Raw genomic sequence first — 52,038 nt, forward strand, 5'->3', positions numbered from 1 at the left:
CGAAACTTGAGTTCTGGGGACTCTAGTCAGATTAATTATAAAAAAGCGATCCCAATTAATCTCTTATATTTCTATTTATTATTTCTGTTATGTATGGGTTATTTATGGCTAGAGCCAAAATTGAGAAGTTATTAGTGAATTTTGGAATTTAAATTGCCAGACATACTAAGTTTGCGCTATTTTTACTTTCTTTGGTTCTACGTAGAATTTGAAAACATTAAATTTTAATATACCCTAAAAACTATAAATATGTCTAAAACAACACTTAAAGTAAACAATAATGGGTCTCTAAAAGTTACTGGAGATTTTGAAATAGTAGATAAAGAAGGAAACGTGTATGATCTAGCAGGAAGAGATGTGATTTCTCTTTGTAGATGTGGGCTTTCACAGAACAAGCCATTTTGCGATGGTGCACATAGAAACCATTTTGAGCATGATGCGGTTGCATTCGCTTTACCACCAAAAAAATAACAAGATTTAAACGATTTTAAAATTAAAAATGCAGTACCAAAAAGGGCTGCATTTTATGTTACTAAAAGTAAGGAGCCGAGAACAAATCTTAAATATATATATGTACTCTAGCCTATTTTTTCTAACTTATTTTTAATCAATTCCAAATTTTCTACCTTTTTTGGCTCACGGTTTTGCTTGCAGTAAGTAGTGTGATAATGATGATTAGAAATAAAATCATATTGGATTTTATACCATTCATTTTCACTTAATTCTGGCTTATAATGCAAGAGTTCTTTATATAATTTCTTACTCCATTTCAAAAAACCATCTGTGCCGAGATATTCCAAATCGGCATCGGCAAGAATGGCAGCAAGATGAGATGTGGGATTTTGAGGAATCTCCGTAGCTTTCATCATTTCACAGATCTGCTTAATTTCATCCTCATTAATTCCAAATTCTTTTAATTCTTTTGTAGCAATAATGCAGCTTAGCTCTTCATGTTTTTCTCTATCTATAATAAAACCAATATCATGATAGAGCGCAGCAATTTTCAGCAGAAAAAGATCATGTTCTTCCACATTTTCTTTTTTAGCAATATAAATAACCTTTTCCAACACATGCTTTGTATGTTCTGAGCAGTGATAATGCAACCACGAAGGTAAATTCTGTTCCAAATTGGAAATCACTTTATTGTAAATAGGAAGAAACTTATCCATTAACTAAATCTTTTGATGTGCGTCCCATTTTTATAAATAAGATATAGAATTGAAATAGAAAAATATTTTGTTTTTTGTAAAACATTCATTTAAGAGTTATTAAAAATTGACTTAAACTGAAGGGATTTAGCTCAAGGATTTTCTAAAACACATGAATATTTACTTCTAATGTAACTAAATTACTACAATAACTGCTTTATAATTCACATTATTATACTATGAGTAACTGAAAAACAAGCAGTATCAGTCGTTTTATGTAATAGAAATAGTTCAGAAGTTTAAAATTTTTATATTTATTTGTTACAAATATGTATTTAAAAGCTTTTTAAAGCTATTTACCGAAAATCTCTTTTTTCATATTTATAACTTCACTACCTTGATACTCAGTATATTTGATACAGTTGTGATGTTTTATTATTTACTACTATCGAAGAAAGTTAAAAGTAAACTACATGTATAATAATACAGAAAGTAGTTTTAAGTACCCATCCCCACATTTTTAAAAATTTAATAATAACGTGGCATGCATAAAATATGCTGCTTCTCAAAATTTCTGATATAATTTTAATTATCAGGAAGAGTCCATGCTAAAAGAAACTTTTTATTAGTTATAGATGAGAAACTCACAATATTTTTTGGTTCTTCTATGCATTCTGTTAGTATGTGGGAAAATCCCTGCTCAAGATTCAAAAGACTCAGATAGTTTAAAGAAAATCTACTATTCCAGTTTAGAAGATCAAATAGATCTGGATAACCTATTGGAAATAGCTAAGAATCAAGCAGATCCAGATAGTGTAATTAAATACTCCAAATTATTAATAGGTCATGCAAGGCGTCTTGGTGCTAGTGATAAGGTTTACCAAGGCTATAGACAATTAGGAAATGGCTATCGGTTAAAAGTGGATCTTAAAGAAGCACTGAAGGCTTATTTTAAGAGTCTGGATTATGCGAACAAAAATTATGATAAAATAGGTGCGGCTTATAGCAATATTGAAATTGGAAATGTATACTCTACAAGTGGAAACACGGCCAATGCAGATCTATATTATAATAGAGGAATTGCTGAGTTGCGTAAGGGAGTAGATTCAACCTCGCTTGGAAGTGCATTATTTAATGCCGGAGATGAATATTTGCGCTTAGGGAATTTAGAAAAAGCTGAAATTTTCACCAAAGAAGCCGAGCTTATTTTTGAAAAAAGAGACTATTCTTTAGGAAGAGCCTATAGCTTAGGGAATCTTGGTAGAATTAATGCGCAATTGGGTAAGGATAAGCTTGCTGAAGAGAATTTAAATACTGCAATCATTCTGCTTGAAGATATGGGGGCGTACAATGCCATTGCAGAATTTCTTGTTTCTCTCTCAGATGTCTATTCTGAGAAAGGAGATACAAAAAAAGCTTTTGAATATGCTAGTAGGAGTCTAGAGATCTCAAAAAAATATGGATTCAAGAATTATATCGCTGGGGCTTATCAAAAACTTTCAGAGTTATATGAGCAGATAGGATATACTACAAAATCTTTTCAATACTATAAAGATTATATCATCTATCGTGATAGTATTAGGAATTTAGAATCGATAAGTGAGATGGCAAATTTGCGAACTAATTTTGAAATATCACAAAAGCAAACAGAGGTAGATCTTTTAAGTCAGCAGAAAAAAAATCAACAAAATATTGTAATAGGAGTATTAGTGGCATTGTTTCTTTTAATGCTTTTAGTATTTGGATTGTATAGGAGAAACAATTTTATAAGACGTACTAATTTAATTATAGAGCGAGAAAAAAATAGGTCGGAGCATTTGCTGAGGAACATTCTTCCAGAGGAAACAGCACTAGAACTTATGGAAACGGGAAAGGTAAAAGCGAAAAAATTTGAAGAAGTAAGTGTATTATTTACAGATTTTGAGGGATTTACTCAATATTCTGAAAGTCTCTCTCCAGAGAAACTGGTGGAGAGTGTGGATTTTTATTTTTCAAAATTCGATAAAATTATTGAAAAGCACGGACTCGAGAAAATAAAAACCATTGGAGATTCTTATATGTGTGCAGCAGGAGTGCCATTCCCAATGAAAGATCATGCAATAACCATGATGTATGCTGCACTGGAAATTTTGGAGTTTGTAGAAGAATCAAAGAAGGAGAATGAAGCTCTTGGTGCCCATTTCGAAATTAGAATTGGTATTAATAGTGGTTCTTTGATCGCCGGAGTAGTGGGGAGTAAAAAATTCGCATATGATATTTGGGGAGACACTGTAAATATGGCGTCTCGTATGGAATCTTGCTCGGAAAGTGGAAAGATCAATATTTCTGAAGACACTTTTCAATTAGTAAAATCTAATTTTTTATGTAAAGAACGAGGTAAGATCCAAGTAAAAAATAAGGGAATGGTTCCCATGTATTTTGTTGAAAATAACAAGAATTTGGTGTCTGCAGAGACCGACATGATTCCAACAAAAAGCGCACAAAATTTATGAATCTTGTCTATATAAATTAAACCAATTAAATTAAATAATATGAAAACTAGTACATTATTAAAAAAAACAATTAGAACAGCCAGTTTTTTGGCCGCTATCTTACTTTTAATTTCTTTTAATACCAATAAGATAGAAACAGAGAAGAATTTAGAGCAATCTAATGAAGTTTTATGGAAAACCAAGAACACCTTAATGCAATACAATGTCATTGCACAACAGGAGGGTGGTAATATAAAAAAGGATACATATGTGCTTTTAACTATAGACACTAAAATAATAAATGAAACCAATATAGATTCTACCATTGTATTTTCAGATGATAGAAGTGATCCTGCAAGGAATCCAGGAAATCCTAAAGAGTTTACATCTATAGTAGATAAAAACATGAAGATTTATTGGAGCGGGATTGCTAAAGATCCAAATAGCAACGCTGTTATAAAAATTATTGAAATTATAAGAAAGCAAGATGGCGGTGCAGAAATCTTAAAGAAAACGTTTAAAGATCCTAATAAAGATGGTATTGTTGTAGGAAAAATAAAAAACAAAAAGGTAGAAGGTTTTGAGTATTATAGTGTCAAATTTAGCATTACTCAAGGAGACCTAATAACAGAATTCGAAGTAGACCCTAAATTACAAATGGGATTAGGAACAGATTAATTGATATTTAAATATTTGTAACATGAAATAAACCAAAAAAGCAATACCCAGAGATATTGCTTTTTTGGTTTATGCTATACTGATTAGATCGAGTAGTGATTATTTCAGGTTTAAAGATATCTTAAGCACATAGAATTTAAATAATGCTATCTAAATAACAAAATTTAATTGCTAATGAGTTTTCAGTTTTAAAAAGAAATCTAACAAAGAATATGAAAATTTACAAGTAACATTAGTTTAAAGGCTAGAATAGGTTGTAAAATGTACAATGCTCTTTTAAGTGATTCTTATTTAGAATATGCATATTTGAAGATACACATCCAAACCGAATAAAATTCCTAGCTTACCCCAGGGATCTCAACCATTTTACCCTTCTTGGATTGTCCAAGGACAGTAACTTCTTTGTTTTTACGATACTCTTCTATAGCATGTATAAGTTGCTCTTTAGTATCTCTACGGATTTTTATGGCCGTTCTTTGATTTTTATTACGAACCTCAATATAAAATCCGTCTCTTAAATCTTTTGGTTTAGTGGAAGGTCTTCCCATATTTGCTATTTCAATGATTACAATTAATGTAACCTAAGGGTTTAATTATTAAACATATAATAAAAAAAGGAGTTAAAGAAATTTTATTGAACTTGATTACTTCTCAAGCCAAATATTATTTCTTTTAATGCCATTCTACGAGCTTTGTTGGATTTTTATTTTACAATAGGACTAAGAAAGTCTCATAAAATACGGCATTTCCTTTAATTAATTGCAAAGGTAAGGATTTCTGCTGAAATTTCCACCCTGTTAAGCCTTCTGATTGGTGGATTTTTGCAAAAAAATTAAGAAAAAGTATTTAGTATTTTAAAAAAACATACTTACTATTCATGAAAATGCTTCAATTATACAAACCGATTCTACAGTTTTTGGCAATTTTACTGAAAATGTTCTATAAGTTTTATTAAGATATGAGCAAATGGAAAAAATGTCTGCTGCTGTAGAGTTTATAAAGAAAGAATCAAAAATTTGTAAATCTAAGGTTAAATAGATTTTATTAGTCTTTATAAGTTTTCAATAATATTCAGTAGTTTTATAAAGGAACGGTTACTTAAGTAATTTCAATTTACCCGAACATATTTAGATAGTGGATTTATCTGCCCGTATTTCCGCGAACACATAAATCCTAAACTCCTATTATTAATGATAAATTCCATTTTTAAAAGCCTTCTATTATTAATTCCTCTTATAGGATTTTCACAGGTGAATGATAGTATGGCAGAACCTATATTCTCCATAGAAAAGGAAAAGCTTTTAAAAAATATTAATATCACATTCGATCTGCGTACAGAGTTTCAGGCCTATACCTTTAGAGGCGGAGATCGATATTATAACGGTATTCAGTTTGAAAACGGGTATACTGCACTTGGAATTTCTGCAAAACTTCACGAAAAACTAAATTTTCATTTTAGAAACCGATTTAATAAAGGCGGCGAGGTGCAATCTTTAGATCAACTTGGCAGCAATATAGAACTAGCTTATATAGACATCAATGCTAGTCCGAACCTTAATATTATAATAGGGAAAACATATGCGTTTTATGGAGGCTATGAATATGAGTTCCAAGCTTTAGATGTTTTGGAATATAATGATATTCAAAGCAATGCTCTTGCATTTGTTACTGGTGCCGGAATTACTTACCAAAATTCTAAAAAGCATAAGTTTGGATTTCAGATCTTAAACTCTCGAACGATGCATTATGAAGATCTTTATGGGGATATAGTTACAGACAACATCCAAGAACCTGATTGGCCGGTGGCACTTGTTACAAACTGGCGGGGAAACTTTTTCGATAAAAAATTCCAAACCATTTATAGTCTTAGTTATTCAAATCAGGTAAAGAGTAAAGGGACCTATTTTTTTACTTTAGGTAACAAATACCAAAACAATAATCTCACACTTATGTATGATTTTAATTATAGTTATGAGGAGGTTGATACGAAGGGAATAGTAACAAATATTCTTGCTAGTGAAACGGTCGCTGAAGATGCTATGTATATAGAAAATTGGTTACGAGCTGAATATCGCTTTAGCCCAAGATTCACAGGATTAATAAGCCTTATGACCAGCAATGCGTATGGTAATTTGGCAAGCGAGCCTAAACGTTTAAGAACAAGCTATGGAATAGTTCCTACTGTTTATTATATTCCATTTAAAAATATTGATGTCCGCTTTTTCTTTGCTTATATAGGCAGGTACTTTGATCATACCAATTATGCTATAGAAAATTTTGGTGCAGCGAATTATAACCGAAATGAAGTAAGGCTGGGCTTTATTGCTCCCTTATTGTTGTTATAAGATTATAGTAAAGTAGACCTGAGCCTGCACATCTCTTTAATAATTTACTTCTCCAATTAATCAATTCTAATCCGACAATCCTGACCGCTTTTGGGATGAATAATTACTTTTGACCTTATTCTGTAGTCAATAGTCTAATAGCAAATAAAAAATCATAAATTCAAAAATGGAAATTGACAAAATAGCCTTGATAAAGATCAAAGACGGCCAAGTTCTAAGCACTAAATCCAAAGGGAAAAACAAGTATTATTTCCCTGGAGGAAAAAGAGAACTCGGAGAATCTGATGAACAAACATTGATCAGGGAGATACGAGAAGAACTGAGTGTTGAAATTATCCCAAACTCTTATAAATATATCGGTACTTTTAAAGCGCAATCGGACGGAATGAAAGATGGGATAATAGTTAAAATGACTTGTTACTCTGCCGACTTTAATGGAGTTCTAAAACCGAATAATGAAATTGAGGAAATAAAATGGCTGAATTTCACCGATATAGATACAGTTTCTGCGGTTGATAAAATAATATTTGACTTCCTTAAAGATAAAGGAGAGTTAAAATGATATTTAAAGTCCATTTAAATTTAGTGCTTTAGATGTAAATTAAAAAAAATGGTGTTAGATAAGCATACATCTTATCTCACACCATTAAGCTAATTATGATCGTAAGCAAATTGTTATTTAATATTTTGCTCGGTATTCCACTTAAATTCCAGATTTAACAGGAGCTGTAGTGGTACTCATATCTCTTACACAAACATATTTGCCATCTCGTTTTTGGAAATAAGACATGTAATTACCATTCTCCAATTCTTTACCCGAAGCATCGAATTCTGTCCATGATCCAATCTCAACGGCAGTATTCCCTTCAGCAAATAAGTCTACTATTTTGTAGACATTATAATTCCCTGTGGTATCATTTGCCATATTATTTGCAATGTTCTCCTTTATAGCTGCTTTGCCTGAAATAGGTTGTTTGTTTCTGCTATAAGTCATGGCATCGTCGCTATAATAGGCTGCTACAGCATCGACATCCTTAGCTTTTTCACCAGCCGAATAGGCATCTTCCATCGCTTGGATTTCACTTTTTACCGCTTCCATATTAAGGACTTCTTTTTCTTGTACTTCTTCTTTCTCTTTATTTGCGCAGGCCGAAACAATTAAAGTCATAAATGCTAAAACCGTGAATAATCTGATGTTTTTTCTCATAATTGTTTTGTATTGGTTTGATTATCAAGGTACAACTAAAGCTTAGAACTACAAAGGACTGCATTTTAAGTAATTTTGCTGTTAAGAAACTATACTCCTAAAAAGTGAATTGCTAAATAATTCATTTTTGATTTAGATTAAAAATTTTGTATGTACCAATTCTGGTTAGATGGTTTTTGTACACAGATTTAGATTGGAGTTGTCTATCAATCGCAGGATACATAAAGATCGAGGCTTGCCAATTTTATAATTTAATTAAAAGCTATTTCAATTAAAACTGAACTATATATTCTCCAAGGATAATGGCTTCAGTTTCATATTTACAACTTCATACTTATTCCATTTCCTTTAAGATCAATACTGGCACTTTTGGATTAAAATCTATGTCTTCCTTAATTCGCTGTGAAAAGAGTTTTCTAAAAAATCCCTGCTTTCGTTTATAAAGCGCTAGAAAATTACTATCCCTACTTTCAATAAATAAATGAACTCCCATAGTAAGGGTAGTTTGCGTGAGTTTATGAAAGCTGAATTTAACTTTAGCAAAATAGGTTTTCAGCGTTTCTCTGTTTTGTTCTTGCGCTTTAGTTAGAGGTCTGTTATCGCTATCTATATACAAGATCCTAATGCTTGCATTCAGAAAATTGGACATATCTATAAGCGCTACCATTTCTTTATCTTTAAATGGAAATTTAAAAGTGGTAGGGAACACTATTTCTCTATTAGATTTTGGTAATTCTTTCATTAGTTCGGGTAGAACCAGAAAAGGGCAATTTTCTACCTTTTCGGTCACTTCTGAAATTTCGTTATTAACAGCGGTATTTATCGAAATATTATCGCCTCGGGAAACCATTAAGATAAGATCTATTTTATACGTGTCTACACATTCCTGCATGGCTACGGCAAGATCTTTATTGCTTGATATCGTTTCAAACTGATGCTTCTTGTTTTCTTGTCTGAAATTTAAACCTTGTCGAATTTTATGTAATCCTTCTTCAGATTCAGTCTTTGCGGTTTCCAGCTCAGAATTATTATTCTTTCCTAGGGAAATCCTTGTAGGGGCATCATAAACATTTAAAATATAAAAAATACAGGGAATATCTTTGTAAAGATTTAAAGCATAAACCAAGTTATTCCAGGCATGTTTAGTAAAATTGGTAGGAATAAGAATTTTCTTCTCCATAGAATGAGTTGATTAATTAGGGATTTATGTAAATATACTAAAACTAATTTCCCAATATTTTTATTTTCCTACTGAAAATCTTATTTAAACAATGAATATTAGAAATCCACACGTGATTAAATTCAGGAATCACCTTGTGGTTCTTGAATTGAAAATTACCAATAAGCTGCAATTATATTAATTGTAAGAGTTTCAGTTATTCTACTTTTTAACCCTAGCAACAGATATTTATATTTTTCAACTTCTCGCGAAATTTTTGAGATTCGAATAAGTAAGATTTTAAATTAATAAAGCAAAAAAAGCAGCAACTTTATAATAGTTTCTGCTTCATAAAAATTGAAATACAAATATTATATTTTCTAATATATAATTCCATGTTTTATAAAAAGTTAATCCAATGTGTTTCGCTATCTTTCAGTAACACTAAAGTTAAAGATATTTATATTTTTATATAATCTTGTTGTAATTTTTAGACAGAAAAATAAGTAAAAAAAATAAAAATGTGGTGGCAATATGTATTAGTTTTTTTAGGTGCCTTATTGTTTGACATAGTTCCTTTTCCTTTTCCACCTGCATTTACTATAATGATGTTTATTCAGATCATTTTTGGATTGAATGTGTGGGCAGTAATTATAATAGGTGTAGCGGGATCTGTTTTAGGCAGATACATTTTGCTATTATATGCGCCATTATTAGCGAATAAGTATTTAAAAGAATCCAAGAATAATGACATTCAATTCTTTGGGGCTAAAATGAGAGATAATAAATGGAAGGGTCAAGCAATTGTGCTGGCATATTCTTTATTACCACTTCCTACCACACCGCTTTTTTTATGGGCTGGAATTTCAAAATTAAAACCCATATATATTATTCCCGCATTTATCATTGGGAAATTCACAAGTGACACGATCGCACTACATTTGGGTAAATACGCATCTGAAAATATTGAAAGTCTTATAGAGAACATATTCTCTTGGCAATCAATCGCAAGCTTAGTATTAAGCATAGTTTTTCTTTTCTGCCTATTCTTTATAGATTGGCGAAATCTAATTCAAACTAAGAAGCTTGTGATCAATTATAAAATTTGGAAGTAGGGATAGCTATAAATCAATTCGGGTTAACATCGGGATAATATAAATTATTAATGATTTTATATCCTTACTAAATGTATAGGGTTATTTGATTATTGAGTTATAGATGACCTTTAATTACATAATGGAAAGTTCCTTGTAAGATATAAAGTTCATTCAGATTCTATTTCAAAGTTTATTTATATAAGGCAATCATTTATTTTTAGAACTATAAATAGCTAACTGAGATTATATTTTAGCAGAATTAGTATGCCCACTTTCATAATCCACTGCAGATCACTTTGATCAACATATTCAGTGATAATCCAGCCTAGATTCATTATCAGTTACTTAAATAAATATGCGGATAAAAGGATGTTGTTAAATAATAGATACACTTATGTTTTACTTTCTATTATTAATGAAAAAAATGTTTTAAATTTAGATATTCGAAAGTATATCCTACAACTTTTGAACTGTTCTAATTTCTGAAGAACAGTGAATTTCTTTCCCCCTAGAATTATAAGTTTTCAAATAGATGTTTCAATTAATTGATGTCTGTTAAAATTTCATTTTAAAGTGTATGCTTAAAACACATTCAAAATTTGAAAAGTCTATTTCAAGTTTTGGAAATTTGAGCGAAAAAATGATGAATGCAAATGTTTGCAGCTATTATATAAGAGAAAATAATTTAAAAGGTTTATAAAATGAAAAATATTAAAATCTTATTAGTATTTCTAATTGTATTGGCATCAGTACAAACAAATCAGGCTCAAATTTTAAAAAAACTTGGAAAGCGTGTGGAAAATGCAGCTGAAAATGCAGTGCTTAGAAAATCTGAACAGAAAGTTAGTCGTGAGACAGGAAAAGTGATGGATACCATTTTAGATGGTAAAAAAGGTGAAAAAGGGAATAAAAGTATATCTAACAGACAAGACAAGAAATCCAGTGCTGAAAGGATTGAACATACTAATGTAGAGCAAAACGGATTTGGGGTATATTCTGATTTCACTTTTGTTCCGGGAAATAAGCTCTTATTTTATGATGATTTTGCGACAGACGCAACAGGTGATTTCCCAGCAAATTGGGAAACTGGTGGCTCTGGGGAGATTGTTACGATAAGCGGATCAGACGCCAAATGGCTTTCCTTGGTTAGACGATCTGGGTACATGCCAACTTTAGAAAATACGCTCCCCGAAAATTATACTATTGAATTCGATTTGGCTAATAATGGTTATGGTAGTGGAAAACCTATCAGTAAATTATATATAGCATTCTTATCTAAGAAGGCATATTCTATGGGTGCTGGAGGAACTTTAGCTGACATAGAAATTTTACTTTCTAACAATGGTTTTAATGTGAGAAATGTTGAAAATTTTGGGGGTGAAGTTGAAGTTAAAATTGGAAATGAGATTGATAGGGAAATACCAGAATATCTAAATAATCAGGTTCATATTTCTATCGCCGTAAATAATAAACGCCTACGAATGTGGGTGAATGAAGAAAAGATGGTGGATTCACCAAATTTATTGCAAGCTAATATTGGTAAATATTTTATAATTGAAGCAAGAGATATTTTACCTGAAAAAGGACATTTTGTTGGGGTATCTAATTTTCGTATTTCCGAAGCTACTGAAGATTTAAGATCATTACTCCTTAAGAACGGAAAATTTAGTACTACTGGAATTTACTTCGAAACTGACTCGTGGATAGTAAAAAAGGAATCGTATGGTATTCTATTGGATATCGCTAATATGCTTCGCGACAATGATGATATTACTTTACAAATAGTTGGACATACCGATAATAGAGGTGAGCAGGATTACAATCTCAATCTTTCTGAAAATAGGGCAGAGACCGTAAAGCAGATTTTTGTAGAAGAATTCGGGATACGTGAAGATAGATTACAATTTATGGGCAAAGGTGAAACGGAAGCTTTAGATGATAATAATACTGAAAAAGGCAGAGCAAATAACAGAAGAGTAGAGTTTGTTAAGCTTTAGAAACATAATAAAATTTTTAGAATCATTCATGCTAATTCTTATGACAACAACAAAAAATAATATCCTAGTTATTGTGATAACTATCTTATTTGGTTTTTCAAGCAATGCTCAAGAATCCATTACCGGCACCATTTCAAATTATTCTATGGGTGAGGGAATAATTAATTCCTATGATATGCTAGCAAGAGATAGAATCCAAATTGGGGAAATAAATGCTAAAGGTGATTTCAACATTCCACTGGACAAGGATTATTTAACAACAATCAAAGTACAGGCAGAAAAAGCAGGAGAGAATGCGTCCTCGGGTTGGGAAATTAGCTTTAATACTGTAGGTACAACTTTTGAATGCTTTGGTGCTGAAATGGAATATGAAAATAGGGAAGCATTTTTAATAGGTGTCCCCAATCCAGAAATTAGTGATAAGGACGGCAAAAATGAGGGTGGTGTAATGTACGCGGTAAGTCAACCTGAGATTGCAGAATGGTTACATTCTTATGAGCAAGAAAACATTGTAAAAGGCTATTATTTACGATGGTTTTTTGCAGAAGAAGCTGCATCTGTAAATGGAGAATGTATAATCCCGGCATATACAGGTAGTGGAGAAGAGAATTATAAAAATAGTACCCTAACGAATTTAGAACTTCAAAAGGGTTGGAATATAGTTAAATATATGATTACTGAAATTTTCACAGATTCAAATGGAAAAGTGGTTCCCTCTAAAACCGAAATAAGTTCAATTAAGACTCTTCCAGAAGATATTATGTGGGTACAATTAAAGATTTGAAAAAAGATAATAATTGAAAGAATTAATTAATAATACCATCCTTCTAATATTACTTTCTTCACTAATTCTAGAAAATTGAGTCGTCAGTGACTTACTTAAGCTGAAATCTTGAAAGGATTTATATATCCAGAATCGTATACTTAAAAGTGACCTTACTCTTGAAGTTTTAGTTTATCCAGACCCTTGATTTTTACATGATTCTCTTAAGATGAGTTTACTTGCCAATACAGAAGTTGTCTTTCCATAAAACACAGGTAGCTTCAGAGTTTGGGGTGTAATATAGCTACAAAAGGGCCAGGAAAGTAACACATCAATCACCAATAGTCACTATTTTTTAAATTTACAATTACACCATTTAATTCTTTAAAAATTATATATCATGGTTTATTCATTAAAGACATCCAATTTGTCATGTTAGCTTGATTCCTTAATAGTTCGTTTATAGTTCTAATTTCAATTCTTTGGTTAGGAAAATATTGAAGCTGATTTAAATGCCGGAAAGTAAAAAAAGATCTATTTCTTAGAAGATCATCGTCATTTCTATCCTCAGCCATCCTTATTTCCTCAATAATCAAATTAACATTCCGCTCGAATTCCGCTCTGGTTTTCGGTGGGGGCATTCCATATTTACTCTTTTTTCTCATATTCATCATTGTCAAACTGTGCGGAAGTGTTTGCTAGTAATCTTAGCATTTCGTTTACCGTATTAAAATCAAATCTTTTGTTAGGTAATCCTCTAGCTCTAAGTAAACTGATTTCTGTTTTATGAATACCTTCAATTCCTCGGCTAAAATGAATTTTTCCCTCTCGCATCCTCTCTATAAGAATATTTAAATTTCTTTCAAATTCTTTTCTAGATTCTATATGGGCTCTCTTTGCTTTCATTTAATTATTGATTATATCATATATTTCATCTAAATTTTCAAGATTAACAATAGCCATTATTGATTTATTTAAAATTTCAAGTGTCCGTTCTCTATAAAAGTCGGGGATAACTTTAGATTGCGGAAAGCTTTGTCTTGTATATTTATTTTGCTTTTGAAGCAAAATGATTTCTTTTCGAGTTAAAAGTCTATCTGCTTTATGTGAAAGCTCCTTACATAATTTAGGATGTAAATAATTCTTATCACTCAATAATTCTAATTCAAAATTTATGACTTCAAATCTTTTGTCATCAAAATAAATATCTCCTCCTTTATAAATTTCCGAATTGAACTCATTCGTGATTTTTTTCTGGAGTAGTTTTTCATAATCTTTATCCTCTATAAGATTGAAGACGTCTTTTAAGGTTTTAATATAGATTAAATCAGAATCTTTAATGGCAAATATTAATTGATCAACAATTTTCCCGATTTTAAAATTCTTAATTTTATCTTCTTGAAAACTCTCCACAATTATTTTTGAGCATAAAACCCTTAGTTCAAGAGGCTCTGTACTTTTAACAGTTTGAAAAAGACTAGGTATATAAATTTCTGGCACATATTTAGTGAGAATTGATAGGCTTTTATATGCTTTGAATCTAATGCTTTCTTCAGGAAAAATTAAAAACCATTGGAGTAATTCAAAAACTAAAGAATTACTTTCTTCTAAATTATTTTCAGGATAATTTTCCAGTTTGAGCCAATTATATTTATCACTGACAGTTTTATTTCTGTAAGTAATTAAGCTTATATGTTCTTGGACCAATTTGTTTATTGATAGAACTTCCTCCGAATTGAAAATTCTCTCACCAAAATTCAATATTTCATCTGCTATCACCCACGATTCTTCTTCTTGGTTTAGAATAGACTCTCCTAAGTGGGCTAGTAAGTCATTAGAATCTTTTAGGGCGTCCTTAATAAGTTCTTTAGTCTTTATTGAGGTTGTTGACCATCTTCTCATCCATATGCTTACTCTTTCTTCATCGAAAGTTTTAATAGCTTTAGATATGAATTCGTTATTTTTAAAGGTTTTTAATTTATTATTCAGATTGCCAAAAGCATCATTTTCATTAGTCTCTTTTTCAACATCTTTAACCTCATTTAAATTTAATTGTACAGCTAAACTTTTTTTCTTAAAATGATTATTAATTTTAGTTTTTGTTGAGATATTTACACCCTTATTTAGCGCGGCCGTAAGAATTCTTTCTTCGCCTTTTATCTCATTAGAATTGTAGATCTCCTCTAATAAGTCAAATAAGACAATTTTTAAATTGGAATCATTGATTTCATTGAGATTATAAGCAATAATTTCTGAGAAATCAGGATTAAACCTAAAAACCTCATCCCTTAAAATGAAGATGTAGGAGAATATTATTTTTATTTCAGGACTTAATTTGGTGTTTTTTATTAGCTGTAATATTCCACCTTCTGGCCTAATATTTAAAGCACCTCGATTATAACTTTCACCTTCTTCCAATTGATCAAAGTTATAGAATTCGGCATTTTTAATTAACATTTCTTTTGGTGGAAGGATTTCAAATTTATAATAATCAATTGCAGCCTTAACCATTTTTTTCTTGGTTAAATTGCCAATAAAACTTTCTTTTTCAACTCGAACGTACCTTTGAAATGTCATTTCTCCCGAAGCTTCATCTAAAAGAAAAGCAATTTTATCGGCATTCTTAACAAAATTAGAAGTATCAGGAAGGCTTAAAACTCTATTAAGTATTTCGTATTGAGCTTCTTTATACCAAGATGGTCCCATCGAAGTTTTTAATACATCCTGAAAGGTTTGTAAAGCTCGATCCCGGTCACCGGCATAATTGTAGTATTCGCAAATAGAAAGTGATTCAGGAGTTCTTTCCCATCTATTTTCTAAATTATTCTTTACAAATTCATTTAAATTAGTAATTAAAATTTTGGTTAAGGAAAAGTCTTCATTTTCTTTTAAAAGATTTTCAATGATTCGAGATAAGACTTTTCTGTATCCCTCATTATATAGCCCTAATTGGGTAAAATGGTTTTTCGTTAGGAAACTAGATAATTGGTTTAATTCTTCTGGAAAAAAGGATATGTATAGATTAGTTATTTTAGAATAAATTTCAGGAAGTATTAATTCAGGAATAAAGTAAGATCTATCCCAATAAGCTCTTTCAGCAAGATTAAAATCTAATAGATTTAAAATATTTTTTAAATAGGTTTTACATGTGATGAGTTGGTATGTAGAATCATGATTAGATTTTCTGACCAGGACCCCTTCTAAGAAATGAACTTTTTCTATAACTTCCATTAGAAAATACTCCCAACTCTTCCGCCTTGAACTAATATTAGGTAAGTTAGGAAGCTCTGATTTATTGTAAATAAAACCATTGCAGAGGGCCGTAAATTCAATATTAATTACCTTAGAAAATTCGGGATCCACTCCATTCTCTGCTTTAATGGTCGTTATATTTTCTAGATCTAATGCTTTTATATTTTCAATTAAATTCTCAAGAATGTCTGTCCTGTAAGAATCATAAAATAAAGCTTTAAAAATAACTTTTAAAGAGAGTAAATTCTGCTCCAAACCATAGGTGTCAATTACATATTCAATATCTTTTATATAACTTTTGTAATTATCTGTCTTTTCCAGATATAATCCAGTATCATAGTTATTAAAATCATCAAAGAACACTAGTGTTAAGGCTATTAATTTTGCCCAGGTATTGTCTAATTCTATTGGAGTCATTTTCTCCAATTTATCAATGGAAATATATAAGTCAGAATATCGAAGGGTATAAGCGTTAAAATAAGCTACACCTGTTTCTCTTAAGTCTGCAAAAGCTTTAGCAGCGTCATCAGCACCATCTTTTATTGCACTGTCTTGAAATCTTTTCAAATGGCTCTGTAGTCTCATACATTCTTTAATACCTTCTTCGCCTTTTGAGTAAATTGATAAGGCATGAGCATGCATTATTATTAACCATGGTTTAATTGAAAAAAATTCATCCTCTTTTGGCTTGGTAAATTCGTTTTCAATATATTTTCTAAAGTTTGATTCTAATACTTCTAAAAGAATATTTGCCTCAGAAGTAGCTTCGGATTCATAAAATTGCTGCAGAAAATGAAGTGCGTCGGAATCTGAAACTAGTAACTGATTATCCCTTATGAGATAATTTAAAGCACCCTCATAATTACCAAATGAGATCATTGATTTACAAAGTTCAAAGCTATTATCTGCAAAAACACTATCGTATCTAAATTCAATTCTTTGCAGTAACAATAGAATTCTTATTGTATTATTAATATCGGAATTACTAATTGAGATTGATAGTGCCTTCCTAATATCTTCAATAACCAGATCAGGAGAAATATTCATTAAGCAAGAATCGTCAGCCCATGTCTGTTCACAAGAATCGACGGCTCTTTTAGAATTAGAGCTTTGTAAATAATGATAAAGCCAGTTCTCGATTTGATAAGTTTGATTCTTATTTGATTCACAAAATTTATAAATATTATCATGTATTACTGGTAATATCTCAGGAACCTTAGATGTAATAAAGTCCTTGAAGGATTGATGGTATAATTCAATTCTTTCTTGGCCTGCCGTTAAATATTCAATCGAACTATATTCTGAATAGAAGGCAAATTTTATCTCATCAGGTAAAGAATTAATTAGAATTTTTTTTTCAATTGGTTTCCTAAATTGGGATATAGTAGAAATTATCCATAAACGTTCTTTGGACTTAAAAAAATTATTCCAAAGGCTTTGGTAGTATAAGGAGATATCTCCCTCAATTTTTGGATTACTTTCAATCCAGTCTTCTACCTGATTCGTTCCCAGATTCAAACTTAAAAGAGAGTTTACAAGATAATTTAGATATAGTGGATGGCCTTCTGATTTAATGGCTAATTTTTGGACTGCATCAATACTTAGTTCATAATCCTTTAGTTTGGATTGAATAAAATTTTCACAGAGTTCAATTTTTAAAGATTTCAATTTGACCTCAAAATCGGACTGAATAGTTCTTTTTAAAAAGTGAGGTAAAATTTCTTTGTCTATACAAAAAAGAATGATTTTAATATTTGAAGGAAGTTCTGCGGGGAAAATCCCAAGAAAAGAATCGATATTCTTAACTTCATCTAAACCATCTATGAGAAATATAAAATTAGATAAATTATCGGACAGTGATAACTGAAGAAGTAAATTTCCAATTCTTGAAATGCGATCTTCCAATTTTTCGATTTGATCAATATGAATATTTAATTGCTGGGATATTTGAACTTCCATCCACCTTATTAGCGATCTTGTCGAAGTTCTTACTTCAAGAGGTTGATCATCATGAGGTATTTTAATGAAGTATTTTCCACAAATTATATTCTTTTTTTCAGATGGTTCAAAATTACTAGCACAAAAAGTTTTACCAGAACCAGGGGACCCTGTGCATATTATCCAAGATACATTTTGAGATAATATGTTATTTAATTCGTTTTCTGTTGGAGTATTGTCTATGGAGTATTCACCGGTATTTTTCAAACCGTGAGGTATTTGATCTAAAGATGGATCATCTACCACAACGATTTCATTAGAATTGAGGAAGTAGCTTGCTTTTTTAAATGAAACTATACCTATTTCATTTCCATTCTGCGATCTTGACATTCCTATTAATTTCCCATTAGATACAACAGGACCGCCTGAAAGCCCACTATAGTCAATATCCTCAATTCCGTTCATAAGAATACTTATGTCAAATGGAGAGTTTGTTGCTATCTTATGAACATTACCAGTTAAATGATCCCCATTAGTTTGTGAATAAGTAGGAAAACCAAATAGAGTACAAGTTTGTTTATAAAATAATTTCGTTATTATTAAAGAAAATATTGGGGCTGAAAAATCAACTTCAATTAAGCACATATCTAATGATTTGTCCTCCGCAATAATATTAGTAAGCCCATATTCTTTATCAAAGATTTTAATCGGTTCCCCTTCTTCCAAACATTCAAGCAAATTATGACGTGCCGTTAGAAGTATATTTTCTTTAACGAAGAAACTTGAGCCATTTGAATCTCCGCAAGTTAGAGGAATTGTAATCTTTTCAATCTGCTCTTGGCTAATAATATTTTGCATTATAATTCTATTAATATTGGGTTAATACCATCACCTTCAATGACTTCGAAATTATATGATTTTTCTTTTTTTAATTTTACAAGTTGTTGACTCTGAGTAAGGGGGTAATTAAAAATAAATTTAACTACAGTATCATTTTTATCAATGAAGTGAGCAACAGTTTCTCTATCAGGATGATTATTTTTTGAACCATTTGTTGAGAATATTAATTTATCTGCATTAAGCATCGAAATTAAGTCTGGATCGTTATTTGGGAAACTACCGTGGTGAGCAACTTTAATTAAATTGAAATTTAGCTTATCTTGATTACCATAATAAGATTTAAGCGACTCTTTTATAACAGAGGAGTGCGCATCTCCAAGAAAAAGTAATTTTTTTTCTTCAAATTCTATTACAAATGCAATTGAAGAACCATTAGAAGCAGAATTATCTTCAGTAAACGGTTTTGATAATAGTTCTTTTATTTCATAGTAATTTCCAGATATATTTTTAGTCTTATCCCTTTTTTTTAGCTTCTGTTTTGAAATCATAATTTCAAAGGCATCATCGAATATTTTATCTTCTGTTATTTCATCTATAAACCCCACTTTTAGAAGTTCTTTTCGCCAATAAAGATTTAAACTTCGGATTTGTTTCTTTGAAGGTGACAATAATATAAGCCGAACTTTATTACTTAAATTAATAACCCTATTATTTTCTGTACAAATTGCTTTATTACTGAATTGCTCGTTCCAATTGTAATTTCCTTCACTAATTAATCCCGCTAGTGTTGAACCCTGAGTAGCACTAATATTATGTTCTCCTTTATTAAATTCTTTTAAATAGTTTTGCTTTGATATAGATTCTAAAATTGGATTTCTAGATTGAGTGTTTTTAACCCTCTTAGCTTGAATATGTTTAAGAGAGTTATGCCAGATATTATTAATTTGGATAAACTTACTTTTATTGTTTTCTTCGATTAGTTTTACTATTCCAGAAATATGATCCTGATCGATATGGGTGACTATTAAATAATCCAAAGCTTGACCATTTTTGGATAGTTCAATTAAGTCTTTTTTAATATTTTGACGATATGTATTTACATATCCCCCATCAATTAAAATATTTAAATTATCAACCGAAAGCATAAGACTATCCCCGTCATTAGCAGGATAAACTTTTAAATAGTTTTTAGCCATTAATAAATTTTAAATTTTCTTATATTAAATTTTTCCATACTTACAACCTTTAATATTTCAATCTCTCTTTCTTTGGTAGGATCCATCCTATCTGCTTTTTCTCTTTCCCACTTGATGAGATCATGCCTCTACTTTGAATATCCTTTACATTTCAGCATTTCAAGATAGATGATCGATATATGATCGTAATTTTTGTGCCCTATCCCATTGTTCTAATTGATCTATAAAATCAACTAGGTTTAATTATTGGGTCAACTAAATTTGGAAATTCCAAAATGCAGGAAGAAGGGTTGAAATTTCAGCCTAAATTAATTAAATTGTGAATTTATTAATGTTGCTAGAATTATTCAATTCTCTTGTTGACACACATTAATTTAAACTCTTTTTAATCCTCTATTCCCCACTTTTTAATTATGTTTTCAAGTGCTTTAGATTGTTTATTACTTAGTTTTCCGTTCCGTTCACAACTTTTCTTCAAAGAATTTATAAATGTTTTATCAAAAGCTTCATTGCTTTCACCCCAATTTAGAACTAAATTTATTCGAGAAAGCGATGCATTCGCATCATAGCTTGTGAAATTTATAAGCTTTTTATTTATCCTTTTCCGAATCTCCATTTGTTTAGATGACATTTTTCTTTTACTGATTGTATCTGAATAAAATTTATTCTCAAAATCCGTAATCACTTTTTTCCTAAATAAATAATCAAGTACTTCAGGACTCATACTTTTTTCAGGATCCATTTTTAATCTTTTAATGGAAACGAAAATTTTATTACCGTCTTTAATACCTAGAAACTTATTCACACAACAATTACCGACTTCTGTGGTGTTTTTGTTTATAGTGTTTTCTATTACACAAATATTCTTGATAGGATAATGTCCACAAAGGCAAGTTTGTAAATCTTCACTCTGGTAAGCATATTCAAAATTCCATTCATTTTTGGCACTATTCCATATACTGGATTCACTTATTTTAATTATTTCATCGGTTAATTTATAGTGCATAAATAAATGGATTTTTATAATCTAATGGTAGTGTTAGGAAATTTGTTTAATTAGAATATTTATTCAAGTAAGCTAATTAATAGGTAATCAATCGGTTGGTATTAGAATTTATTCTCCATCCAAATTCTATTTATGCCTGAGTGTATCTCTGTCAAAATCCATTAACAATTCCACTTCTTTCTCAATGAATGGATCATACCAGTCCGCTTTTTCTTTCGCCCAGGCAATCCAATTCCTTTTTTGATCATCTAACATATTACTGGAGATTGAATGCTGTTCAAATTCTTTAATGTAGTTTCTTAGGTATTGAGATTTATTCCATCTGGTGGCAGTTTCAAAAAGTTGTTTGAAATTTTGAAGTTCTAATGCAACTCTTTCATCTTTTTCTTTTTTTATATTCTGTTCTATTTCATTTCTTCTATACCATTCATCCCGCTCTCTTCGTTCTTTCTTTTCCTGTTGTGCTAATTGTTCAAGCTTATCCAATATACTTGGGAGTAGATCTTCTATAGTTTTGCTTTTCTGATCTCTCCATTCTCTCTGATTATAACCTTGGTGTATCTTTATAGATAAAATTCCAGAACCTATATTTTCCTTGTGCTCCCATCTAGAATCTTGTACTTTTACACGTTTTAAAATCTCTCTTACCCTAATTGTAAAGTCTTCTCCCAAAATAAGAAATTCAGAATCTTTTACTTCTGAAATCTTATGACCTCGAAGCAATAATATCTTAATGAAAGTATCCCATATTAGTAAAGCTCTAGGAATATTATCCCTAGTAACTTCGGTAGATATACATTTTCCTCCGGAATAAATGATGTCTTTCCCTTTTCCATACCATCCCGCCTTTTGATTTTTTAAAACTTCTTTTGCTTTTTTGACAAGTGGATGTGGGTTAGATAATTTCTCAGGAACTTTGAAATTCAAATTTGATTGATGGAATATTGAATTATACTTATCTAGAGTGACTTCTTTCTTATTTTTAGAATTAAGTTTGATTACTTCGCTTTCTCCTTTGGGAAGTGGCTTTATCGGTGATTCTTTACCATGCTTAAGTTTCATCCAATGACCCCCAGTAGGAGTGGGAATATTATGTTTTAGGCAGATTTCTTTTAAATTAACATAAGTGCAACCAATTTCGTTGACAATTTTAGTTAATGGCTTAGACCATATTAAGTCATAGAGCCCTTTTCTTGTAAAGTCTGATTTGAAGTTTTTAGTTTCCAGCTTTTAAGCATTTTAGGTTAGTTTGATTGAATGCCACAGTAAGGACAAAAGTCGAACCTTTCTTCAATTTTAGATTCACAACTATTACATAGTTTTACTGTTTCAACTATCGTAGTGAGTGATTTTCCGAGTTTATGTATTAATGTTTCTGGTATTTCATTCAGAAAGCGAGATTCATTTCCTTTTTCTGTAATAAGGTATAAATCATTTTGTGCTCTTGTAAGAGCTACGTAAAAAAGTCTTCTTTCTTCCTCAAGTAGTTTATCGTGCTCAGATTCTTTTAAAACTTGAAAAAGTCTATCACTTAGCCAAACATCTGGAAAACCACCAGATCCGTCAGTTAATCCTACTATAAAAACTGCTTTTGCTTCTAAACCTTTTGAAGCATGAATAGTTTTTGCAGAAACTTTAATTCCCTCATTCTTGAACCTTTTTTTGTATTCGTAATACATGCTAGTTCTTCTATATAAAAAGAGTATATCCTCTTTCGAGTAATTTTTTTCCTCCTTCAAAAGTTTAACCTGATCCACAGCAAAATCTACATTTTCCATTTCCGTAATTCCTTTGTGAACGTAGACTTTACTTCCAGATTTGTTAGAGGCTTGAACGTCTTTTTTTATTTGGAATTTGTTATGCCTAATTACTTCATTACTTGCTCCAACGATATTTTCGCTACTTCTATAATTTAGATTAAGTTTAATAATCTTAGAATTATGGAAATGATCTTCAAAGTTTACTATAAAATCAACATTAGAGCCCCTAAAGCCATAAATACTTTGCCAATCATCTCCAACACAGAACAATTGACTTTCTTCCTTTAAAAGCAGCCTAATTAGGTCTACTTGGAGGTTATTAACATCCTGAAACTCGTCAACAAGTAAATATTTAAATTGATCACGAAATCTGTCCTTAATTGCGCAATTATTTTCAAAAAGAGATATAGTCTTAGTAATTAAATCATTGAAATCTAAATATGATTTATTCGTGCAATATGCTTTGTAGTCAGAAATTAAAGGTAAAGCAAGTCTATAAAATTCTCTCACTCTTTCATGTTGGTCTTCCTTAGCTTGCTTATTAACAAATTCAATAGATAAGTTTTCAACTTTAATCATATCAACCACCTTCAAAGTATCAAAAAGAAATTTTGCTATATTTTTCTTATAAAAATTAAACTCTTCTTCAAAAGAAAGATTTTGAGTATATTGATAATCAGTAGGCAACCTATTTTTAATTGCATTTTCTAAATACTGATTGAAAGTGGCAGAATTTCTGGTCTGTTCTTCATGAGTTTTTACTAAAGTTAGGTTTCCTTTTTTGAATTGTTCTTCCTTTGCCTTAGTTGGATAACTTCTATTACTAATGTGTTCTATGTAAATATTAGCAGACGGTAAGTAGAAATCTGGTTTAAATGAGAAATCTCCAAAGTTAACTACAGGTTCATATTCAAAAGGTATACTATGTCTATATAGCCAGTCTGAAATAAATTGTTCAGATTTAGATCTTACTTTAGTTCCATTTAAAGTAGTGAAATATTTGCCTTTTGGATATAACTTTAGATTATCCTCTTTTTGATGAATTTTATCTACAAGATAATCCAGCACATATTTTTTTAAGTCCAATAGATAACCCCTGTCTTGCTTACATCTTTCAATTATACATTTATTTAAAGCCTCGAAAGTAGTTTCATCAGCAGAATTTGAAGATTGATCAGAGTCTTGTTTATTATCTGCAATTAAACGGAATTGATTGTCGAATTCTGTAACACCATATTCCCTTAAAATTCCATAACAAAGACTATGAAATGTTTTGATAGTTAAATTATTGATCCAATTAAACTTTTTGGTAAAAAGAACTCTTTCTTGATCAATTTGAACTTTGGTTATTGATTTGTCGGAGATGATTTTTTTATAGGAACCACTTTCATCTGCGCTGATTATTAACCTATCAATCATCTCATTAGATGCATTCTTTGTAAATGTTATTCCCAGTATACTATTTGAGTTTGCACTTTTTTCCTCAATGAGATACATGATTTTTTGAAGCAATGTTTTAGTTTTCCCTGAACCCGCTCCAGCTAGAACCAATAATCTTTTGGATTCACTAGTAACTGCTTCTTTTTGCTTATCATTTAACTGACTTAATAAACTATTCTGAATTTCCTGCATAATTATTTTTTTCTTCCATAATCCGCTGGAATTTCACCCCAAGCTTTTGTTTCCCATTTGAGAATTTGATTATCGTAGTTGTTTTCCGCTAACCATTTTAAGGCTCTTGCTATAAGTTTAAACGTTTCTTTATTATTTTCAGTTTCCTCTAAATTGGTATTGCAAATACCTTTTTTGACCCAACCCATCGCAACTTTACTATCTGAGTATATGGGTCTTTTATCGTTTCGCCTTTTTAATTCAGCCAGTGCATGAACTATAGCCAAAAACTCTCCCATATTTACGGTGGAATATTCAAATGGTCCTTGCTTGAATATTACCTCTTTGGTTTCGGTAAATACTCCTTGATATTCAAGCCTCCCTGGATTACCGCTGCAAGCTGCATCAACAGAAATGCTGTCCAGTACGGGTTGACCAATTAGTAATAACTGTTCTTTAGAAAACTCAGGAATAAACTTTTCTTTTACATCCTTTCCTGCATAGTCCCAGTAACTTTCCGAATAGGCTTTTTCTGCAGCATCTAACGTCAGGAAAGATTTGAATTTAGCTTGAGGATATCCTTTGGTATTTGCCAAACATTCATTCCAAGTATGGAAAATACCAGTTTCAACTCCTTCCCAAATAACATAAAATTTTTTCTTCTTCTTCTTGCTCATTTTATACTTGAGTTTTCTCTACATTTTGTTTTAGTATAATAAGTAGTATTTTCGATATCATTACTATACTACAGTCACTTCCTTGTTCCCTATTTATTTTAACTTAATTAGCTATATTTCGAATTAAGGAATCAATCCCCCTCAAAGAAATCATTATCCACTTCCTTTACTTCATAAACAGTCTTTATTTGAATACCAACATTGTATTGATGCATTAGGTCTACTAACTTAGCCCCATCTACCAAAATAATCGAGTGATGGGCTTCTTTTGCCTTTCTAATTGCTGCATCATCAAAGCTTGAAGTAGTTATAAAAACACCCTTGCTGGTATCTCCGCTCATCGCGCCAATGAAATTTCGGATATCTCTCTCACGCACTTTATTTTCATTATATCGTTTCGCCTGAGTATAAATTTTTTCAAGACCTAATTTATCCTCGTTAATGATACCATCAATTCCACCATCGCCAGATTTTGACGTTTCTACAAAATCCCCATATCCCATTTTTTTAAGAAGAATAAGAATTACTTTTTCAAAATAGTATGGATCGATATCTTTAAGCTTTTCAAGAAGTTCAGTTTTAACTTCAGTTTCCATAGTCGAGAAGCCAGAATCAATTAGATCCTGAGGTGAAGCATTTTTAACATTCACATTCTTTATTTCCTCCTCATTCACTTTTTTATTATCTACCGACTCTCTATGCTTAATATAGTCTGGATCGTTTTGAAGCTCTTCTACTGTTATATGACCTTTTTCCAGTACTCTCCTGCCTTTGTCATTTATTTGAACCATTCCTCTTTTGGGATAAGAAGCAAATTTTGCCATTTTTAGATAAGATTTTCCCCAAAGAATTCTGTCGACTAAAGTATTTGCACCAGAACTTGTTTTCTGGTTTAATAAATTCTCAGGCAAGTGAGAGTAATATTTATCTCGTACCTTAATGGCTAAGTCCCTACTATTAATAGGTTCACCAGAACTTAAGATTTCTAAAAGAGGAATAAAGGATTCATGATATTTTGGTAATTCCATAATTTATTTTTTAATGGGTACGGAAAGTATTGTGTTTGGTATTATAATTTACTGAAACAAAAACTTCAAATAGATAAAGCATTATTTCTTCCTTGTGCTGATGCATATTATTTTTACTATGTTCCTCCTTATTTTGATCATAGAATTTTATTAAAGAAACATCACAAGCCATTAATGCATTACGCTCTGAATCAAAAGCTTCGAGATATTTTTCTTCCGTTGAATCCTTGCTATAACCTTTAGCAATTCTATGAGCTAATGTGGCCATGGAACTGGTAGGACCTTTTTGGTGATCTAAAATTCTTTTAATTACATTTCTTGAAATACCGCAATAAAACGGTTTGCCATTTTTTGAAAATAGATAAAGTCCTGCAAAATCTTGATTTATATCAATATGCTTCATTTCACCATAATCAAATATATTAGTTCTCAATTTTTCTATAGCAGTTGCAGGGCCTATACCTGTTAATGTTCCTTCATTATTCGCAAAAGTTTTGAAAGGGATTTTATTTTCAATAGGACTCCATTTTTCGCAAAGCACTTGAAGATCCCTAAAATATCTAATGAGGTTTTCTGAGTCTAATCTTCCCAAAATTATTATTTAACTATTCTCTACAATTTCAATTTCTTCATTAGTTAAGCCATATAGATCATATGCCATATTCTATCTTTCTATTGGTTGCGGCTATTTTTAGCTGAAGTTTTGTGCCCTTTTTTATTCTCCTCTAACCGTTCGATTTACTCGAACTCGACTTATTTAGTCAATTCCATTACCGGTACTGGGTCTCCTTTATCTCGTTCGAGGTTGATCTTTTTTACAGCTTTGTTAAACAACTTGATAATTACCTTGATATAATGATCAATCTCATTTAATTAAAAATAGGTTATAATAGAAATTCTGTTAGTCTATTTCACCCTACCCTAATGTAAAACCTCTTGAAAATAGATAATTTATCAGCTCGTTATTATTTATCCGTCTATCATAAATCTCATATCCAGGTCTTGTATTTGAAGTTGAAAGAGTATCTAAAAATTCTGGAATATTATCTTCTGTGAAATAAATTCGTAGTTCTATTCCCCATTTATTTGCTTCGGGTCCTAACACGAAATAAGGTTTTGAATTAGTATCAATTGGTAAAGGTTGATTGCCAGTATATTCAGCATAATCCCTTTCAAATCTATTAAGTGATGAATTAGCTACTTCCGCTTCAATATAGGTTTGAACATTTGGTTGGGTGAAATATTCATATGCTTGATTCAATTCTTGAGTTGTCATAAACTTTTTAATTTTATATTTAAATTATTGATTTTTAGGTATGTACGATGACAAACAGTTTTTACATCATCTGATAATTAATATTTCTTAATATTTAATTTTATTTCCAAATATAGTGATGTCACAATACTATAGTTTTTTTAATCTACGGCATTTGGTTTTTTATTATTTTTATTTCATTCTTATTTAATCCATATATCTCAAATATTAAGTTATCTATAGAATGTTGAATTTCAACGATTTCTTTTTTTATGTTCAAAATCTCTTTCGATTTTGTGTTGAAAACACCGAACCAATCTAGCTCTTGCTCTTTGGACAGTTTTTCTCGATTATTTCTCTTAAGTATTGAATTAATTTTTTTTATAAATTTTTTGAAATCATTGTTTGAATTTCCAACAATCCCTTTCTGAGAAACTAAATCGAGTGTTGTCATAATAAAATTATCAATAATCCCTTCCAACTCACACATTTTGGTAATTTGCTTTTTCAATTTGATTCCTAAACTATCAATTTCTTTACTAATTTGAATTGGAACAGGGGGTAGCGGGATTCTCGATGTCACTGCATTGTCAAAATGCATTGTTCTTATCGCTTTTCCATATATAAAACGAAAAGCATACCAATTTATAAGGCTAGAATTTAGTAAATTTTCTATTTGAATGTTACTGTAATTAGTATTATCAATAGTGATTTGATTAATAGTATCTAGAATTGCATACCGGTCTAAATCTTCGTCTACTATGCAAGCTGTTATTTTAATGTGTTCAACTGGGTTGTTAATATGAGAAACAATGTTCTGTACTAATACTGAATTAGTATTAAGTAGGTTTTTAGTATCCTCATGGACTTTATTTTTAGCTGCCATGCCTTTAAATCCCTTGACGCCTTCTCTTTGAATATTTGCTCCGCCAAGCACAAAAAATTCCCCAGTTAAACCGATATCACGTTGTATAGAACCACCTCTTTGATTAATGGAAATGTCGTTCAGGAAGATATTATTCGAATGTATTTTTTGGCCTATTTCAAGTTCCTTTTGCGATATACCATTTAATATTAGATCATATTTTCTAAAAGTGTTTTTATCAATTTCACATAAGCTGGTAATGTCACTATTAACCCTAATTGATGACTTATAAGTAGGAGATGATTTGGATTTCGAAAAATTTATAATTATTTGCTCGAGCTTCACATCATTCCAAACCTTGCCGCAATCAACTATTTCAACTATTTCATCAATTAGAAATTCTCTAATACTTCTATAATTTGAAGAAAATGAGAAAGATTTAGGTATAATAAAACCTAGTTGGCCATTATGAATTAATAATTCGTGAGACAATTTTAGAAAAGATATTACAGATTCAGAACCACCTTGAATATATCTTTCATTCAAATATTTTTGTGAAGGCTTGTCTAACTTAGCTCCGTAAGGTGGATTCCCAATCACCACATCGAAACCATTTCCTGATCTTGTCGAAGGATCAAAAACTTCGGGAAATTCCTTTTTCCATTTAAAAGCTTTATCGCCCGCTACATTTTTATCTTCTATTAAAGAATTCCCACATTTTATGTTATTACTTAGATCATTTAGTTTTCGGCGTGGTTGTGCGGTGCGTAACCACAGGGAAAGTTTGGCAATCTCCACACTCTCTTCGTTAATATCTACCCCGTAAATATTATTCTCCAGAATGGTATTTTCGATATCGCTAAAAACAAGTCCGCCACCCAATAACTTGGCTTTCATTTCATCTATATAGTGATGTTCTTTAATTAGAAAATCTAAGGCTTGGTTTAAAAATGCACCAGAGCCACAAGCAGGATCGCAAATGGTGAGTTTTAGCAACCAGGCTCTATAATCATCTAAGATCTTTAAAAGTGCTTCTAAAGTTTCTTTTTGTCTGCGTTTTCTACCACGATAATATTCTTCTTCCTTAAACCCAAGCTCGGTTTTCTTTTCTTCACATAGTTTACCTACCGTATTTTCTACAATGTATTTGGTGATGTATTTAGGCGTGTAAAAAACGCCATCTTTTTTACGTTTGCTTTTTTGTTTGTCAAAATCGCCACCTTCAATTTCTGCATTTACGCTTTCAATTTCATTGAGAGAATTTTCAAAAATATGCCCAAGGATATTCACATCTACTTGGCTTTCAAAATCGTATTTAGCAAGTTGTGCGGTGTGTTTATTTAGTAATTCATCATCTATCTCCAAAACATCCAGTATAGCATCGGGTTTAAAAAGTCCTCCGTTATAAGCAAAGATCTCTGCTGCAGTTTCGCTTCCTTTTCTGCCGGTATCTAAGTAATTAAAGTATAATTTAAACCGATCATATAAAGGAACGTGAGCATCCAGTTCTTTTAATTTATTCCAGTCGGCCAAAATTTTATGTATGGAATTTGGAGGAAGTAAGCCACGATCTTCAGCAAAAAATATGAACAGAAACCGGTCTATTAACTTTTGTGACTTTTTAAACAAATTAAGCTTGACATTTTTTTCTAATCTATTTACATCATTTTGAAGCTCAAGATGATCTAAAGATTCTGAAGCAATTTCAGAAGAACGGAACGTTTTTAGATTTTTGGCATTTCTGCGCACCAGATCTCTATAAAGCTCTCTTTTAAAAACAGAATAATCTTTATAAAACTCTTTAGTAATAGCTTCTTCCACGAATAAAGAATCTTCTTTGATTTTTAAAGGAAGTCCGTTAATAACATTCTCTTTCTGAAGGCATAACCATAGTAACGAAAAATCATAAGGGTTAAGCTCAAAAAGATCGAATTCTAAAAATTCTGTAGCATCATTTATATAAAACCTAAGCTTTTCAAAATTGGAGGTTATTACATACACACATCCTTTTTGATTGGCTTTATAATCAAAAGCCTGTTGCCTTATCCCTTCTAAATGCTTCGTATTGGTGCCTTTTAGTTCTATTACGCCAATGGCAGTTTCCCCATTTAAGATTGCACCATCTGCCTTACGTGCATTTTTTTCATTTTTATATTCGGTAGTAAGATTATAGCTGGGATTTGGATTCATAGTATAACCTAGAATCTTTACAAAAAGTTCATTTAAAAAAGTTGACTGAAACTGCTCCTCTTTAGAACTTCTTATGTTTTCCTGAATTTCAGGATGCTGAAAATAATTGGTGAATTTTTTATAAGCTTTGTCAATAACTTGGTCATCTTGAAGCTTTAGGTATTTCTTTAAAACAGAAACCTGAAATAAGGCCATAAATTGATTTGTTAGTATTACAAACTGCGTTACTAACTAATAGGGTAGGAGTAGTAGCAGATTAACGGGAAGTAAAGCTACTAAAATATCTTAAAATTTTAAGATTTGAGATAAATTAATCTTATTCTCTTCAATGGTTTGATTTTTTAATTCAAAATTTTAGATTTTGTTGGATTCAATAATAAATCGAAGTAAGGATAATTTAATACAAACTTCTTAAAACAGATTTTCTAATATATAAAAAAGGAGAGTGGTCTATTTCCCATTTTTTTTCTCCAACATATTTTACTTTATCTTCGGTAAAAAGGTTATTATTTATAATAACTCTTAAGTTCCAATTACAATTGACAGGATGAAGAATTGGATTAAGATTATTCTTAATCTCCCAAATCCAGATAGGAGGATACTTATTTTTTTCATAAGGGTCACAATTCCAGAGTTCGATTCTATTCGAAAAACTGGACTCACTAACCGGTTCTAAACATGATATTAGTGGTTTGTAGAAGGTGAGATCAGATATACTATAACCTCTTTCTGGGAATTTGATAAAACCTAATTTTCTCCAGAAATTTTCCGATTCTCTTGGTTCGCAAAATAACTTTAAGGCCGTAAAGCCGGCTTCTTTGAAATGTAAATTAATATAACTTTCAAAAGTTCTTCCGATTCCTTGATGCCGTAAATGAGGAGCTATTTCCATGATATCAATGTCAATATGTACCTCTCCAGCACGCCAAACTACGAAACCAACTGCTTTATTATAAGATTGAAAAGTTATTAATCTATCTTTTTCAAAAGCTTCAACTATAATAGGCCAATTACAATAGAAACCCTGATGTGTTTTATTATACTCCTCTTTTAACCAAAAATGAATTTCATCTAGTTGTATTTTAGTAGGTTGTATTAGTATATTAGAATTTGACATCATAATGTAATTTAGAGTATTTATATTTCAGTGCCCCATATCTACCATAACTTGCCTGCGCGTGGATCCTGTGCTGTTTTTATAGCGTACGGGAAGTTAAGCGTTAAATAAAAACAGCATAGGGCGCAAACTACTTTTGATGCATTAGTTACAGTAAATAATAACCATTTTACTGGAGGTTTCAAGCCATTTACTGTAAAATTAGGATAATTTGCGTCAAGGTTAATTGTCATGACAAATCCTACTTTTTTCCTTCCAACCACTGGCTATAATCTTCTTTAATTTCAGGATTTATAGAAAGATATTGCTGATAGAGATCATTCTCTGATTCCATAATAATTCGGTAGATTTCAAACTTTTCCTTCTCTAATACTTTGACTGTGTATCCGAAATAACCTAGCAATCCTAATGTGATTATTCCAAGTGTTCCGAATAGGATCAAAAGGTAATTCGGAATTATTCTGGAGTGCTTTAGCTTCCTTTCTATTTCCTTGAGAATTTCATCTTTTAGCCTGTTTTCTTCTTCCTGTTTTTCTAAGAAGATGTTCAAGCGTTTTTCGAGTGCTTCCGTAGTAATTGGAATGCTTAAATTGACCAGTTGTTTTGAAAGCAGTTCAAGTTTTAAAATTGCTGCTTGAAAGTCCGCCATCTCATCGGTCATGAGCTCCATAATTTCATCTAGCTTTTTCATCCTTTTAATTATTTAAAATCCTATTCCTGTATCCAAGCTTCTTTTTATTACTTGCTTCACTAAGCCTTTGGCTATACTAGCTGCCATATTAGTGCTGACTTGAACTGTTTTATCCATCAATTTCAAACTGGTGGGTACTTCGTTCATTCTTGTATATGCTGAATTTCTAGTGATTTCTCCTATGAGTTTACCACCCGTCATTGATCGGTGCACATCACTTCCTTTTAAATTCACTCCTTTATATTCAAATCGGAAGCCTTGTATTTGATTTGATTTATTGATGCTTGGAATCACTGTTACCTGTTGCGCTTTCATTTTATTGATATATTGATCTATTGATTTGGGTCTGGTTTCCAATACCTTGTCATGGATCTGTTTTATTGCCAATCGCTGCGGATTCAATTCCTGTAATTTTTCTTGTTGTACTTCTCGAACTCTGGTAAGGCCAAGCTCTTTTGCTACATTATCTGCTGCTAGCTGACTTCTTTTGCCAATAAAGCTGTCATTATAGGCTTTCCCATCAAAGCCAATTCGGTTGGTGTAAATATGAACATGAGTATGTTCTTTATCCCTGTGAACAAATCCAATGGATTGGTTATTTTGCAAATTCATTTCCTTTAAAAACTTTTTAGAAATTTCCTCCAAGTCTTTTACGCTTAAGTCCTTTCCATCTTCAATGGTAGGACTTAAGATAAAACTCAGGGTATTGTTAATGCATCGCTCATTTTGAGACTGGATGATTTTAAACTCTTCCGTTATCTCCTGCGGATTATCTCCGGCCAGAAATTCTTTAAGGACTACTTCGGCATCTTTTTCCTGATTCCATCCATAACCTATAGATGCTCCCGTTCTTGATATGGAATGCCCCTTGCCAATCATTTTCTGAAATTTTTAAGGTGATTTCTTATTTCTTCTGCCAAATGTTTTACTTCCTCGGCAAGTTTTGGATTACTTTTTTTAAACATATTGCTGATTCGGCTGAAGTTGTTTTTGTATTGTACGAGTTGCTGATAACATTCTAACTGCTCCTGGGTAATCCTTTCTATAATATTTTTCTGAAAAGCAGTGGATCGCAAATATTCAGAAAGGGAAATACCTGCTTTGGCCGCTCTATTTTTGAGTAGCTTTTTCTCGTAGATCGAGCAGCGTATCTGGATATATTCCCTCTTCATTTTTATTTAAACTTTGCAACCTCCGGGAGCAAAGCAAGATTGTCATGACAATGACACATCTTGCTTTGCTATCCCAAAAGGAATCTCCCTTGTGGCTTTTACCTTTCTAATTGTAGGTCTCATTCAACTTTTCTCTTTGTTCGTATTGAAATTAATTTTTCATTCAAGTCTTGATAATCTTTATAAGAATCACTTTTATCAATCACGTTCTTATGTTTTTGGATCAGCTCTTCTGCATTTTTAATTCCGGCTGTATCATTATCCAAATACAGATCAACCTCATTATAATTTTTAAACAAATTGGAAACTGGTTTTAGAAAAGAAAGCGAGTTTAAAACAATGACATCTGAATTTATAAGTTCAAGGGGAAACAGTTCAGCTATAGATAACAGGTCGAACATCCCTTCTAAAATTATCAAGCGATCTGAATGATTGTTCAAGTAGCTATAGGCTTTTGGAGAGCTGGAGTTTTTAAAATATTTGTTTCGAAGTTCCCATCCCTCTAGATGATTTTTAAGCCCTAGGGCAAAGTACTTTTTCCCTTTAAATCTGTACCAAATTTCGTTACAGTACAATTGAGCCATTTCTAACCTTATTTTCCTTAAAACCAAATACTGAATTAAAGCCTGATGTTGTATTGGCTGAACTTTGATAACTTCAATTTTTGGAGTAATTTCATTGTTTAAAATTGGCTGCTGAAAAGAAAAAAGATCACTTTCGTTGCTTAGAAGTTCCAAGGCTTCTTTACCCGAACAATTATTCATGCCCACAATTAAATCAAGCACGTTTCCGCCCTTACCCAATCCATGGTCATACCATCTGTTCAAAATCAAAGAAACCTTGAAAGAGGCCTGCGTTTCTGACCGAAGGGGACTCAGAAACCAGGCTTCTTTCTCCGATGTCCTGCTTGGAAAGTGCCCGAAGCTGGCCAGCGTTTTTACGATGGAAAGAGTTCGGGCTCTTTCGCAGGTTAGTCTTTTTATTTTCATCTGTAAATCTTTTAAAAATTCCCAAATCCACTTACCATCTTACCTAATACAGTAATGGCGAAGTGTTTGATTAAAATTCTTCATTTTTTCATCTTACCTAACCCATCCTAAAAGGGTAACTTATATTAAGTTAGGGTAGGAACATATAATTTATCTTACCCCCTCAACACTCCCTATTCTAATAGGATTAGAGATATATGGGTAGAATGGTAAGTCATTTTATATTTTTTCTTTCATTAGCTCAATTCCCAAGGAGAACTTTTAAATCTTTTCTTTACTAAATAACCATAAACCTTTCTTTTCTTATCTTTCAATCTTTCATATCCAAAGCCCGAGAGTGCCCTTCCAATATTTATCTGACTAAGACGAAGATTTAGACAGGAGAGGCTAAGCATAATATCTGAGGCCGTCATAAAATTGTCTGGATTTTTTGAGGGTTTAAAATATTTAGCAACCAATTCCTGTTCTGTGGTTAATTTGGTATATTTTAAATTTCTGGTTTCATTCTCATTAATATCTTGCACCGTTAACTCTGGATTAAAATTTGGATCACTGTAGGCCAAATGATAAGCCTGAATCCAAACAGATTTTATATTGATCTCTTTTGAGTAATTAAAATTGATAGATCCAGTAAGTTCAAAACACAACCATCTTACAGAACCAGTTTCGTCATTAAGAAAAGATGACATATTGGTGGATCCGATAAATGAACAAATCCGGGGAAGTGTAGTATTTTTTCGATCATAGGGTAGGCGCTCGTTTATAAAAGTTTTAGAGAAAAAAGCTTTTAATGCGTTAACATCATTTTTTGAAAGCACAGCTAGTTCATCTAGGTTATACAGAAAATTTCTACATAATTGGATACGGGCATCTTTATCATTACTAATATCTTCCGCCATATATTCTGCGAGCTCAGGGGGGCATAAAAATCGACACCAAGTAGATTTTTCAGAACTCTGCCCACTATGACTAATAATAAGCGCTTGTTTATTAAAATATGATTTCTCTAGGGCACATTTAATAGATCTTACCAGCCATTTCTTAAAATGATATAGAAAAACATCTTCTTCATATACTGGAAGATAGGCCGCTAGTTTAGCAATATGATCTATTCCATCCCATTTGGGAAGTGAAATGAAATACTCTTTAATTGGATTGTATTTTTCAATGAGTTCAGATTTGATAAGAATTTCGAGTTTGGCAGAACTGATCTCAATACCTGCAGAAGTAAGTTCAATAATTAGAGAATTGACATTCAGATATCGCCAATCCTTTTGATCTTTAAAGGAAACTTGAAAATCATGGGAGATTTCATTATATAGAATATCATACTTTTCCAATAAATAATCCAATGCATAGTCAAAGATGGTTTTCTTCTTTGGGTTTTCAGCACGGTAAAAATTTGAACTTTTATTCTCCATGATAATGTAAAATTAATGGCGTTTGTTTCTAAAAGTATAATTCAGGGCTTCCCTGTTTATTTCTTCTCTTGATTTACTTGGACTGGCCAACAACCAGGCATCCAGTCTTTCTTTTGAGAAAAAGATCATTTTACCTCTAGGTTTGGAAAAGGGAATTTCATTTTTTGCGGTCAACTTATATAGGTAGCTTTTGGAAATACCGGTGTATTCCGCTGCTTCTTCTAATGAAAGAACATTCTTATTAGTTCTTACTGTTCTTTCAATTCGGTCTAACTGTTCTTGAAGTTCGTAAAGATTCATGTTTTTAGATTTTAGTTAATAAAAGACAAGTTCATATAGTGCTTGTCATATGATTTCTAACACGAATCTAATAAGGGAGAGAAATGGAAAATGATACTGTGATTACTTGGTAACGACTTTTAAGGAAAATGTATCAGTATTTATGGGATTGTAAATTACAACTGAGGGAAAAACTGTAGATAAAAATATGGAGTCTAGGTGAATTTTGAAAAAACCTTTGAAAGATCAGAAGTTCGCTTTGAAAATTCGGTTTTGCTTCCTGCATTTTTAATAGTGTTATACATATATCTTTTTCCATCCGGGCGGATAATTAGTCTGGAAGTTTCAAAAAACTTTTTAAGTGTCAGGGAATTATTAGGAAATGTCTTTGAAAATAGTTCATAAAATTCTCTAGAACTGGGACCATCCAAATCAAAATAAACTTTTGATCCATGACTATCCCAATCCTCTAGAAATACTTTTATAAAATCTTTGGAATCAGTTTTTGTTTCATCTACCATATCATATCGAACCAGTTCTTTGTATAGGGTATTGAGCTGATCCTTTGAAATAGCAATGTTAAAATTATTTTCTGATGGCTTTTTCTTATTATTTTTTGGAGGATTAAAATGATTCTTGAATTTAGATGTCCAGGTGTAATGCACAAGTGTAAATGCCAAAACAAAAGTGGTGATGCGAATTAGAGATAGTAAAAAATGGAGTTCTGTCGCTGGACTCTCAAACGAATACATTAAAAACATAAAGCCTCCACAAAAAAGGTATATCAATAAACGGGGCTTTTCAATTTTGCTATTCCATACGGAAGGAGAATTGACCATGAAATGGATGAACATAAAATTATAATGAAGAAAAAGTCTAACTCCTAGATAGAGAAAGGCAAGCGTGGCTAGATATTGGAAAACATCAAAACTCATAATCCATTTCAAGCTCCGGTAATAAATAGGCAGCTTCTTTCTTTTTCTTATCTACTATCTTTGCATAAACCTGAGTGGTTCGTATTTCTTTATGTCCTAAAACTTTTGAAACCGTATAAATGTCCGCTCCATTTTCAAGTAGAAGTACGGCATGAGTATGCCTGGCACTATGAAATGTTATGTGTTTTGTGATTCCAGCACGCATGCACCACCTAAGGATCTCTGCATTAAAATGAGCTCCATATTTTAAACCTTGAAATACACGATCATTTTCCTTTCTTCTTTTACCTAATATTTTCCTTGCTTGATTTGAAATGTACTGATATTCCTGCCCAGCTGTTTTTTTCTGCTGAAACACTAGTCTGGTTTCATTTTCCTCATCGCGTACCTCAGACCAAATAAGTTTATTAATGTCGCTCCATCTAAGTCCAGTAAGGCAACTAAACATAAAGGCAGATTTAAGTATAACATGCTTACATTTGGCTTTGGCCATCTCCTGTAATTCCTCCTGGGTTAGATGTTCCCTTGTTGTTTCACCTTGCGTAAATCCTTTGACACAGGTTGCAAAATTTCTACTGGTATAGCCATCTTCAAAAGCTTGTCTTAGGGCAGCTTTAAATTTATTGTAGTAAGTATATTTGGAATTCTGAGATAGTAGAGTATTTGATTTAGTCCTTGAATTCTTGTTCAAAAATTTTTTAAATCCCAATACAAACTCTTCATCGATATCTTCAAAAGTTATTTGTTTCTTTTTGCAGTAGTCTTCAATATGATTTTGAGCTGCATCCCAATTGTCATAATTCCCTTTACTCTCATAGCGTTCTTCTTTTAGCTTTTCATAATAGGTAAGGAACAGAAATTTATTTTTTGACCTGTCCTTAATGCCATACTTCCCTTGTGCATATTCTGCTCTTCGTATTGATAAGATCTGTTCAGCTCTTAGAAGGGTTTCTTCATTTTCTCTTTTTTCTGAAGGTGTTTTAGGTGAAATGTATAGGTACTCTCGTAAATACTCGAACTCCCTATTATTTTTAGATTTTCCGCTATCATCGATAATTTTTCCTTTGTAATAATCTATATATAGACTGTACTTTCCAGTTGTCAATTTCTTTTTTCTAAGATTGATTTTCATATCTAGATCTTTTATATAAAGATAAGAGAAAAAAATCAACAAGGTGCACAAAGTGCATCTTGTCTATAAAATTTAACAACGGGGTGCACTTTAGGTGCAAAATGAGGTGCACAATAGGTTAATATAAGAAAATGAACTGAATAATAAAGGGGCTATTAAGCCCCTGTTTAAAACGATTTATATTCATTTGGTGTCAAATGAATACAAATAATATTTACTGTTTATTTTCCAATACAGAAATTAGCAAATATATTCCCCAAAAGATCATCGTTGGTGATTTCTCCAGTGATCTCACCAAAATGATATAAAGCCTGACGAATATCTATTGCCATTAGGTCTCCTGAGAGATTATCATTTAATCCTTGTTGCACCTTGTTTATTTCTTCTAAAGCGCTTAGCAACGCATTATAATGTCTACTATTGGTAACTATAGTATTATTGTTTCTTAATTCGCCAGTATTTACGAATTGTAATAATTTTTCCTGAAGTTCTTCTACGCCCATTCCTGTTTTAGCAGAAAGCAATAGATATTGAGATTTTTCTACTCCGCGGGAAATAACTTCTAATTCCTGTTGTAATTTTTCTAATTCTGTTGGCTCAAGAGTATCCACCTTATTTACAATTATAAGTAATGGCTTTTGTGGAAACTGATTATGGATCTTTTGTAGTTCTACTTGGAATTTTGAATTCTGAATTTTGAATTTATCTGCACTTAACAGATAAATAACCACCTGCGCCTGACTTATTTTCTCAAAGGTCTTTTTTATACCAAGGCCTTCAATGACGTCCTGAGTTTCCCGAATTCCAGCAGTATCTATAAATCTAAATCCAATGCCGCCAATACTTATTTCATCTTCAATGGTGTCCCTGGTTGTTCCTGCAATCTCTGAAACGATGGCGCGCTCTTCATTTAGCAGTGCGTTTAGCAAGGTAGATTTCCCCACATTAGGTTCTCCAACAATCGCCACAGGAATTCCGTTTTTCAACACATTTCCAACGGCAAAGGAATCGATCAATTTTTTAAGTACTTGTTGAATACGAGTTACTAAATCCTGAAATTCATCTCGATTTGCAAATTCTACATCCTCTTCAGCAAAATCTAGCTCCAATTCTATAAGAGATGCAAAATTTAAAAGTTCCTGACGGAGCTTCTGTATTTCATTAGAAAAACCTCCACGCATTTGCTGCATTGCTATTTGGTGAGAAGCCGAGTTTTCAGAAGAAATTAGATCCGCAACTGCTTCCGCCTGACTTAGATCCATTTTTCCATTAAGAAAAGCTCGTAAGGTAAATTCCCCTGCTTCAGCAGATCTGCAACCATTCCGTATTAATAACTGAATGATCTCCTGCTGTATATATTGACTTCCATGACAGGAGATCTCGATTGTATGTTCTCCGGTATAACTCTTTGGGCCTTGAAATATAGATACCAAGACTTCATCTATAATTCGTGCTCCATCAATAATATTTCCTAAATGGAGGGTATGCGTGGTCTGCTTTTTTAATTCTTTTTTAGACTTGGCTATAAAGAGAGGCGAAACTATATTCATTGCTTCTGCACCAGAAACTCGTATTACTGCAATCGCCCCTGCACCAGATGGGGTAGCTAAAGCTACTATGGTATCGTTTAAAATCATGCGGCAAAGATAGTAAAGAATTGAGAGCTTGTTTAATCCTTAGCATGTAACATATTCCTTAAATTCACTACTTATAGTATACAATCATCAATCAAACAATCATCATGAGAGAAGACAATCAATTATTAGTATTAACACATTTAAGTCAGTTATTGGATCTAGTTACTGGAATTGGAGGGTTTGTAGTTCCCTTAGTGATCTGGCTTACGCAAAAAGACAAGGTTTTTGGCATGGATGCTCACGGGAAGATGATCCTGAATTTTCAGATCAGTCTGTTTATTTATTCCATCATCTGCATCCCATTGATATTTTTATTCGGTTTAGGGGTACTGTTATTAATTGGAATAGGTATCGTGGCTATCGTTTTTCCGATTTTAAATGCTATTAAGGTGAGCAATGGAGAAGTTCCTAATTATCCTTTGTCTATTGAGTTTATAAAGTAATTTTTTTAGAATTATAATAGAATTAAAAGGACAGTTTCCTAAAATATTAAAGCGTCAACCTATCCCGATACTTCGGGACAGGATGACTAAATTAAAACGTTTAATAAATATCCGAACATCACCCTGAATTTGTCGAAGGGTGCTCAGGACCTCATAATATGCTTAGATAAGCTCAGCCTGACAAAAGCGTTCTTAAGAATTCCTCATTCTAAAACAATATTGATAAATATCGGAATATTGGGAAGGAAAAAATTGAATTCGAGTATTAAAACAAAAAAGCGCAAACTATAATAGTCTGCGCTTTTTTTATTTTTAAATCCTTCCGAAGAAGATCTACTTTTTAACTATTCAACATAACCGGCATTACAAGCATAGTAATCTTTTCGCCTTCATCCAATCCATCTACCGGAGTTAAGATCCCTGCACGATTTGGTAAGCTCATTTCTAACTGAACTTCATTTGCATTTAGGTTATTTAACATCTCTGTTAAGAAACGAGAATTAAAACCAATTTGCATATCGTCACCTTGGTAAGAACACGTTAAGCGTTCTTCTGCCTTGTTACTGTAATCTATATCTTCTGCTGAAATGTTCAACTCGGCACCAGCGATTTTTAAACGAACTTGGTGTGTGGTTTTATTAGAGAAAATAGATACCCTTCTTACAGAGCTTAAGAACTGACTTCTATCTATTACCAATTTATTAGGATTCTCTTTTGGAATAACCGCTTCATAATTTGGATATTTCCCATCGATCAATCTACAGATCAACTGAGTGTCTTCAAAAATAAATTTTGCATTAGACTCATTATATTCAATAAGCACATCGGTTTCACTTCCTGCTAAAATTCCTTTTAAAAGGTTCAAAGGTTTTTTAGGCATAATAAATTCTGCTGCCTGAGAAGCGGTTACATCTTCTCTAGAATATTTCACTAATTTATGAGCATCTGTAGCTACAAAAGTTAAACCCTCTGTAGAAAACTGAAAGAACACTCCGCTCATTACTGGTCTAAGATCATCATTACCAGACGCAAAAATGGTTTTGCTAATTGCCATAGCTAGTACATCTCCTTGGATAATAGTACTACTAGGATCGCTCAATTCTACTGCGTTTGGAAATTCTTCTCCATTAGCATACGCCAATGCATATTTTCCATGATTAGAACTTAACTCTATGGTATTATTATCTTCCACTACAAAAGTAAGTGGTTGTTCTGGGAACGTTTTTAAGGTTTCCAATAACAATCTTGCAGGAACAGCGATAGAACCTTCAGAATCTGATTCTACTTTCAATTTAGCAGACATGGTAGTCTCTAAATCTGAAGCAGAAACCGTTAATTCGTCTTTTTTCAATTCGAATAAAAAGTTATCTAAAATAGGTAGGGTGTTGTTATTGTTAATAACGCCTCCTAAAATTTGAAGCTGTTTTAATAAATACGTACTGGATACTATAAATTTCATGGATCTAACAGTTATTTAATCATTACAAATATATCTTAATCCTTTAAAAACCGAAGTGTAATAGGTGATATTTTATTAACAGAAAATATGAAATTAATTATATTAACTCCTTGAAATTAAAGGCTTCCTGAAAATATAGTTTGGAAATTTGTTAATATTTAATCTTGACGAATAGTTATTAACTAAAAGTCTAATTTTTTAAATAGCGTTTTTTTCTGAAGTAGGTGAAGATAAATGCCCCAATTCCCAACAATAGCAGTGGTATAACAAGATTTAAAAATTGCCATTTTTCACGTTCTTCAGCCGTCTTTTTAGAATCTAAAAAGGCGATGCTTATTTCTTTAGATCTAATATTTATTAATCCTGAATCGTCCAATAGATAATTTACGGAATTCAGCAAAAACTCTTTATTTCCATAGGTGTTTCCAGTAAATCTATCGAAGCCTAGCTCTAATGGCTGCCCCTTTTGAAGCTGATTTTTTATAACATCCCCATCGGAGATCACAATCATTTTCGTGGATTTTCCATTATCATTAGCTTCATCTACTTCAAAAGGTTTTACCCTGTTTTTATATACAGATTTAAATTCACCTTCTAATAATACAGCCATAGGTAATTCTCCTGCCGTGTACGTGGAAAGATCTGGACGAGAATTTAATAAATTCAAGCTGATTTCTCGTGGAGTTCCTTCTATCTTGGATTGAGGAGAACTAGAAAGGAGTACCGTTTTCTTTATATTATTATCTAAAATATCTATAGGATTGGCCCATTCAAATTTTACTGCTTCTATATTATTAATAATTGGGTGTGAGTTAGGGGAAGTAGTTAAAGGGCTGTAAAACCAAGGGTAAGGAGAAAACTGGGTATCATTTCCATTTCCACTTGCTAAAACGATGGGTGCCGAATAAATGTCATTTACCAGAGTAGGATTAATACGTAAACCGTATGAGAAAAAGAAGTCATTTAAATTTAAATCTCTTGGTAAGGCAATGGCGCTTCCAGTTGTATTGAACAAACTATCGCTTTCCATACTTGTTTTCTCCACTAGCCATAGGGATTTCCCTCCACTCATTAAGTATTGATCCAAGACTAGCTTCTCTTTTTCTGAATATGCCTGGGTGGGTTTAGCTTCTATTATTAGATCGAATTCTTTTAGATCTTCCAATGTTTTATTTGGATAATTGGCAACAGAATCTAATGTAAAAGGTGCTACAAAATAATACTGTCGAATGGTTTTAATGAAATCGGCGATATAAGCATCTCCCAATTCTCCATTTCCGCGCATAATGGCGATTTTTTTCTTTTTAGGCTGAACTAACTGTCCTAAAGCATCTGCAAAGGAATATTCCATCTGCTGCACCGAGTTATTTACCCGCTCTTCATCTGTTGTTCCTAACTTATTTTTAAGCAATGGGATCTTTACCGTCTTGTTATTAAAATTAGCAATTGCCCAGGGAAATATAATAGATTCGCTTGCTTTTCCATTTTCCATCACGCTAATACGTGCTGGAGTCATTCCTAATTCGTAAAATTCCTGAGCCACAGCATTCGCATCATCACCTTCAGCTAAAGGATCTATAAAGTTGAATTTTACATTAGAATTATAAGCAGACATTTCCTCAAGAAATTGCCTAGTTTCATTTTGCAATCGCCTAAATTCCGGAGGAAATGCACCTTTTAAGAAGACATCTATTATGATAGGAGATTCAATCTTATCTATAATAGTTTTTGCAGCCGGAGATAGGGTGTATCTATGATCCTGAGTAAGATCGAACCTGAAGTGAATTTTGGAGGCAATTATATTTACAAACAGCAATCCTAAGATCACTAAGAATATCCATTTATATTTTGTCAAATTCTTCAAGAGCTAGGATTTAATTTTGGTTGAATAGATCTTGAAATAGCTAAATGAGATAAATAGAAGTATCAGGCTTATAAAATAAATGATATCTCTAGTATCTATTACTCCACGACTCATACTTTTATAATGATAGTTCATTCCAAAATACTCTATCCCATAAGTGGAATCTCCAAATATTTTAAAATCCGCAACTCCTTCAAAAGCAAAATATAATAGGAAGCATAGAAAAATAGCGACTATAAAAGCAGTGATCTGATTGTTTGTAAAGGCTGAAGCAAACACACCTATTGATGTATAGGTTGCAGCTAATAAAAACAACCCAAAATAAGAGCCTAAAGTTGCGCCGATGTCTAAGTTACCAGATGGATCACCAAGCTTATAAATAGTAAACACATATAATAGAGAAGGAAGAATGGCGATACAAGTTACTAAGAAAGCGCCAAAAAATTTTCCAATCACTAGACTCCAAGTACCAATTGGTTTGGTAAGTAATAATTCCATGGTGCCTTGCTTGTTTTCTTCAGCAAAACTTTTCATTGTAATAGCTGGGATTAGAAAAAGAAAGATCCAAGGTGCGAGATCAAAAAATGGTTTGAGATCTGCAAATCCATTATCCAAAATATTATAAGAACCAGTAAAAACAAATAGGAATAAGCTACAAAGCGTCAGGAATATTCCAACTACCAAATAACCTGTTGGAGCCGAAAAAAAAGATCGTATTTCTTTGTTGAGAATTGCTATCAATGCTATTTATATGTTTTTCTAACCTATATTCTTAGTCTAGACTTACTAACTTGTCTAAACTCCAGGCTTCTGGTTTCTGATTGAAATATTGTTTGGTGTTTTCCCAGACTCCTTTAAAAAGATCTGAATTTCGATAATTCTCTAGAGCTTCTTCATCCTCCCAATAACTATACGTAAAAAACAGATTTGTATTGCTTTTGTCTCTATAAAGCTCTAAAAAAAGACAACCTTCAAATCCTCTTACCTTGGATTTTACAATTTCAAAATCATTTAAAAAAGTTTCTACTTTTTCTGGGACAAAGCCCATTTTCACAATTCGTACAAACATCTTTTATTCAAATTTTATAGTTACTGTGTCCCTGAGCTCTAGTCCAAATAGAGTAGAGGCACTGCCAACCGTGCTAGGATTACTTTTATAAATAGCTAGTTCTATATATCCTGCAGAATTAAAGATGGCTAACTTTTTACCATCTTCTTCGCGTTTATCTTTATCCTGTTTAAAATCTATCGCATCACTATAAGTAGTATAAATATTAGAGAATTTTGCAGTTCGTGCCGTAATCTTAAACTTTCTGCCTTTACCAACATTTTCAAATATTTTCCTTGTAATATTGGTAACAACATTCCCATAATTATCTATATAAAGAACATGGCCCACAATCTGATTTTTTTCAGAATTTATATAAGGCTCTATTTCTTTTAAATATTTAATGCTTTCTATAGTCTTTCCAATAACTTCCAAGGTTCCCCCACGAGCGATATGGCAAGCCACTCTCACAAAAACATCCAGAACAGGGAAGTTGGTCTCTACCGTATTATGGATATTGATCTCAACAATCTTTTCAGGCTTAATTTCTGAAGCTATCAACGAAAGGATCCCATTATTTGCACATATAAAATAATGATCGTCCAATAGAATTGTAACATGTTTATTTTCTGGAGTCAATTCTGAATCTATCCCGATTATATGAATACTTCCCTTGGGGAAACATCTGTATGCATTCTTAATAATATAAGACGCCTCGGTAATATGAAAAGGAGAGATTGAATGTGAAATATCCACAATCCGTACATCATCCATTTCTGAATAGATAGTACCCTTAACGGCTCCAGCGAAGTGATCTTTTTCCCCAAAATCTGTCGTTAAAGTGATGATAGCCATAGGCAATTGTTGATATTTTTTTAAAGGTGAAGCTTGTTATTTATTGTAAGTTTGTAATACAGGCGAAGATAAATTTATTTCATCCAATTCCTGAAATAATTTATATAAAAATTGACGATTTTATATAAGTAAATCATACATTGTTACTAGAGTAAAAATTATTAATGAATTAAAATCTAACTTTAAACCTACTGCTTTTGAACGAACTCATTATCGAACTTTCCGAAATTAGTCCAAGAGATTTCTTTGGACAACAAAATGAACACATTGAACTTCTTAAAAAATATTATCCAAAATTAAAGATCGTAGCTCGTGGAAGCAAGATCATGGTTTATGGAGATGAAGATATGCTGGAGGAGTTTGATAGACGATTTACAATGTTAATGGATCATTTTGTGAAGTATAATACACTTGATGAAAATGTAATAGAGCGTGTTCTTTCCAGTAATGGAAAGGATGATTATTCAACTTCTACAGAAAGTGGACAAACCTTGGTTCATGGAGTAGGAGGTAAGTTGGTGAAAGCTCAAACTGCCAATCAGCGTAAATTGGTAGAATTAGCCATGAAGAATGATATGATCTTTGCAATTGGTCCCGCAGGAACAGGAAAGACATATGTTGGAGTAGCACTTGCAGTTAAAGCATTAAAGGAAAAACAGGTAAAACGTATTATCCTAACAAGACCTGCAGTTGAAGCTGGAGAAAACCTTGGATTTCTACCGGGTGATCTTAAAGAAAAATTAGACCCATATATGCAGCCTCTTTATGATGCGCTTAGGGATATGATTCCACATGAAAAATTGGAGGTGTTTATTGAAAAAGGAATTATTCAAATAGCTCCTTTGGCATTTATGCGGGGAAGAACCTTAGATAATGCCTTCGTGATCTTGGATGAAGGTCAAAACACAACTCATGCGCAAATGAAAATGTTTCTTACCAGAATGGGTAAGAATGCAAAATTTATGATTACAGGAGATCCAGGACAAATAGATTTACCAAGAAGAACAGTTTCTGGATTAAAAGAAGCCTTACTTGTGCTTAAAGATACCAAAGGTATTGGAATGGTGTATTTAGATGATAAGGATGTTGTAAGACATAAGCTGGTTAAAAGCATCATTGCCGCATACAAGAAAATAGAACACGCTGAAAATTAATAGCAGAATTCAATTTAATTGAATAAAATAATAAAACGATCTCTTTATTGAGATATTTAATATTTATGAAGAATACCATTATAGATACCAATTTCGATTTTCCAGGACAAATTCAAGTTTATAAAGGAAAAGTTAGAGAAGTATATTATTTAGAAAATGATCTTTTAGTTATGGTTGCCACAGATAGGCTTTCTGCTTTTGATGTAGTGATGCCTAAGGGAATCCCTTATAAAGGGCAGATCTTGAATCAGATTGCAACACAAATGATGGCTGCAACACAAGATATAGTTCCTAATTGGTTAGAATCAACACCAGATCCTAATGTGGCGGTTGGAAAAAAATGCGATCCGTTTAAAGTAGAAATGGTAATACGCGGGTATTTATCTGGCCATGCAGCAAGAGAATACAAGGCAGGAAAACGTATGCTTTGCGGAGTTTCTATGCCAGAAGGAATGAAAGAAAATGATAAATTCCCCCACCCTATAATAACTCCAGCTACCAAAGCTGAAATGGGAGATCATGATGAGGATATATCTAAGGAAGATATTCTAAAGCGGCAGATAGTTACTAAAGAAGATTATGCGTTTCTTGAAGATTATACCAAAAAACTATTTCAAAGAGGAACTGAAATAGCTGCTTCCCGAGGATTAATTCTTGTAGATACGAAATATGAATTTGGGAAAACCGCTGGAGGAGAGATTGTATTGATAGATGAAATACATACTCCAGATTCTTCTCGTTATTTTTATGATGAAGGATATGAAGAGCGCCAGAAAAATGGAGAAGTCCAAAAACAGTTATCCAAAGAATTTGTGAGACAATGGCTTATCCAAAATAATTTTCAAGGATTAGAAGGACAGACAGTTCCAGAAATGAGTGATGCTTACATAGATTCAGTTTCAGAAAGGTATATAGAACTTTACGAAAAGATCACAGGATTGCCATTTGAGAAAGCTGAAGTTTCCAATATAGAAAAACGTATAGAAAGCAATGTTTTGGAATACCTGAAACACAGGAAGGCGTAGTTTTAATTTCTACTTATAATATCTAACATAATCTACATAGAAACGGGCTGGAAAAATTGAATCATCTATTTCTCCGGCCCATTTTCCGCCAAGAGCTAAATTTATTATTAAATAAAATGGTTTTTGAAAAATATTCTCTCTTCCATCTCTTTCAGCATCTTCTATGGTAAAGCTATGAAACAGCTTCTCATCTATAAAATAGTTGATGCTTTTTTCGTCCCATTCAATAGCATAGGTATAAAAACCATCTTTAGAAAAAGGCATTTTTGAAGTTTTGGCTGAAGAATTCAATTTCTTATTATCCAATTCTGGATAATGAATGGCTCCGTGAATTTCGGTTGGAGATTTCCCTACATGTTCCATAATGTCTATTTCGCCACATTCGGGATAACCATCTCTTTGCCTATTTTCACCTAACATCCATATTGCCGGCCAGGTTCCATTTCCTTCAGGTAGTTTCGCTCTAATTTCAATTCTGCCATATTTAAAGAGTTTTTTCCCGAGGGTATTTATTCTAGCAGAAGTATATTTAGATTCCTTATATTTTTCCTTTCTAGCTTCAATAACTAGCAAACCATTCTCAATCCGGAGGTTTTTAGAGCTAGAAGTATAATATTGTTTTTCATTGTTATGTCCTAGACCTTTTTTAAAATTCCACGTATCGGTATCGATCTTTTTTCCATCGAATTCTTCTGCCCAAACTAGGCTACGATCTTGAGATTGCATTTTTGGTGATATTAGAATGAGTAAGATTATTAATTTCAGCATAAGTAATTATCAAATTCAATCTTTGCTAAAAGTATGCCATCCAAATATTTTACTAACTATAAATTTTAATCTATGAGGGAGTTTCATTCAAATTTATTTGATATTCACCAATCATATTTAGTATTATTTTCTCTGAACTTGAAAGTGAGATGTTATTGTCTTTATCTATATTTTTCACTTTTTCGAAATATGGAACAATACCTCCATTTTCATAATTTTCTGTAATAAAAGGATGTACATAATAGCTTCTACAAACAGCTCGAGTATTACCCAAACCATCTGCCGCCGCATCTATAGCTTCTAATATTGCTTTGGCATTTTCCTTTTCATCCTCCTTATATCCAATTCCATGTAAGGTTTCAAAGTATATTTTGGAAGCCGCCCACGTCCTAAAATCTTTCGCAGTAAAGCTTTCTCCGCTTATTTCCTGAATATAATTATTGATCATGGCACTATCTACAGTCTGTTTTGCGCCATTTTCGTCATAAAACTTAAACAATTCCCAACCAGGAATTTCTTCACATTGATTTACTAATTTGATAAGTTTTTTATTGGTGATACTAATGGAATGTTCCTTACCTTTTTTTCCGACAAATTCAAATTTCATCGTGCTTTTGGAAGTTTTTACATGTCGAGTTCTTAATGTGCTTAATCCGTAAGTCTTATTTTGTTTAGCATAATATTCATTTCCAACCCTAATATGGGTTTCTTCCATTAAGCGAATTACCAATGCTAATATCTTGCGCTCATTCATTATCTTTTGATCCAAATCTTCGTCTACCTTTTTTCTAATCTTCGGCAAGGCTTTACCAAAAGTGATCATTTTAAAGAATTTGGTTTTATTCCGTAATTCAGACCAAGTAGGATGATACATATATTGCTTTCTACTTTTTTCGTCTAAACCAACTACTTGTAGATGACCATTTACAAGATGAGAGATTCTTACATTTCTCCATGCCGGAGGTATTACAAGACTTTTATATCTATCTAATTCTCTGCCGGTCATAATCTTCTTTCCCTCCCTATTATAGGAATATCCTCGTCCACATTTCTTTCTGGTTACACTAAGATTGGCTTCAGAAATATAAATAAGATTTGCAATGCTTGCCGCCTGCTCAGGATCGTGTATTAGATCGTCAATTTCATCACTAGTTAGAGTCATCGCTTTTTTATTTAAATATAAAACGAATCATAACAAACAGATTATAATTATTTGTGAAAGTTTGGAAAGGAAAAAACGGTTACTTCATTATAAATGAGGCAACCGTTTTAATCTTTTTAAAACTAAATAGTTTTTATTCGAAATAGCTGAAAGTTTCTCCGTCTTTAATATTCAGTAGACTTTCATAGATCAATTTAATCACATTTTCTACATCATCTTTATGTACCATTTCTACGGTAGTATGCATATAGCGTAAGGGTAAAGAGATAAGTGCAGATGCTACACCTCCATTGCTGTAGGCAAAAGCATCAGTATCTGTGCCTGTGGCACGAGAAGAAGCATTTCTTTGAAATGGAATTTCCTTTTTCTCCGCTGTGTCAATTATTAATTCCCTTAGTTTGTTCTGAACTGCGGGAGCATATGTGATAACAGGGCCAGATCCAATTTTCGCAAAACCATTGGTTTTCTTTTCGATCATAGGAGTGGTAGTATCATGCGTAACATCGGTCACAATAGCAACGTTTGGTTTTATACGCTGAGTGATCATCTCTGCTCCTCGCAAACCAATTTCTTCTTGTACGGAATTAGTGATGTATAAACCAAATGGTAATTTATTCTTATTCTCTTTTAATAAGCGAGCAACTTGAGCGATCATAAAACCGCCAATTCTATTATCTAATGCTCGGCAAACAAATTTATTCTCATTCAATATAAAGAATTCATCTGGATAGGTGATTACACAACCTACATGAACTCCTAATTCTTCAACCTCCGTTTTAGAAGTGCAACCAATATCTATGGTGATATTATCTAATTTCGGAGTTTCCTCTTTCTCTTTATTTCTAGTGTGTATTGCTGGCCATCCAAATACGCCATTTACAATACCATTCTTTGTGTGAATATTTACTCTTTTAGAGGGAGCTATTTGATGATCACTTCCTCCATTTCTAATTACATAGATAAGACCATCATCGTTTATATAGTTTACGTACCAAGAAATTTCATCTGCATGGCCCTCTATAACTACTTTAAATTTTGCTTTCGGATTAATCACCCCAACTGCAGTTCCATAGGTATCAGTTATAAATTCATCTACATATGGTTTTAGGTAATCCATCCAAATTTTCTGTCCTTCCCATTCGTAACCTGTAGGGGAGGCATTGTTTAAATATTTCTCAAGGAATACCATAGAATTCTCATCAAGCAAATCTTTTTGTGTCATAGTATGTTTTATTATTTCTTTTAAATTACTGTTTCCAAAAATAGTATAGAAACCTGTATCCTTCCATTATAAGCTAAAAAGACCTAGAATACCTAATATTTAGCACGAATTTAATAAGAATTAAATTTTATACAAGGGCATTAATTGTAAATTTGGAATGGTTTTAGTAAATGATATTCAAAATTAAAAAGTTTGCGATTTGAAATTTAAGCTAACATATATATTCTTTTTCTTTTTTCTATTAAATGCATGGAGTCAAACTAACGATCCAGAGCAAGATACAATTCAAACGGAATACTTTATTGTAATGGGGGATACTGTAGTTCGGGAAACAATAGATTTAGATGAGGTACTTATTCTTGGAAAAATAAAGTTTGATTCAGATAAAGCAAGAAGACGTTACCTTATATTAAGGAGAAAAACTAGAAAAGTTTATCCCTATGCAAAATTAGCTTCAGAACGTTTGTTGGAGCTGGAGTCTAGATTAGATCAGATCAAATCTAAACGAGATAGAAAGAGATATACTAAAATAGTGCAGAACTATATAGATGATCAATTTTCTGCTGAATTAAAAAAGTTGACCCATACAGAAGGTCAAATTCTTGTAAAGCTTATTCATAGACAAACGGGAGTAACAGCATATAGTCTTATTAAAGAACTAAAAAGTGGTTGGCGGGCATTTTGGTATAATTCTACTGCAGGTTTTTTCGACATATCATTAAAAGAAGAGTATCATCCAGAATCTAATCAAGAAGACTATTTAATAGAAGACATACTTCAACGCTCATTTCAATCTAAAATATTAGAGCCACAACCTAGTGTTTTGAATTTTAATTTTCATGAGCTTACCAATAAATGGACATCTGGTAGCTAATAAATTTTTTTTTCGTTTTTCTTGGGCGTTTCCCCTCGCAAAACACGGGGCCGGGCTTTTCGCTTGTAGTCCCAATTGCACGAAGTTTCATTGGGAGCTACCGCTTCAATCCCTAACGCACCGTCACTGACGGTCTTATTATTTGAACAAAATGGAATCTCCATAAAAAATAATTCAGTAGTAACTCACGTAATATTAAAGCATTAAGAAAAGATTAAAATTATTTTAAGAAATACTTGATTAAAAGCTTGTGGTAAAGAAAAAAGACGGTGTATATTTGCACCCGCTAAGGAATGAGCCATAGGGTT

47 protein-coding genes (1 of these 47 running past the window's edge) are annotated in these 52,038 nt (G+C 32.0%); 13 read left to right on the forward strand and 34 right to left on the reverse strand.

The features are described from left to right. On the forward strand, positions 1–135 hold the final stretch of the coding sequence (locus I130_RS07295; protein ID WP_034920832.1) for a hypothetical protein. The gene continues 1,614 nt to the left of window position 1, outside the view; only the last 135 of its 1,749 coding nucleotides appear in the window; its start codon lies beyond the left edge, outside the window; it ends in the stop codon at positions 133–135. Between the two features lie 114 nt (positions 136–249). Beyond that, on the forward strand, positions 250–471 hold the full coding sequence (locus I130_RS07300; protein ID WP_034920834.1) for a CDGSH iron-sulfur domain-containing protein: 222 nt from the start codon (positions 250–252) through the stop codon (positions 469–471). A 107-nt stretch (positions 472–578) separates the two neighbouring features. Here the strand turns inward: I130_RS07300 and I130_RS07305 are convergent, their stop codons facing one another. Then, the gene (locus I130_RS07305; RefSeq protein WP_034920837.1) at positions 579–1,169 is read right to left on the reverse strand and encodes an HD domain-containing protein; all 591 of its coding nucleotides are present in this window, start codon (positions 1,167–1,169) and stop codon (positions 579–581) included. A 614-nt stretch (positions 1,170–1,783) separates the two neighbouring features. On the opposite strand from I130_RS07305, the gene I130_RS07310 reads away from it, so the two are divergent. Together I130_RS07310 and I130_RS07315 are read left to right on the forward strand one after the other, a co-directional pair. Continuing rightward, positions 1,784–3,640 carry an adenylate/guanylate cyclase domain-containing protein gene (locus I130_RS07310; RefSeq protein WP_034920841.1) on the forward strand — a complete coding sequence of 619 codons (1,857 nt, stop codon included), beginning with the start codon at positions 1,784–1,786 and terminating at the stop codon, positions 3,638–3,640. A 39-nt stretch (positions 3,641–3,679) separates the two neighbouring features. Beyond that, positions 3,680–4,297 (forward strand): hypothetical protein, encoded by a 618-nt coding sequence (locus I130_RS07315; RefSeq protein ID WP_034920845.1) that lies wholly within the window; start codon positions 3,680–3,682, stop codon positions 4,295–4,297. Positions 4,298–4,635: 338 nt separating this feature from the next. Here I130_RS07315 and I130_RS07320 read toward each other — a convergent pair whose 3' ends face one another. Then, on the reverse strand, positions 4,636–4,845 hold the full coding sequence (locus I130_RS07320) for a hypothetical protein (protein ID WP_034920848.1): 210 nt from the start codon (positions 4,843–4,845) through the stop codon (positions 4,636–4,638). 642 nt (positions 4,846–5,487) lie between these two features. On the opposite strand from I130_RS07320, the gene I130_RS07325 reads away from it, so the two are divergent. Continuing rightward, positions 5,488–6,642 (forward strand): porin, encoded by a 1,155-nt coding sequence (locus I130_RS07325; protein ID WP_034920851.1) that lies wholly within the window; start codon positions 5,488–5,490, stop codon positions 6,640–6,642. 166 nt (positions 6,643–6,808) lie between these two features. Beyond that, the gene (locus tag I130_RS07330) at positions 6,809–7,204 is read left to right on the forward strand and encodes an NUDIX hydrolase (protein WP_034920853.1); all 396 of its coding nucleotides are present in this window, start codon (positions 6,809–6,811) and stop codon (positions 7,202–7,204) included. 141 nt (positions 7,205–7,345) lie between these two features. On the opposite strand, the gene I130_RS07335 is transcribed toward I130_RS07330, so the two are convergent. Continuing rightward, positions 7,346–7,849 carry a YybH family protein gene (locus I130_RS07335; RefSeq protein ID WP_034920856.1) on the reverse strand — a complete coding sequence of 168 codons (504 nt, stop codon included), beginning with the start codon at positions 7,847–7,849 and terminating at the stop codon, positions 7,346–7,348. A 334-nt stretch (positions 7,850–8,183) separates the two neighbouring features. Further along, a complete protein-coding gene (locus I130_RS07340; protein ID WP_034920860.1) occupies positions 8,184–9,029 on the reverse strand; it encodes a universal stress protein in 846 nt (281 codons plus the stop codon). A 500-nt stretch (positions 9,030–9,529) separates the two neighbouring features. Here I130_RS07340 and I130_RS07345 point away from each other — a divergent pair, with 500 nt between their 5' ends. From I130_RS07345 to I130_RS07355, 3 genes are all read left to right on the forward strand, one after another. After that, a complete protein-coding gene (locus tag I130_RS07345) occupies positions 9,530–10,123 on the forward strand; it encodes a hypothetical protein (protein ID WP_034920862.1) in 594 nt (197 codons plus the stop codon). A gap of 683 nt (positions 10,124–10,806) precedes the next feature. After that, entirely contained in the window at positions 10,807–12,102 is a 1,296-nt protein-coding gene (locus I130_RS07350) for an OmpA family protein (RefSeq protein WP_051119645.1), read from the forward strand. Between the two features lie 40 nt (positions 12,103–12,142). After that, on the forward strand, positions 12,143–12,886 hold the full coding sequence (locus tag I130_RS07355) for a hypothetical protein (RefSeq protein WP_157480531.1): 744 nt from the start codon (positions 12,143–12,145) through the stop codon (positions 12,884–12,886). Positions 12,887–13,263: 377 nt separating this feature from the next. Here the strand turns inward: I130_RS07355 and I130_RS07360 are convergent, their stop codons facing one another. From I130_RS07360 to mnmE, 22 genes are all read right to left on the reverse strand, one after another. Continuing rightward, complete coding sequence (locus tag I130_RS07360; RefSeq protein WP_157480533.1) at positions 13,264–13,530, reverse strand: hypothetical protein; 267 nt, start codon at positions 13,528–13,530, stop codon at positions 13,264–13,266. After that, positions 13,514–13,771, reverse strand: a complete 258-nt coding sequence (avs1c, locus tag I130_RS07365; protein WP_034920873.1) for an AVAST type 1 anti-phage system protein Avs1c — start codon at positions 13,769–13,771, stop codon at positions 13,514–13,516. The genes I130_RS07360 and avs1c overlap by 17 nt, the downstream gene beginning before the upstream one ends. Further along, positions 13,772–18,913 (reverse strand): trypsin-like peptidase domain-containing protein, encoded by a 5,142-nt coding sequence (locus I130_RS07370; protein WP_034920876.1) that lies wholly within the window; start codon positions 18,911–18,913, stop codon positions 13,772–13,774. Continuing rightward, entirely contained in the window at positions 18,913–20,091 is a 1,179-nt protein-coding gene (locus I130_RS07375) for an MBL fold metallo-hydrolase (protein WP_051119646.1), read from the reverse strand. Before I130_RS07375 ends, I130_RS07370 begins: the two co-directional genes overlap by 1 nt. A gap of 385 nt (positions 20,092–20,476) precedes the next feature. Next, positions 20,477–21,097, reverse strand: a complete 621-nt coding sequence (locus I130_RS07380) for a hypothetical protein (RefSeq protein ID WP_051119647.1) — start codon at positions 21,095–21,097, stop codon at positions 20,477–20,479. A 126-nt stretch (positions 21,098–21,223) separates the two neighbouring features. Further along, positions 21,224–22,159 carry a hypothetical protein gene (locus I130_RS07385; RefSeq protein ID WP_034920880.1) on the reverse strand — a complete coding sequence of 312 codons (936 nt, stop codon included), beginning with the start codon at positions 22,157–22,159 and terminating at the stop codon, positions 21,224–21,226. Between the two features lie 182 nt (positions 22,160–22,341). Beyond that, positions 22,342–24,489 carry a UvrD-helicase domain-containing protein gene (locus I130_RS07390; RefSeq protein ID WP_083932880.1) on the reverse strand — a complete coding sequence of 716 codons (2,148 nt, stop codon included), beginning with the start codon at positions 24,487–24,489 and terminating at the stop codon, positions 22,342–22,344. Between the two features lie 2 nt (positions 24,490–24,491). After that, positions 24,492–25,145, reverse strand: coding sequence for a viroplasmin family protein (locus I130_RS07395; protein WP_034920883.1), 654 nt, complete (start codon positions 25,143–25,145; stop codon positions 24,492–24,494). 131 nt (positions 25,146–25,276) lie between these two features. Continuing rightward, positions 25,277–26,173 (reverse strand): restriction endonuclease, encoded by an 897-nt coding sequence (locus I130_RS07400; RefSeq protein ID WP_034920886.1) that lies wholly within the window; start codon positions 26,171–26,173, stop codon positions 25,277–25,279. A gap of 10 nt (positions 26,174–26,183) precedes the next feature. Continuing rightward, positions 26,184–26,765 carry a hypothetical protein gene (locus I130_RS07405; RefSeq protein ID WP_034920888.1) on the reverse strand — a complete coding sequence of 194 codons (582 nt, stop codon included), beginning with the start codon at positions 26,763–26,765 and terminating at the stop codon, positions 26,184–26,186. A 324-nt stretch (positions 26,766–27,089) separates the two neighbouring features. After that, a complete protein-coding gene (locus I130_RS07410; protein WP_034920893.1) occupies positions 27,090–27,449 on the reverse strand; it encodes a hypothetical protein in 360 nt (119 codons plus the stop codon). 145 nt (positions 27,450–27,594) lie between these two features. After that, positions 27,595–30,678 (reverse strand): Eco57I restriction-modification methylase domain-containing protein, encoded by a 3,084-nt coding sequence (locus tag I130_RS07415; protein WP_034920897.1) that lies wholly within the window; start codon positions 30,676–30,678, stop codon positions 27,595–27,597. A 202-nt stretch (positions 30,679–30,880) separates the two neighbouring features. Beyond that, on the reverse strand, positions 30,881–31,600 hold the full coding sequence (locus I130_RS07420; protein ID WP_034920901.1) for a GNAT family N-acetyltransferase: 720 nt from the start codon (positions 31,598–31,600) through the stop codon (positions 30,881–30,883). Positions 31,601–31,841: 241 nt separating this feature from the next. Next, positions 31,842–32,291, reverse strand: coding sequence for a DUF6730 family protein (locus tag I130_RS07430; RefSeq protein ID WP_034920909.1), 450 nt, complete (start codon positions 32,289–32,291; stop codon positions 31,842–31,844). A gap of 12 nt (positions 32,292–32,303) precedes the next feature. Next, entirely contained in the window at positions 32,304–33,170 is an 867-nt protein-coding gene (locus I130_RS07435; RefSeq protein WP_034920911.1) for a relaxase/mobilization nuclease domain-containing protein, read from the reverse strand. Next, entirely contained in the window at positions 33,167–33,463 is a 297-nt protein-coding gene (gene mbpA / locus I130_RS07440; protein WP_034920916.1) for a mobilization protein MbpA, read from the reverse strand. The genes I130_RS07435 and mbpA overlap by 4 nt, the downstream gene beginning before the upstream one ends. A 119-nt stretch (positions 33,464–33,582) precedes the next feature. Next, the gene (locus I130_RS07445; RefSeq protein ID WP_034920918.1) at positions 33,583–34,452 is read right to left on the reverse strand and encodes a toprim domain-containing protein; all 870 of its coding nucleotides are present in this window, start codon (positions 34,450–34,452) and stop codon (positions 33,583–33,585) included. A 236-nt stretch (positions 34,453–34,688) separates the two neighbouring features. After that, positions 34,689–35,873, reverse strand: a complete 1,185-nt coding sequence (locus I130_RS07450; RefSeq protein WP_034920921.1) for a VapE domain-containing protein — start codon at positions 35,871–35,873, stop codon at positions 34,689–34,691. A gap of 12 nt (positions 35,874–35,885) precedes the next feature. Beyond that, positions 35,886–36,173: a helix-turn-helix domain-containing protein gene (locus I130_RS07455; RefSeq protein WP_034920924.1), complete on the reverse strand. Its 288-nt coding sequence runs from the start codon at positions 36,171–36,173 to the stop codon at positions 35,886–35,888. Between the two features lie 194 nt (positions 36,174–36,367). Further along, the gene (locus tag I130_RS07460) at positions 36,368–36,940 is read right to left on the reverse strand and encodes a hypothetical protein (RefSeq protein WP_157480535.1); all 573 of its coding nucleotides are present in this window, start codon (positions 36,938–36,940) and stop codon (positions 36,368–36,370) included. 136 nt (positions 36,941–37,076) lie between these two features. Further along, positions 37,077–38,219 carry a site-specific integrase gene (locus I130_RS07465; RefSeq protein ID WP_034920930.1) on the reverse strand — a complete coding sequence of 381 codons (1,143 nt, stop codon included), beginning with the start codon at positions 38,217–38,219 and terminating at the stop codon, positions 37,077–37,079. 221 nt (positions 38,220–38,440) lie between these two features. Beyond that, positions 38,441–39,856: a tRNA uridine-5-carboxymethylaminomethyl(34) synthesis GTPase MnmE gene (gene mnmE / locus I130_RS07470; protein ID WP_034920933.1), complete on the reverse strand. Its 1,416-nt coding sequence runs from the start codon at positions 39,854–39,856 to the stop codon at positions 38,441–38,443. A 104-nt stretch (positions 39,857–39,960) separates the two neighbouring features. On the opposite strand from mnmE, the gene I130_RS07475 reads away from it, so the two are divergent. Next, entirely contained in the window at positions 39,961–40,299 is a 339-nt protein-coding gene (locus I130_RS07475; RefSeq protein ID WP_034920936.1) for a DUF4870 domain-containing protein, read from the forward strand. Between the two features lie 340 nt (positions 40,300–40,639). Here the strand turns inward: I130_RS07475 and dnaN are convergent, their stop codons facing one another. The 5 genes from dnaN to I130_RS07500 all read right to left on the reverse strand — a co-directional run bounded on the left by dnaN (position 40,640) and on the right by I130_RS07500 (position 45,525). After that, on the reverse strand, positions 40,640–41,758 hold the full coding sequence (dnaN, locus tag I130_RS07480) for a DNA polymerase III subunit beta (RefSeq protein ID WP_010232309.1): 1,119 nt from the start codon (positions 41,756–41,758) through the stop codon (positions 40,640–40,642). 190 nt (positions 41,759–41,948) lie between these two features. Continuing rightward, positions 41,949–43,622: a gliding motility-associated ABC transporter substrate-binding protein GldG gene (gene gldG / locus I130_RS07485; RefSeq protein WP_034920939.1), complete on the reverse strand. Its 1,674-nt coding sequence runs from the start codon at positions 43,620–43,622 to the stop codon at positions 41,949–41,951. Positions 43,623–43,625: 3 nt separating this feature from the next. Continuing rightward, positions 43,626–44,363 (reverse strand): gliding motility-associated ABC transporter permease subunit GldF, encoded by a 738-nt coding sequence (gene gldF / locus I130_RS16785; protein WP_034920942.1) that lies wholly within the window; start codon positions 44,361–44,363, stop codon positions 43,626–43,628. A 31-nt stretch (positions 44,364–44,394) separates the two neighbouring features. Continuing rightward, a complete protein-coding gene (locus I130_RS07495) occupies positions 44,395–44,691 on the reverse strand; it encodes a putative quinol monooxygenase (RefSeq protein ID WP_034920945.1) in 297 nt (98 codons plus the stop codon). A gap of 3 nt (positions 44,692–44,694) precedes the next feature. After that, the gene (locus tag I130_RS07500) at positions 44,695–45,525 is read right to left on the reverse strand and encodes an S-adenosyl-l-methionine hydroxide adenosyltransferase family protein (RefSeq protein ID WP_034920947.1); all 831 of its coding nucleotides are present in this window, start codon (positions 45,523–45,525) and stop codon (positions 44,695–44,697) included. A gap of 197 nt (positions 45,526–45,722) precedes the next feature. On the opposite strand from I130_RS07500, the gene I130_RS07505 reads away from it, so the two are divergent. Then, positions 45,723–46,679 (forward strand): PhoH family protein, encoded by a 957-nt coding sequence (locus I130_RS07505; RefSeq protein WP_034920949.1) that lies wholly within the window; start codon positions 45,723–45,725, stop codon positions 46,677–46,679. Between the two features lie 65 nt (positions 46,680–46,744). Next, positions 46,745–47,704 (forward strand): phosphoribosylaminoimidazolesuccinocarboxamide synthase, encoded by a 960-nt coding sequence (locus tag I130_RS07510; RefSeq protein WP_034920952.1) that lies wholly within the window; start codon positions 46,745–46,747, stop codon positions 47,702–47,704. Positions 47,705–47,713: 9 nt separating this feature from the next. On the opposite strand, the gene I130_RS07515 is transcribed toward I130_RS07510, so the two are convergent. The 3 genes from I130_RS07515 to I130_RS07525 form a co-directional block, all read right to left on the reverse strand. Beyond that, complete coding sequence (locus tag I130_RS07515) at positions 47,714–48,472, reverse strand: family 16 glycosylhydrolase (RefSeq protein ID WP_034920955.1); 759 nt, start codon at positions 48,470–48,472, stop codon at positions 47,714–47,716. A gap of 70 nt (positions 48,473–48,542) precedes the next feature. Beyond that, positions 48,543–49,634, reverse strand: a complete 1,092-nt coding sequence (locus tag I130_RS07520; protein WP_034920958.1) for a DNA topoisomerase IB — start codon at positions 49,632–49,634, stop codon at positions 48,543–48,545. 133 nt (positions 49,635–49,767) lie between these two features. Further along, the gene (locus I130_RS07525; protein ID WP_034920961.1) at positions 49,768–50,856 is read right to left on the reverse strand and encodes a M42 family metallopeptidase; all 1,089 of its coding nucleotides are present in this window, start codon (positions 50,854–50,856) and stop codon (positions 49,768–49,770) included. A 199-nt stretch (positions 50,857–51,055) separates the two neighbouring features. Here I130_RS07525 and I130_RS07530 point away from each other — a divergent pair, with 199 nt between their 5' ends. After that, positions 51,056–51,730 (forward strand): DUF4294 domain-containing protein, encoded by a 675-nt coding sequence (locus I130_RS07530; protein ID WP_410503376.1) that lies wholly within the window; start codon positions 51,056–51,058, stop codon positions 51,728–51,730. Positions 51,731–52,038 lie beyond the last annotated feature (308 nt).

Origin of the sequence: Gillisia sp. CAL575 (assembly GCF_000403785.1) — a bacterium.
GTDB lineage: Bacteria > Bacteroidota > Bacteroidia > Flavobacteriales > Flavobacteriaceae > Gillisia.

What these genes read in the sequence shown, in the direction of transcription:
- I130_RS07390 (WP_083932880.1), bottom strand. Translation starts at nt 24,489, where the DNA reads ATGCAGGAAATTCAGAATAGTTTATTAAGTCAGTTAAATGATAAGCAA.
- I130_RS07310 (WP_034920841.1), top strand. Translation starts at nt 1,784, where the DNA reads ATGAGAAACTCACAATATTTTTTGGTTCTTCTATGCATTCTGTTAGTA.
- I130_RS07360 (WP_157480533.1), bottom strand. Translation starts at nt 13,530, where the DNA reads ATGAGAAAAAAGAGTAAATATGGAATGCCCCCACCGAAAACCAGAGCG.
- I130_RS07435 (WP_034920911.1), bottom strand. Translation starts at nt 33,170, where the DNA reads ATGATTGGCAAGGGGCATTCCATATCAAGAACGGGAGCATCTATAGGT.
- I130_RS07500 (WP_034920947.1), bottom strand. Translation starts at nt 45,525, where the DNA reads ATGGCTATCATCACTTTAACGACAGATTTTGGGGAAAAAGATCACTTC.
- I130_RS07515 (WP_034920955.1), bottom strand. Translation starts at nt 48,472, where the DNA reads ATGCTGAAATTAATAATCTTACTCATTCTAATATCACCAAAAATGCAA.
- I130_RS07495 (WP_034920945.1), bottom strand. Translation starts at nt 44,691, where the DNA reads ATGTTTGTACGAATTGTGAAAATGGGCTTTGTCCCAGAAAAAGTAGAA.
- avs1c (WP_034920873.1), bottom strand. Translation starts at nt 13,771, where the DNA reads ATGAAAGCAAAGAGAGCCCATATAGAATCTAGAAAAGAATTTGAAAGA.
- I130_RS07430 (WP_034920909.1), bottom strand. Translation starts at nt 32,291, where the DNA reads ATGAAAAAGCTAGATGAAATTATGGAGCTCATGACCGATGAGATGGCG.
- I130_RS07380 (WP_051119647.1), bottom strand. Translation starts at nt 21,097, where the DNA reads ATGCACTATAAATTAACCGATGAAATAATTAAAATAAGTGAATCCAGT.
- mnmE (WP_034920933.1), bottom strand. Translation starts at nt 39,856, where the DNA reads ATGATTTTAAACGATACCATAGTAGCTTTAGCTACCCCATCTGGTGCA.
- I130_RS07475 (WP_034920936.1), top strand. Translation starts at nt 39,961, where the DNA reads ATGAGAGAAGACAATCAATTATTAGTATTAACACATTTAAGTCAGTTA.
- I130_RS07410 (WP_034920893.1), bottom strand. Translation starts at nt 27,449, where the DNA reads ATGACAACTCAAGAATTGAATCAAGCATATGAATATTTCACCCAACCA.
- I130_RS07305 (WP_034920837.1), bottom strand. Translation starts at nt 1,169, where the DNA reads ATGGATAAGTTTCTTCCTATTTACAATAAAGTGATTTCCAATTTGGAA.
- I130_RS07350 (WP_051119645.1), top strand. Translation starts at nt 10,807, where the DNA reads ATGAAAAATATTAAAATCTTATTAGTATTTCTAATTGTATTGGCATCA.
- I130_RS07465 (WP_034920930.1), bottom strand. Translation starts at nt 38,219, where the DNA reads ATGAAAATCAATCTTAGAAAAAAGAAATTGACAACTGGAAAGTACAGT.
- I130_RS07370 (WP_034920876.1), bottom strand. Translation starts at nt 18,913, where the DNA reads ATGCAAAATATTATTAGCCAAGAGCAGATTGAAAAGATTACAATTCCT.
- dnaN (WP_010232309.1), bottom strand. Translation starts at nt 41,758, where the DNA reads ATGAAATTTATAGTATCCAGTACGTATTTATTAAAACAGCTTCAAATT.
- I130_RS07355 (WP_157480531.1), top strand. Translation starts at nt 12,143, where the DNA reads ATGACAACAACAAAAAATAATATCCTAGTTATTGTGATAACTATCTTA.
- I130_RS07330 (WP_034920853.1), top strand. Translation starts at nt 6,809, where the DNA reads ATGGAAATTGACAAAATAGCCTTGATAAAGATCAAAGACGGCCAAGTT.
- I130_RS07450 (WP_034920921.1), bottom strand. Translation starts at nt 35,873, where the DNA reads ATGGAGAATAAAAGTTCAAATTTTTACCGTGCTGAAAACCCAAAGAAG.
- I130_RS07445 (WP_034920918.1), bottom strand. Translation starts at nt 34,452, where the DNA reads ATGAAAATAAAAAGACTAACCTGCGAAAGAGCCCGAACTCTTTCCATC.
- I130_RS07320 (WP_034920848.1), bottom strand. Translation starts at nt 4,845, where the DNA reads ATGGGAAGACCTTCCACTAAACCAAAAGATTTAAGAGACGGATTTTAT.
- I130_RS07415 (WP_034920897.1), bottom strand. Translation starts at nt 30,678, where the DNA reads ATGGCCTTATTTCAGGTTTCTGTTTTAAAGAAATACCTAAAGCTTCAA.
- I130_RS07325 (WP_034920851.1), top strand. Translation starts at nt 5,488, where the DNA reads ATGATAAATTCCATTTTTAAAAGCCTTCTATTATTAATTCCTCTTATA.
- I130_RS07395 (WP_034920883.1), bottom strand. Translation starts at nt 25,145, where the DNA reads ATGAGCAAGAAGAAGAAGAAAAAATTTTATGTTATTTGGGAAGGAGTT.
- mbpA (WP_034920916.1), bottom strand. Translation starts at nt 33,463, where the DNA reads ATGAAGAGGGAATATATCCAGATACGCTGCTCGATCTACGAGAAAAAG.
- I130_RS07525 (WP_034920961.1), bottom strand. Translation starts at nt 50,856, where the DNA reads ATGACACAAAAAGATTTGCTTGATGAGAATTCTATGGTATTCCTTGAG.
- I130_RS07510 (WP_034920952.1), top strand. Translation starts at nt 46,745, where the DNA reads ATGAAGAATACCATTATAGATACCAATTTCGATTTTCCAGGACAAATT.
- I130_RS07315 (WP_034920845.1), top strand. Translation starts at nt 3,680, where the DNA reads ATGAAAACTAGTACATTATTAAAAAAAACAATTAGAACAGCCAGTTTT.
- I130_RS07345 (WP_034920862.1), top strand. Translation starts at nt 9,530, where the DNA reads ATGTGGTGGCAATATGTATTAGTTTTTTTAGGTGCCTTATTGTTTGAC.
- I130_RS07385 (WP_034920880.1), bottom strand. Translation starts at nt 22,159, where the DNA reads ATGAAACTTAAGCATGGTAAAGAATCACCGATAAAGCCACTTCCCAAA.
- I130_RS07455 (WP_034920924.1), bottom strand. Translation starts at nt 36,173, where the DNA reads ATGAATCTTTACGAACTTCAAGAACAGTTAGACCGAATTGAAAGAACA.
- I130_RS07335 (WP_034920856.1), bottom strand. Translation starts at nt 7,849, where the DNA reads ATGAGAAAAAACATCAGATTATTCACGGTTTTAGCATTTATGACTTTA.
- I130_RS07340 (WP_034920860.1), bottom strand. Translation starts at nt 9,029, where the DNA reads ATGGAGAAGAAAATTCTTATTCCTACCAATTTTACTAAACATGCCTGG.
- I130_RS07300 (WP_034920834.1), top strand. Translation starts at nt 250, where the DNA reads ATGTCTAAAACAACACTTAAAGTAAACAATAATGGGTCTCTAAAAGTT.
- I130_RS07400 (WP_034920886.1), bottom strand. Translation starts at nt 26,173, where the DNA reads ATGGAATTACCAAAATATCATGAATCCTTTATTCCTCTTTTAGAAATC.
- I130_RS07520 (WP_034920958.1), bottom strand. Translation starts at nt 49,634, where the DNA reads ATGACTCTAACTAGTGATGAAATTGACGATCTAATACACGATCCTGAG.
- I130_RS07375 (WP_051119646.1), bottom strand. Translation starts at nt 20,091, where the DNA reads ATGGCTAAAAACTATTTAAAAGTTTATCCTGCTAATGACGGGGATAGT.
- I130_RS07420 (WP_034920901.1), bottom strand. Translation starts at nt 31,600, where the DNA reads ATGTCAAATTCTAATATACTAATACAACCTACTAAAATACAACTAGAT.